The sequence below is a fragment of the Spirosoma jeollabukense genome (genome assembly GCF_054777855.1).
In genome coordinates this window covers 749,729-807,399 of sequence record NZ_BAAHAD010000002.1, presented here as the reverse complement: position 1 = coordinate 807,399, position 57,671 = coordinate 749,729, and the positions used below count along the sequence as shown (strand labels likewise).

Below are 57,671 nucleotides of genomic sequence, written 5' to 3'. Positions count from 1 at the left end.
GCCAGGATTGTATCTATCAAAAATGGGTTTGATTTTCTGGATGGCAACGGAGGGTGCTACCGCTGGATTGATCCGTACGTTGAGAAAAGTTGTCCAATTTTCGAACACAATGGTTAACGGGCGGATGGCTTGGTAAGGTGATTCCATGACGAGGTCGGGGACTACACCCACAACGGTTCGATCTTTTCCGGCCCATCTTAGTTTCTCACCAATCGGATGTTTCAACCCCATGCGTTTGACAGCCGATTCATTTAAAAGTACGCCCAACGAATCGGTCGTAAAGTCTCTGGAAAAATCTCGTCCTTCTTTGAGCCTGATGCCTATTGTTTTGATGTAGTCGTAGTTGGTGGTAATGGTCGTGAAAATAGCCGATTTATCTTCGGGTGTTGATCCCTTCCATTCCCATCCGCTATTGCTGCTCCAAATTTCGGTGGGTGGCGAATTAGTCTGGCAAATTGAGGATACCGCACCCGTAGCGAGTAATTCGGTCCGAAGGGCTTCAAAATGAGTCATTAAACTGCTGGAAGAGTTCACCGAAACGAGGCCTTTGTTGGTAAAACCAGCCGGTCGGTTTTTACCGTACTGTATCTGCTGATAAATGATGATCGTACCAATCATCAGCACAATGGAAAAGGTAAACTGAACGACAACCAGGATTTTCCGAGGTAGTGACGCACGTTGACCGGCATGAATGCCCCCTTTCAGGATCGTCACGGGGTTGAATGACGACAAGTAAAGCGCTGGATAACTGCCCGCCAGTAAGCCGGTGAACAACGTAAAAACGATTATAATACCCCAGAAAACGGGATTCCCGAAGTCAATAGCCATCGTTTTTCCGGTAAGCGTATTGAAATAAGGTAGCGAAAGTGTGACGAGACTCAATGCCAGCAACAGCGCCAAAGCAGCGATCAAGGTTGACTCACTCAAAAACTGGCCAATCAGCTGCTCACGACCCGAGCCAACGGCTTTCCGAACGCCCACTTCCCGGGCTCGTTTTTCAGAACGGGCCGTACTGAGATTCATGAAATTGATACAGGCAATCACCAGAATAAACACACCGAAAATGCCAAACAGACGTACGTATTTAATAAAACCACCTGTGTTTTTTCCTTCGGTAAACTCTGAGTAGAGCTGCCATTTGGCCATGGGATGCAGGAACAATTCTGGCTTCACGAGTGTCCTCATATTAGGCTCATTCGCCAAATGAGTTACAATCACATCTTTTATTTTTGCGTTAGTTTGCGCGGGATCGATGCCCTCTTTGAGTTGGGCAAAAGCGCCCCAGGAATTGTTCCCCCAGTTCGTTTTGTGGTATTTCACTACCCAATCGTAGATTTTCTCCTGCAAGTGCCAGGGCAGCAGGTAGTCAAACTGAAGCGTAGCATTTTTGGGTTGTCTGGCGACAACAGCCGTTACTTTCAAATCGACGGTATTATCCATTTTGAGGAGCTTACCAACAGGATTTTGGTTTCCGAAAAGGGCATGGGCCGTTTCATCCGTCAGCACAATCGAATACGGTTCTTTTAATGGATTTTTATCGCCATTCAGGACGTTCAGCGAAAACATATCAATGGCGTCCTGCCCGATGAAAAGTCCGTATTTGAGGATTTTTTGGTTACCAACGACCAGCGAACGATGCCCATCACCTCGCTCATACATCACCACCGCCTTAAAGTCGGGGTAATTGGACGTTAGCTCTTCCCCTATCGGATAGGGTAACGCATCCTGGGTCCCCCGGTGACCGTCGAAGGTCTGGTGCATTTTTACCTCGTAGATAGTTTCGTAGTTTTTATGGTGTTTGTTATACGATAATTCGTCCCATATCCACAGACCGATGAGCATCGATACTGCCATGCCCACGGCCAATCCACCGATAGTGATGGCGGAATACGATTTGTTTTTAGCTAGATTTCGAAAGGCGATTTTGAGATAATTGCGGATCATATCAGGATGAAGAAAGGGTTTAGGAATGTCAGTATATTTAGAATATCGAGGTTTGACATAATGAGTGGGTTCACGTCGCCAGAGCCTCGGATGGAGCAACAGAATCAAATCCACTACGTATAGCAGCCGGGCTTTGGTGTACCCACTACGCTGGCCCCGTTTATGGAACAACTCCTCCATATCGCCCTGAATCTCTTCCCGCAGATACGGAGCCGTCATTCGTTCCAGCAGACGTTGCGCCCACCGGGGTGGTTTATTTTGGGGAAAAATTGGTTTGCGGTTCATGCGACACTCCCTCCAAAAGCGGCTTTTGGAATATCAGCCCACAGCTCGTTACGTATCCGTCGCGCTTCCTGCAATACCTCCTCTCCGGCAGCTGTTACGGTAAACAAGCGCTTGCGTCGGCCTCCCCGCTCGGCAGTCGACTCACCGAACCGCGAGTGCACCAGTCCCTTTTCTTCGAGTCGCTGCATCGTCCGGTGAACCGCGCCCAGGCTCATGGGTCGCTCCAACCGCTGGCCTAGCTCTTCCACAACGGCCACGCTGTAAGCGTCATCGTAGAGCAGTGCGATGGCCAATAGAACGATCTCCTCAAATTCTCCTAATTGCGTGCCTTTCATACCTGAATTACGAATGGATTTTCGACCCGTACATACGCCTATTTGCAACTATCCTACTCATTTGTATAGCAAATAGATTGCCAAGTCAACAAAAGGCTGTTCAGGCTGCGCAGATAGCCTTTTTGGTAAAATAAACGGGCAGTTGCCTGTCCATTTACGGACATAGTTTGTACGATTCGGGACGAATCTGCAAGGGAATTAGGAGAAGCTATAAGGGAAGTTTCGTCTTTTAACGTGGATTCGGGGTTAGATTGATTCGCAGCAGGTTTATTTTGCCCCGTCAGGGACTTAACAGCGTAATCTTAAGGATATGCAGTGTCCCGAAAGGACGAATTTCAAGCCTTAACCATCACAAATCAATGCGTCATTTGGCTGTTTTATACCCAAGCACCGTTCTTTCAATATCATCCGGTGTATTGAAAACGATACTATCCGTGTAGGCTTCCCACACATCAGGACGGGTGTATCCCCAGACGACCGCTCCGGCGGTCGCCGTTGCTTCCCTGGCCGCTTCGATATCCCGGACTTCATCACCCACGCAGAGCGTTTCAGTTGGGGTAACACGACTTGCTGCCATCGCTTTTTTGAATTTATGCTGCTTCCCGAACAGCGACGTACCACAGCCGTAATACGTTATCAGCGAGGCACTTTCAGCACCCAGTATCCGGCGAATATTCTCCTCGCTATTCGAACTGACAATAGCCAGCTTAACGCCCCGATCGGCCAAGGTCTTCAACAATTCGGGGATACCGTCAAATAGCGGTATCTGATCGATATCTCTGGCCATTAAGCGAATAAACGAACGGGCAATGAGCGGGATTTTCCAGGCTGGCAGCTTGGCGCGTTTCATCATCTGCCGGGCGTCGAGCCCCCGCAATTGCTCAACGTCTTCGGTGTTGATTGTCGGAAAATTATACGTAGTGGCCAGGACATTTACAGTACGCAAAAAATACGGAAATGAGTCGGCCAGTGTACCGTCGAAGTCGAAAATAATCAGCTTATAATTCATGGTGTTCGTAAGCAGCCTGGTGTCTATCTTACGCAAAAATAGGGTATCAGCTTGTTTTTAACTTGCCACGATACCGGCTTAGCGTTTCCCGGGTGATACCCAGATAACTGGCGATGTATTGCAGCGGAACCCGTTTAAAAATCTTGGGATGCTCATCCACTAACGATCGAAAGCGCACTTCCGGATGGTCTTTCAAAAAGGCTGCTTCTCGTTTTTCAGCCCTAATAAACTGGTCCTGGGCAATGATCCGACCCAATTTTTGCCAGGCAGGAAAATGATCGTAAAGCCACAACACATCTTCATAAAAGAGTTCGATCAATTGGGTTTCTTCCAGCGCTTCAATATTTATGGAAGAGGGTGCCTGGGCGAAGAATCCAGCAAAGGAGCCAATCAGGCCGTTTTCAAATGTAAAATCCTTACATACATCCCGATCCTCAAGCTGATAATACGAACGGACAGTGCCTTTTTCAATAAACGCAATACTAGTACAGGGATCCCCCTCTTTTAGAAAATGTTCATTCTTTTTCAATGTTCGGCTATGTAGTACTTTTTCCAGGGCCGCCTTTTCTTCCGCCGATGGATTGATCAGTCGCTCAATATTGAATAGAACACGCATAAAGTGGGGTTTTTATTTTTTTGATCCTGTCAGAAAATACAGATTGCTTACTTCTATAAAAGTCTCTACCAACCCCTCCTGAATCAATCCGATTCCGTATGAATTGCTACAGATGATGATTGATCTGTTAAGCTGATGGAGTCAATTGAAAATGAATTCCAGCCTTGGCTGTTCTACTACGTTATCTACGTTGGGAGTGTCGTTGATTTTGTGATTTGAATCAAATGTGGCAGGCCATAACGGGCCTTTACTTTGCAGCAACAAAAAACAGAAACAACATGAACAACTACACAGACAACTTGCTAACCGAAAGCTACGAGCAGCTTTTAGTCTTGACCGACCTGATCACCTTACTGGTACCCGCCAAAGCAACCGCAGGCCGATATTCCATCTGGGAAGACATCGTTCCACCCCTGGCCGGGCCACCACCCCATAGCCATCCCGATGAGGAAATTTTCTACGTAGTGGATGGGTCGTTTGAATTTATACTCCATGATCCCACCACGCCGATTCCGGCTACTACGGGTGCCGTTATCAAAATTCCCGGCAATGCCCTGCATACGTTCAGGAATGTTGGCGCTACAGCAGGCAAGCTACTGACTTGTGCCATGCCGGGGAAACTGGAGGACTATTTTCGAGCCGTTGGCAAGCCAGTACGTTCCGTTCAGGATATTCCCGATCTGACGAAGGTCCCGGATTTCTCAGCGCTGGATATAACTGACTTTCTTCAATTGGCTCCCCAACATGAGGTAACCTTTCATCTGCCCGAAATGGTCAGCTAACATGAATAACAAACCGTAAAATCGACTCTAAACTCCCCGCCTGGTGTATGCATGCAGCTCCGTTTTCTACCTTGCGCCCGAACCCGCTTTTGGCTACTTTTAATCAGGCAAAACCAAAACAGGTGGCTACCATCGAAAAAATAAGAAACGAGGCTGGTGAGATCTACGCAGTGCTTAGCTACGAGCCCAACAAAAACTATTTGCTGATGAAATGGGTGGGCTATTCGTCCGAAGAGGAAGTGAAGCAAGCCTCTCTGAAAATGATGGCCTGGCAACTCAGCGAGGGACTTACCCGAAAATGCCGGGTTCATGTTCACGATACCAAAGAGATAGAAGGCGCCTGGATTGGCGTAGTCGACTGGATCAACAGCGAAATGTTTCCCCGATGCTACCAGGCCGGACTGCGGTATAATCTCAGCATTACGTCACCCGATCTGTTTTCAAAGATGTCGTCGGTAGCGTTGCAGCAGCAGAAATCCTGGCAGGTTCCTACGCTCCTTTTTGAGAGCCTGACGCAGGCCGAATTATGGATTATGCAGCACGCTAAATCCCTATAAACTCCCAATCATCAATCCCTGTTTTTCTGACCTTAATGGGTCAGCCGGGACACCTATGTCCGCCTATTTTATGCAACAGTTAACATTTTAACCATATCATGAAAACAAACAAAGTCCTTTTGAAAGGTGGCTGCGTCGTCACGATGGATGAGCAACGCCATGTCTTTAAACGCGCCGATGTGCTCATCACCGGCGAGCGAATCACGGCGATTCAACCCGATATCGATGCCGATGATTGTGACATAATCGACGCCAGCAACATGATTGTTATGCCTGGTTTTATTGACACCCACCGGCACGTTTGGGAGAGTGTCGTACGAGGCACCGCCGGCGATTATTCACTCATGGACTATCTACAGCATGTGCTGGGACCACTGGCCGCTTCGTTCCGGGCACAGGATGTGTACACAGCTAATTTGCTGGGGTCGCTCGAAGCCCTGGATGCGGGCATTACCACCCTGTTCGACTGGTCGCACATTATGAATACGCCCGACCACGCCGACAGCGCCATTGCGGGGTTGAAAGATTCAGGCATCCGGGCGGTCTTTGGCTACGGCACACCCGGTACGTCGGTTTGGGAATGGTTTTATGAAAGCAACCTGGTGCACCCAACTGATATTGAACGTATCATCCAGCAGCATTTCAGCTCTTCCGATCAGTTGGTTACTCCAGCGATGGCCATTCGAGGGCCGGAATATTCCACCTTTGACGTAGCTGTTCAGGACATAACCCTGGGCCGTCGGCTCAATCTGCCGATTTCAATGCATGCAGGCTGCGGAACATTCGCCGATAAATACCAGGCTGTCCAACACTTGGCTTCGGCGGGTCTGCTGGGGCCGGATTTAAACTTCGCCCACGGCAACTACCTGACTGTTGAGGACTTTAAACAACTCGCCAACAGCGGCTGCTCCGTGTCCATTACGCCCGAAGTTGAAATGCAGATGGGCCTGGGCTTTCCGGCTACGGGCAAGGCTATTGCGGGCGGCTTGGCCCCTTCGCTGGGCGTTGATGTGGTTTCTGGCGTCAGTGGTGAGCTGTTTACCCAAATGCGTATGGCCTTACAAACGGAACGGGCACTGGTCAATGATCAACTGCTACGGGCTGGCGAGATGCCACAAAGCGTATCGCTCACGATGACTGAAGCCTTGACATGGGCGACCATAAACGGAGCCAAAGTCCTGAACCTGGATCGAAAAACGGGCTCATTAGTACCCGGCAAACAAGCGGATTTGATCATGTTGAATACCGATACGTTGAACCTGTCGCCGGTTGGTGATCCCATAGCCGCCATTGTGTCGCAGGCAAATGTCGCCAACGTCGATTCGGTATTTGTGGCCGGAAAAGCTGTCAAACGCCAGGGTCGCCTACTCCATCCGCACCTGGCAAGCGTGCGACAACAGGCCGCTCGTACCTCCAGCTATTTAGTCGAAAAGGCACTAATGGCCAGTTTAGCATCGGTTTAACCAGTCAGTATTGCCCGCGGGAAGACTGCACGGGTCCCGTAGATAGATACCCGCGCGATTCACGGCCCCCTTTCAACAGTTTATTACAGCAATAAACCAGTTTGGGCATTACCTTATTCCACCCATTGCCGCATACACTCAACTTTGACTGAACAAAGCGGCAGTACGTATTCGCAATACTTCTTAAACAACCCATTACAATGAACCTCAAGACAATCAACCCCTGGCAATGGCAGGACAATTTTGGCTACGCACAGGCCGTAGAAATTACACATAATCAGGGCACTTTGTACTGCTCAGGGCAGGCGGCTATGGATGCCGATGGAAACCCCGTTGGCGGTACTATGGCCGAACAAGTACAACTGAGTATCCAGAATCTGGAACAGGTTATTCTACAGGCAGGCTATCAACCCGGCAATATTGTTCGACTGACTATTTACACTACGTCCATACCCGATTTCTTTGCAGCCTACGGCGCCCTGGTTTCCTGGTTTCAGACACATCAGGTAAATCCATCCAGTACGTTGGTTCAGGTTGCCGCGCTGGCCTTTCCAGCCTTAACTGTCGAAATTGAAGCCACAGTGGTACGTTAACATTCATCCTCTTTTTAATTGACAACGCTACGTGGTAAAGCCGAGACGCTATGGTTCATCAAGTAACGTATGTAGGTTCTCGTTAAAAACCATTACGTGATTTGACCATTGATAAGCGACTGGACATAGCCACTGATTACCGACCCAGTGTCAATAAAACGAGTGTCATCCCAATAAACAACAACTCATATAACTCTCATGAAATCAATAAAATACCTCTTTCTAGTAATCAGCCTGATTAGCCTGGCTGCCTGTTCAAAACCAGCTGGTGACTCCATTGCACCGGACCCAGGTTCTCCCGGTTCAGCTCAGGCGGGCTACGTATCCGGCAAAGTGCTTGATGCACAAGGCAAACCCATTAAAGGGGCCGAGATTACGCTCAATAACACGGGTGGTGTGGTGAATAATATCATTGGCTATTCCGACGCGAATGGAAATTATAAGATAAAGCTCAGCACGGGCGGAGGACCTTTGATTGGCTCTTACTACGTTCGGGGCCACGTCACCATTAGCTACCTGAATTACCCGTTTCGTCTGGCACTGTTTGTGGAAGATGATAGCGCCTTTTCACCCGAAGAAGGGGCGGTCAAAAATCTGCGGCTGAGAGTTGCTGGCCCACGGTCAAATTTCGGAGACAGTGGGTACTATGGCGGCACGATTGAAGTAGATAATCATACCAGTAACTCGCGCTTTCCCAACATTGAAGTAACGATGGAGCCAGTTGGTCCGCTGGTGGACGGCAGCGTGGGGGAAACTCAAATAGCCCGGCCGGACTGGCTGTATTCCTACAACGTTCCTGTTGGCCAGTACAAAATCACCGCGCGGGATGTGTCGACCAACAAAGCACTGGCGGTTAAGAATTACTTCTACGACAAAGGGTATCAGGCCTCAACAATGGGCGTCTTCGAACCCATCCTCACCGGTTCAGATCGGTATCAATTAGTCATTCAGGTATCGGACCTATAAGGCATTGGCGGCCAACTCCAATCGCAGGAAGTTGGCCGCCAATAAGCTTAGCTTCGTCCGGAACGTAGCATTATTTAAAATAGCGGTCTGCATACCGTAGGAAAGTTGGCCAGTTGGGCCCTGTTGTGTGCCCACCGCTGTGCTGGCGGAAAGCAATGTCGCCATCAACCAGGGCGGTTTCGATGGGAGGAAACACCAGGGTTCCTAGGTCTTTCTTTCCCAGCAGTTTGTAGACGGGTCCGGCATACGCACCACCTAAAAACATGCCTTTGGCATCGACCCAGTTGCCCTCCACTGTAGGCGAGCCTGAGCTGATAAAGACCGGCCGTGGTGCACAAAGGGCTACCAACTCATGCGCATCGACGGGTAAATCATTCGGGGTCAATGGGCCAGCGTATTTTATAAAATTACCCGCCATCCAATGGTATTCAGCCGAAGATGCTACGTTCTCGACTTGCTCTCCGAATTTACGGCGGTGAATCTTAACCCCACCTTCGCCCGATGAACCCACGAAAGCGATGGCGAAACGGGGTTCATACGCCATCGTGACGATGGTCGCTTTACCGTAACGGGATAATCCTTCGATACCTACTTTTTTGGCATTTACCGCTTTGTCGGTCTCAAGATAATCCATCGCCCTACTGGCCCCCCAGGCCCAGGCTCGCAAAGCGCCCCAATCATCGGGTTTGCGCGGTTGCCCTTTGTTGACCAGCCCAATGATGCCTTTTGTCAAGCCTGCGCCATTATCCGCCTGATAACTGGTCGGATACAGAATCGCATAGCCCCAGCCTTTGGCCAGTAGTTGCTGTTGCCAGGTGGGTTCAGGCCTGGCTGCTTGTGCAGCTGTACCCGACGTAGCGGTTGTTGAGGCTGGCATCCGGAAGCCGGGCGGGAACCGGAAGCCATAACTCATCATAACGGGTACGGCACTGGTCGCATTGGCGGGTGTCGAGAGTGTCAGCTCGATAGCCACGTCGATTGACGGATAGGCCGAATTGTCGACATGACCGACCAGATTTTTGGTGATAACCGGAAAATCGCCGTTCATTTCTTTCGTTTCGCTGACCACTTTCCAAGTAACGTTCGGTACATTCTTTGGAACGCGTCCATACATTTCCTGATCGAAATCTTCGACAATTTCAGGACGTCGTTCTTTCCACCACTGGCTGGCCGTGGTTACTTTCCTGCCGTTTTTCAGCGTTAACGGGTCAGGCAAGCTAGTATAGGGGGTTGCCTGCGCTTCATCGACATTGGCCGCATTAGGCGCACTCGGATTTCCCGACGGACCGGGACGTAGCGAGGTAATATGCAATTGCTCCAGCATCCGGGCATGGTCGTCTGCCGATTGCTTTTGAATAACGGCCTGAGCCGCCATAAACGCCTTTCTCGTCGAATCCTGATCCTGAGCAACAGCCGTCAGACTCGTTATAGCGTACATAATCAGGAGATAACCGGTTATTTTCATATGGCAAACAGTTGAAAGGGGTTGGCATTTATGTCGCTGGTACCACTAACTCGTTGGAGACCCGGTAGAAACAAAGGTAGCCAATGACGAACATTCGTTCCAGCAGCGACGCATTAGCTCTAAAATGCATTGCTGACCCTAATCTAATTAGTAGTAGATTTATTGCTAAAGTTCGCCCGCACTAAGGGGGAGTCTGACGCGGCTTAGTCGCCACCTTCCGTTTATCCTTATTTTTCTAATCCTGCCAGCTTATAGCCAGCCACCTCATCGGCAAAAACAAGGCGCAACCTCACCGTTAATCGTAGCAAAAACCGTTCTCTATTCCTGTCGTATTGAGTTGAGCGGGTTCGTCAACGCGGCTCGTAGCGTTTCATAGCTGACAACAACGGCTGTCAGCAGGAAAACCAGTAAGATGCCGACCAGGAAAACGAATGCGTCGATAGGTACCCGATACGTGAAATCTTCGAGCCACCGGTGCATCGTAAACCAGCCCAGCGGCAGGGCTATCATACAAGCCACGGCCAGCAACTTGAGAAAGGGTGTAAACAGCAGTTGGAGAATCTGGGGCACGGAAGCCCCCATCACTTTGCGGATACCGATCTCTTTGGTACGTCGTTCAGCCAGATACGACGACAGACCGAATAACCCCAGGCAGGCAATCAGAATGGACAGGAGCGAAAACGCGTTGAACAGACCCGACATCCGGTTTTCGCCTTCATACATCCGTCCAAACTCCTCGCTCATAAACCAATGGTCGAAGCCAACACCGGGCAGGACCTGCTTCCACTTTTTCTCGATCTCTGCTATCTTTTCCTGAAACGTACCCATCGGTAGTTTTACATACATAATCCGGTCTTCGGGATCAGGACGGGCGCTGATGGCCAGGGGTGAAATTGTGTGATGGATCGACCGAAAGGGAAAATCGCGGACAATGCCAATTACGGTTCCTTCCTTCTTCTGATTCGGTTGCTCATAAGGCCGCTTGATCGTCAGGCGCATACCCAGCACCTTTTCCAATGGCAACCCCAACGATTTAATTGCACTTTCGTTGAGTAAATAGGCACTGGAATCGGCGGGGTTGTTCCGCATGAATTTGCGACCGGCGAGCAATTCCAGATTAAACGCCTGCGGCAGGTCGAAGTCACCGCGCATACCAGCCCATGAGTACGACTGATTACCCAATTGCGGGAACGTAACGTCGTGATCCAGCGAACCAAAATAATCCTGATTGGGTAAGTGGTTCGCCATCGTGACGACCTCTATCTCAGGATCTTCCAGTATACGCTGTTTCAGGGATCGGTATTTATCCAGCGAAGCCATGCCCGACCATCGAATTGAAAGTAACTGATCGCCACTTCGGCTTAAGGTTGAGTCATGAATAAAATTCATCTGCTTCATCATGATGCCGGTCGAGACAATCAGCAGAATCGTGATCGTGTATTGCAGGACAACCAGCCCTTTCCGAAGCCAGTCGGAACTACGGCTGGTAAATCGGTTATTTTTCAGCACACTAATGGGCAGCAGACCCGATAAATACAGCGCGGGGTAACTGCCCGAAAGCAGCCCAACCAGCAACGTAGTGCCTAACGTAACGCCGATCAGTTTTCCCTGCACCAGATGAGCCAACGTAAAATGCTTGCCCGCCACGACGTTAAACAACGGCAATAGTCCGACGACTAATACCAGCGCAACCCCCAGCGCCAGGAACGTAGTAATCAGCGATTCGCCCAGAAACTGGGCTACCAACTGAAGCCTATTACTCCCCAGCACCTTGCGTAGGCCTATTTCCTTCGCTCGCCGAACGGCGCGGGCCGTTGCTAGGTTCATGTAATTAATACTGGCAATGATTATCACGAGCAGCGCGGTCGACGCAAAAATGTAGAGGTACTTTTTATCGCCAATCCGGCTGTTATTATAACTGGATCGGAGCGCCTGATTGAAATGAACACCGCTTAATGGCATAATAACGGGCTCGATCTGGCGCGTAGGATCTTTGGGAAGATTGGCCTGTACGACCTGATTAAACAATCGACTTATTTTCCCGACGTCGGCCTTTGGCGTTGTGTGCAGATACGTCAGAAACCAACCATTCCCGGCTCCCCAATTCTCCAGCCAGTTTGTATTATTGGCCGTCATCATCGAACGTAGCATGCCGGTGCTGATCAGGTAATCGGGCTGAATGTGCGAATTCGCCGGATAATCGTCCAGTACGCCCGTTACTGTCAGCGGAACGTACTTGTTGTCAGTTGCATAGATGTGACTAATTTCCAGCGTTTTACCAACGGGATTCTGCTCCCCGAAAAACTGTCGGGCAATGGTTGCGCTCAGTACAATTCCATTGGGCTTTTCGAACACCGTTTTAGGATCACCATGCAACAAGGGAAAATAAAAGACCGTATTAAAGTCAGGATTGACCCAAAACGCATTCTCCGATAGTAGAATTTTATCCATTTTTCGATCCCAGAACGAAGCCGGATAGCCCATCGAGATCAATTGCGTTCCGCCAATAATCTCCGAAAAACGGCGTTGAAGTGCTTTCTGCCACGCACCCGCTGCGTAAGCTGACGTTCCTTCTTCGCCATTTATCTTCCGATGCGTCCCCAGTATATAGAGGTTGTCGGAATCGGGGTGAAAGCGATCAAAATCCTGTTCATCGATAATAAACAGATAGATAAGCATTACGCTGGCCAGCCCAATGGCTAAACCCGTAATATTGAGCAGGGTAAACCCTTTCTGACGCCGGAAATTTCGCAGGGCGATGGTGAGGTAGTTTCGTAGCATGACACGGATTTATTGGCGGAAAGAAGTAAACCTAAACCCATCACGTACTACCTTGCAATTCATTTGCCGATCAAGTTTTTTCAAGTTATACCACACTGATTTACAATGATTTCCAATTCGACCGATTTGCTCAGGTGCAAAAAGTTGATTGAACAAAAACTCGACTGGGGATTGAGCGAATCCTGGACAAGTGTCGATTTCGATAATCTCCAGCAACGTATTCAGGAAGAGACAGGGGTTTCACTGAGTGCCAGTACGTTACGCCGGATTTGGGGCCGGGTCGACTACCAGCATTTGCCTAGTACTACGACGTTGAACACATTGGCGCAATTTGCGGGCTACCCCGATTGGCGTACCTTCAGCAAGCCACAGGTACGTAGTGATTTGCCACCTGATGTTGTTGAGCGTTTACCTGCAAAACCGGCTAAATTGCCCATTAACTGGCTGAAAATTAGCGGGATAGCAGGCATTGTTATCGCCATTGTCGTGATCGGCATTGTTGCATTTGACCAGAAGCAGCCTCAACTAAACGTAAACCAGTATAGCTTTAGCAGTAAACCGCTGACCCGCGGCATTCCGAACTCGGTCATTTTTACCTATAATGCCGCAGCCTCCCCTACCGACTCGGTTTACATTCAACAATCGTGGGACCCGCGCTTACGAACCCTGGTGGATAAAAATGGGCAAACGTATACGTCTATTTATTATGAACCCGGCTATTATCGGGCTAAACTGATCATCGGCAAGCAGGTTGTTCAGGAGCACTCCCTGCTGATACCGACCAATGGCTGGCTTGGCACGATTGACACGAAACCGATACCCGTTTACCTCAAGCCATCTGAGTTCATCGGGCAGGGCAGGATGAGATTACCCGTTGCCAGCATTCAGCAGAAAAATGTGCCGTTACAACCCCAGGTCCCCCTGATCAAGTATGTCAATATCGGCAATTTCGATCCCGTTCCGCTAACGGATTTCTCGTTTAGTAGTGCCGTAAAAAACGACTATAGCGAGGGCGCAGCTGCCTGCCAGCAAACCTGGATCGAACTGATAACTGACGATATGCCGATTACGATACCGCTCTCCACGAAGGGCTGTGTATCGGAGTTGATGCTACTCGACGGGACTCATATGATTTCCGGGAAAAAGGCTGATTTATCCCGGTTTGGCGTTGATTTCTCCAACTGGATAAATGTATTCTGTAAGAGTGATGGGCATAAACTCGTTTACTACATCAATGGTGAAGTAGCCTACGAAGCGCCCCTCCCTAAAAATAAGGTATCTATTGTAGGAATTGCCTTCGGCTTTAAGGGGACAGGTGCCGTGAAAGCTATTAAACTACAAAGAAATGATACACTGGTCTTTCGAGCTTTTTAATTCATCCCTCATACACCCATCCTACCGCCCAATGACCAGCCTTGTTTGAGCCGGTGAACTCTCCGCATCCAGGAGCTGAACGGTAAGGGAACCGTCCTTGCGCAAGGTTCTGTCAATGGCCATCGTAATGGAATGAACACCCTGCGAAAAATCGGCCACTACGCCATGATCGGTGAGTTTGAGTGGCTTTGTGCCTGCCCAGGCGCTTAAACCAGCCGTTGAGTTTATGGACAGATTTACATTTCCTTTGCTAACCACTTCGATGTCGAACCGAACGAAGCTATATCGCTTGCCTGCATTTGCGTCAATAACCAGCAGTTCGTCCAGCGGCAAATCACCGGATACTTTGCTGTACGCAGGTTGCCAGGACACCTTTGCGTTATCCTTTACAAGGTAGCCTGGCCCGTCAGTTCCAATTTTATGAGTCAATTCCTTGCTGCCCGAACCGACAGTCCAGCGACGTACAAACCGGGCTGTAGGCACGCGAAACTGCCCTGATTCGCCCAGCTTCGACAGGAAACCAATCAGGTTGACAAATTCCTCTTTGTCTAAGCTGGCAGTCAATCCCGGAGGCATCAGCGAACCGGGCACTTTTTCAATAACCCTGATCTGGCTTTTAGGCAGGGAAACCTCTACCCCACCGACGTCACGTAGTACAATGTCGGATGTGCCGTTACTGACCAGATAACCCATTACTTCACTCCCGTCTTTTTTCGCAACACGCTGAAGTTCAAACCCTTCTTTAATGGATAGATTGGGGTAGAGAACGGACCGGATGATGGTTTCGGCGGGTGAACTCGTTCCGAGGCTACTCAAATCGGGGCCGATACGTCCTCCGGCTCCGCCAATGGCGTGGCATGTAAGACAGGTAAGGCTGCTTCTGCGAAATATACGTTCTCCTTTGACCGGATCGGCGGTTTCTTTGACGGTTTTAGCCAGGCTGCTGATTTCCTGATTTGTTAGTTCCTGAGGCATCTTTTCCGGGAGCAAAACGCCACCGGAGGCCTCCAGTGCCTGCGTCAGCCGCTTGACATCCTCCCCGTTACGTCGATTGTACGGCACGTTGCGCTGCACGATCTGTCGACCTTCCTTGGCCCTGTTTTCCGGTATCTTTCTGGTGGTCAGTTCATCGGCAAGCGCCTGTGTTCCCTGCTTATTGGCTAAAAACGCCTGGAACAGTTCCGATACGTTGATTTGTGCCGGTAACGTGCGCAGGAGATCACCCCCTAGTTTGGCGGCTTCAGACACGTTCACGGCAACCAACTGAGAAGCCGCGGCCAATCGCAGATCAGCCGGATTTTTGGCAGCCGTCATGTCAATCAGAGCCTTTTGAGCCTGGTCCGTATTCAGCGTGGCCAGTGCACCCAGGGCGGCTTTCCGCTTACTCTTGTCCTCTTTTTGGGCCAGCCCGACCAGGGTTCCGTTCTGTTCGTTCAGTCCCCATAAACCAAACAGACGGATAGCGTTTGTGGCGGTAGCCTCGTCTTCGTCGTTACTAAAACGGGTAACTCGGTTCAGATCACCGCCCGGTTTCACCCCTCGCCGGGCGGCTTCTTCCAGCGCACTCAACTGACTGGCCAACCGCTTTGCTGGATTGGTAGTCTCCTGAATGGTTTTATCAAAAATGATTGTCAAATCGGCGGCACTTCCGAACTTAGCTATCGAACCCAGTACGTCTTTCTGGTACTCTTCGGGCACCTGATCCTGTTGATATAACTGAGCCAGCCGGGAAACCGCCGTCGGATTACTCACCGACTTAAGCGCAAACACCGTTTTATTCGCATTGCCCAGAAAGTTGGGTTCGGTCTTCAGGCGCGCCATCCAGAAGGGTTCCAGCTCACGGACGGTCTGCCACAGGGCATAATCCAGAAACTCGTCCATCGGATTGTCCAATACAGTCAGCGCCGTACGGGCAGCCTCAGCCGTTTTTACCTTCCGCAGCGCAATCACTGCTTCCAGGCGCACCTGAGGATGCTTGTCGGCCACCGCTTTTGTCAGCAGACTTGATACGTTAGTTAGCTTAGGATACCACAACTCCAGCGCCCGCAACGCAGCAGCCCGTGCCTGGTGATTCTCGGCGTTCAGCAGTTGCAGGAGAAGGGGTTCGTTCACCACCTCCAGCGTTTGATAGACCCAGAGGGCTTCCAGAAGATGGTGTTCGTAGTCGGCCTCTTTTTTATCCAGATTCTGCACCCATTTCTGAAGTGCCGGGATCACCTCGTTGGCGCCACGGGCTTTCAGCATCTGTTTAGCCTGCGTACGGGTCCAGGTCTCGGGCATTTTCAGGGCGTCAAGGAGTTCGCTGACACTGGCTTTACTTAACGGAGGCTTTTTAACCAACGGGCGATTTTTGGCAACAATCCGCCAGATACGACCATGTTCGTGATCCCGGCGTGGATCATGAAAATCGACTTCCCCATGCTGAATAATGGGATTGTACCAATCGGCGACATAAATAGCGCCATCGGGCCCAACAGAAATATCGACGGGACGAAACGCGACATGATCCGTCCACAACAAGTCTTCAGCCTGCTTGGAGGCATAGCCGCTCCCCTGTTCTTCCAGCTTGAACCGATTGATCCGATTGGCCCGAAAGTCGTTGGTAATGACGCTCCCCTGCCAGGATTCCGGCAGGTGTCGACCCGACACTACGTCCAGCCCGCTGTGTTTTGGCTGTCCCGGATTCAACCCCCGGAGGATGCGGGCGGCACCGGGCGAGGTGAGAAAAGTGGCTCCTGGAAACGCATAATTGATGCCTTCGAAACCGGCACCGTCTGTCAGGAACGATTGTCCCCAGCGATCAAATTGTAGGCCCCAGGGATTGACCAACCCTTTGGCGTAAATATTCAGTTCGAGTTTTTTAGGATTTAACTGCCAGACGCCACCCCCTTCCAGGCGTTTGATACCGGCGGGCGTTTCAACGTGACTGTAGGTGTAGATGGACTGGTTGAAGTAAAGCAGCCCTTCGGGTCCCCACCGAAACGTATGAATGAGGTGATGGGTATCGGCGGTGCCAAACCCGTTTAAAATCCGACGTTTTTTATCGGCCTTGCCATCGCCATCCGTGTCGGCGAAATGCAGGATTTCGGTGGAATTTGCTACGTATACCCCGCCATCACCCGGCAGGATGCCGGTGGGCGTTATCAGACCTTCGGCAAAAATGGTCGATTTATCAGCCTTGCCATCGCCATCGGTATCTTCCAGCACAAAAATCTTGTCGTTTGCCTGCTCGCCCGTCTTCAGGTGCGGGTAGGCCGTACTGCTCACCACCCACAGCCGACCGTCGGCATCCCAGTTCATCTGGATGGGCTTGGCCACCAGCGGTTCAGCCGCAAACAGAGTAACCTCAAATCCATCGGCGACTTTAAAGGACGCCAGTTCACGCTGCACGTCCGGATCAGGATCATCTTTTGCGTTATCCTGATTGACGGAAGATGTGATCAGCAGGATGACCGGAAGGATGATCAGTTTGCGTAGGAACTTCAGCGGCCAGCTAGTTTTCATGACGTTCATTCTACTTGAGAAGGGTAAGTTGATAGACTCTTGCCACGGGCGCTCGGTTTACGGCAATCTGCCCTTCCAGCCATTTGATAAGGATACTTTGTTCTTCAAGCCCTTTCACATGCCGGCCTTGCTCATGGGCACGCATGCCCAGAATATAAGTTGTATTCATTGGTCGATATTGAAAGAAAAACAACTCATTCTTTTTCAAAATCATCTGGCGCAATTCGTGGACCTGCTCAAACGAAGGCCCTTGCCTGATTTCAACGCCTTCTGCCCATTGGTTGGCCGATGCCGTTGCCACCTCCATATTGTCGGCCGTGAGCCGGTAAAATCCTTTTTTCAAACCGCTTATTTTAACGATCTGACCAGGAATTGTCCGTCCGGAATCGGCTATCGGCAGCGGAAGTGGGAGATAGCGTTCGTTAATCGTGAATTTCAGACTGGCCGAATTCGCTCTGGAATCCAGCAGTTTAGCCGGGGCTGTTGCCTCCACGGCGGCTTTGGAAACCGTTATCGCAATCGGCTCAGCTCGTGGCGGCAACCCCAGCCCTTTTTCCAGGATAGTGGCCAGGTAATAATAGCCCGTTTCATTCAGGTGGATACCGTTTTCCGTGAGTGCGCCCTTCCGGCTGATTTCCTGGATCGGTTTGAAGACATCAATAAACCGCTTGCTACGTTCCGAAGCTGTTTTCGCTATCGTGGCCGCATACCGTTCCAGCATGGCGTTCCGTTTTGTCAGGCTTTCAACCGAGTCGGCGGACAGGATCGGAATGGGTGACAACAGGATGGCTTTTGCCCCGAGCTGGTCAATTTTGTCGAGCAGTTTCGTTAATCCTTCTTTAAAAGCGGGAAGACCGGCCTCCCCATCCTGCGCTTCAATGCCCCCATACGCGAGAAAAACAACGGTTGGTTGGGCCTTTGTGAGGTGTTCCATCAGCAACTCGTAGGCGGTGGGTGGGTTTGTAATCGAGCCTCGGGCTACGCCAAAAACATTATCGCCGGTCCAGCCCAGGTTGCGATACGTAACATCCCGATTCGGCCATCGGGTTGTCAGGGCTAACTCCAGATAACCGTACTGAAAATCATTTTCGAACAGCGAATTTCCCAGAAAAACCACCCGATCTCCATTCTTAAGTTCAAAGGAAGAAGTGGGCGATTCCGCAGCAGATTGGGGGGTATTCTGCGCAACGGCCAATCCGTAATAAAGACAAATAAATGCGAATAAGCTATAACTGAGGAGAACTACTACGGTACGCTGTCTCATGCTGGTACTTTTTCCTGAATCAGAACTCACCATCTGAAGGGTATACCAGGGAAAGTTTCAAAAAAACCTGATTTACTCAATCCCCTTCAGTCATAGCGAACATAGCCGTCCATTTGTTTTCAGATCATACCTAAAACCGGTTTAACAGAAAGCCAAAAGCTATTAGACCTAAGTATATTTTCCCCTTAGATAACTTAAAGTATTGATTTAATTATAATTCAACCAGCATTGACCATGCGGTTTTGCACAGCCTACAAATCGCTGACTGCCAGCGCTCTTCAGTTACTATGGTCCCTGATCCTGGGAATAATGGCCGGTTGTTCAAACGGATATGGGCAGGATCGACAGTATCTTTTTGAACACCTGACGCCCGACAATGGCCTGTCGCAAAGCACGGTATTCGCGACGACCAAAGACAAAGCCGGCTTCGTCTGGATCGCTACGCGCGAAGGCCTCAACCGCTATGACGCGCATCGAATTAAAATCTATAAACATCGTCCCGACGAAGCAGGCAGTTTACCGAGCAATGTTGTCTACGCCTTGCTGACGGATCGTAAAGGGAAACTCTGGGTAGGCACCAATGTCGGTCTGGCTGCCTATCAGCCTGAGAAAGACACGTTTGAACCAATCCGGGGCTTAATATCTCGTTCAGGAGTCTCCATACCCACCTCGAACATCACCTGCCTGCTGGAGGACCGGGACGGGAAGATCTGGGTTGGTACGCGCGAAGGGTTAAACGTACTGAATCCAGCCGAGCCTACGCAGATCCATCGGTTCAGTCACCTGGAAGGGGATGCTACTACGTTGCCGCACAGTGAGATACGAGCCTTGTTTGTCGACGCGGACAATACTATCTGGGTCGGCACGTCGCGGGGTTTTGCGCGCGTTGAGCAGCAGAAAAATAATCAGTATCGGTTTGTAACGTATTATCCCGAAACGGCCGATTCACTTTACCAGAATACGGGCAACTGGGTCAATACAATTGCCGAAGACAAAAGCGGGCGACTCTGGATCGGCACCGAGAAAAGTGGTTTGCTGTGTTTCGACAAAAAGCAGGGCCGGTTTCACGCATGGGCTACGCATTACGCGCCAGAACTGGCCAACGAGAGCATCCGGACCATTGCGACCCGTAAAAATGGTGTCTTATGGGTGGGTACTATCAATGGCCTGAACATTATTGACCCGGCGACGAATTCGGTGAAGCTATTAAAGAACAATCCGGCGCAGGCTGGCTCACTCAGCGATAATTCCATCAAGTCAATATACATCGACGCTCTTGGCTCCTACTGGATTGGTACGTTCTATGGCGGTGTTAATACGTATAGCCCGCTCGCCAAACCATTTGGGCATTTGCGGTTGGAAGGCGCTGATCCGCTGCCGTTCAAGATTGCCAGCGCGCTGGTCATGGACAAGGCCAAACGGCTTTGGATTGGCACGGAAGACAATGGCGTATTCCTGACCGACGCCAATCACCGGATTATCCGACATTACTATCAGGACGTCCTAAGCCCGAATTCGCTGAGTAGCAACAAAGTAAAATGCCTGTTGCCAGAAGGTGATCAGGGGTTATGGATTGGGACGCTCAAAGGGCTGAACTACCTCGATTTTCAAAAAAACACGATCACCCATTATCTGCATAAGCCGGGCGACCCTACGTCGTTGCCCGACGACCGGCTCTATGACCTTAAAAAAGACAGTCATGGCCAACTTTGGCTAGCCAGTTACTGGGGAGGATTATGTCGCTTTGACCGGAAATCCCGCACCTTTGAACGACTTATTGATCAGCCGCAAAACAAGACGTCCGTTAATTCAAGCAGCACCTGCCTTTTTGAAGATTCGCAGAAACGTTTCTGGGTGGGGAGTCAATTCGGGCTCCATTGCAAGTTGCCCCAATCAACCGGATTTCGACAGTATATGCACCAGCCCACCGATTCATCTTCGCTCAGTGGTGATTATATTCTCTGTATCTACGAAGATCGTTGTCATCGGATCTGGATTGGCACCCGCGATAATGGGCTGAACCAGTTTATGCCAGACTCCCGAACGTTTCAGCGATTTACGGCAGCCAATGGTTTACCAGGCAACACTGTATTTAGCATTCAGGAAGATGAACAGGGGTTTTTGTGGCTCAGCACCGATAACGGCCTATCGCGGTTCGATCCAAAAGCACGAACCTGCACTAATTACAACCGCTCCGATGGGCTGGTCTGTAAGGAGTTTCTGGCGAACTCCTCCCTGCGCGACGACCAGGGCAATCTCTACTTTGGCGGCTACAATGGCATTGTCGTTTTCAAGCCCGCCAGTATTCAGACCAACACCACGATTCCTTCTCTGGCGTTTACCGAATTGCGGTTGTTCAATCGACCCGTACCAATTGATTCTTCCTCACTGTTATCCCAAAACATCAGCCTCACCAAACGCATTACGTTCGATCATACCCAGAACGTGTTTTCGATCGAATTTGCCGCTCTGAACTTTATCAATCCCGGCAAAAACCGATATGCCTACAAGCTGGCCAATTTTGACGATCACTGGAATTATGTAAATGAGCCTGTTGCTACGTATATGAACCTGAGTGCGGGCGAGTACACATTGCTGGTGAAAGGAGCCAACAATAGTGGGGTCTGGAATCCTGACGTGCTGTCTCTCGCCATTACGGTATTGCCCCCGCCCTGGCGTTCCTGGTGGGCTTACGCCCTATATTTCATAGCATTAGGCACCTTACTTTACATCTGGATGCGCTTCAAGCAGTCGCAGCTTAAACTTGCCCACGAGCTTGAGCTGGAACACCTCGATAAAGTCAGGCAGCAGGAGCTGAACGAAGCGAAACTGAGTTTCTTCGCCGATGTGGCCCACGACATCAGAACCCCGTTAACATTGATTGTCAGTCCCGTAGAGACGTTGATTGATCGATATACGGGTGATACGTTCCTTCAACGCCAGTTAGCCCTCGTTTCGGCCAACACGAATCGGCTGCTGCAGTTGATGAATCAGTTGCTTGATTTTCACAGGCAGGAAACTGGTCAGGTACATATTCACCTGACAGCAGGCGACTTTGTGGAATTTGTCGAAGAAATCACCAATTCGTTTCGCGATTACGCCCTCTCGCGACAGATTGCTCTTGGGTTCGAAGCCAGCCAACGGCCTCTCCCGTTTTCCTTCGACCGCGAGGAATTGGCCAAAGTGCTGACGAATCTGCTGGCTAATGCGGTTAAGTTCACCCCGTCTGGTGGACAAATCAAGGTTCGTGTCGATGAACCGGAAGGAGAGTCGGGAGCGATCGCACTAACCGTTGAAGACAATGGTATCGGCATTTCGGCCACCGAGTTACCCCAAATTTTCACCCGTTTTTATCAGGCTGAAGGCTCGGACCGGAAGCAGACGGGGTTTGGTTTGGGATTAGCCCTGGCCAAAGGCATTGTTGAGCGACATGGGGGCACGATTACCGTCGACAGTCGGGAAGTTACGACGAGCCAGGATGGATTTACGCGTTTTACCATTTCGTTGCCCGTTACCCTCCGGTCCGGGTCGGCTCTTCCGCAGCAGCCGGCCGGTAACGTACCAGTAACATCATTTATCGATGAGGTATCCGTTCCTGACCATTCTGAGACCGATCCGCCGGGATCGGAGAAACGACACGTATTGCTTCTGGTGGAAGACAACGAGGCTATCCGGCTGCATATCAGGAGCCTCTTTTCGGATACCCACACCGTGTTAGAAGCGGCCAATGGGCTACTGGGCTGGGACATTGCCTGCGAACAGTTGCCCGATCTGATCGTGAGCGATGTGGCCATGCCGGGAATAGATGGGCTGGCGTTGACCCACCGCCTGAAAAACGACGAGCGTACCCGCCATATTCCGGTTATTTTGCTGACAGCCAAAGGCGCGTTGAGCCATCAGGTTTCAGGGCTCAGCAGCGGGGCCGATGATTACATTTCCAAGCCATTTCATCCGTCGGTGTTGCGGTTGAAAGTTCAGAACCTTTTGGTATTGCGTGAACGTATCCGCGAAAAATACCGTCGAATCGTTACGTTGGCCCCAACCGAGCAGGCCCTCGACGATCCCGACAGTGTGTTTCTTCAGCGTTTGATGGCAACTCTGGAGCCCAGGCTAGCCGATCCCGATTTCAATGTGTCGACACTGACCGACGAAATTGGGATGAGTCGCCCGGTGCTGTTCCGGAAGGTGAAAATGCTGACGGGCTTATCAGTGGTTGAGTTGATTCGTTCCTTACGAATGAAAAAAGCGCAAAGCCTTCTGAGCCAAAAAGGGATGACCGTAGCCGAAGTGGCGTTCAGCGTTGGCTTCAATGATCCCAAATACTTCAGCAAGCAGTTCCGGAGTGAGTTCGGCAAATCCCCTTCCGAGTACACCGATTCGCTAGTGTAGTCAGGCATCGTTTTTTTGTCCCGTCAGGGGCTCAACAGCGTAGCGTCGGTAGAAATAAGAGTTCGCTATGAAGGCGTGCCGTAGTACGCAACCAATTGCCAGTCGCGTACATACGGCACGCCTTCAGGTGGGGAGCCCATCTCGGCTACCGACGCTATGCTGTTGAGCCCCTAGCGGGGCGAAGAAACTGCTCCGGCATGTAAAAACCGGTCCCAAGCACTTCAATAACCTTTTCTGAACGATTTCTCCCCCTTTTTGAACGGAATCTCCCCCATCGGCCGAGGAGGTGACGGCTACATTTGCCTATAAACCTGCCAAGAAAAAAGAGACTTAAATCGTGTTTTCAATAAGGTCAGGTTTGACGATAAATAATTCCTTAACCAAGGTCGTATGAACCAATATCTAAAAAATTTCAACGGGTACCGCATTCTGCCAATTGCCTGGCTACTGGTAATTATAGGCAGTACCGCCTGGGCGCAGATCACCATTACGGGTAAAGTTACCGACGTCAAAGGCGAGTCGTTGCCGGGCGTGAACGTATTGGTAGAAGGCAGCAATACCGGAACGACAACCACTGCCGAAGGCGACTACCGAACAACTGTTCAGTCGGGGAAAGCCGTCCTCGTCTTTACGTTTGTTGGCTACGTTACGCAACGGGTAACGGTCGGTAATCAGCAAACAATTAACGTGACCCTGGCTGCTGATCAGAAAACACTGGACGAAGTGGTAGTGGTGGGGTATGGCACCCAGAAGAAGAAAGACCTGACCGGGTCAATCGCGTCAGTACCCATAAAAGACCTTGATAAAATGCCCATCACGCGGGTCGATCAGATGATTCAGGGCCGGGTGAGCGGGGTACAGGTGACCCAGACCAATGCAGCGCCCGGGGGTAATGTCAGCATTCGGATTCGGGGCACCAACTCCATCAATTCGGGCAATGAGCCGCTGTTTGTTATTGATGGGTTTCCGGGCGCTGGCGATCTGAATACGATCAACCCCGGCGACATTGAATCCATCGAAGTCCTCAAAGATGCCTCATCAACCGCCATTTATGGCTCGCGGGGGGCCAATGGAGTTGTGTTGATCACGACAAAAAAGGGGAAAGCCGGCAAGATGGCTATCAACTTTGACCTCTATACAGGGATTCAGCAGGCAACGAAGACATACGACATGATGAATGCCCGCGAATTCGCTACGTATCTGGATTCGGTTACGGTTCAGAATAACCGGCTGAATGGCACCAAAAATCCGCTGAATTACACGAGTGCGCAAATTGCAAACCTAGGCGAAGGCACCAACTGGCAGGATCAGATTTTGCGCCATGCGCGGATCTCCAGCTATCAGCTTTCCATTAACGGGGGCACTGCCGACACAAAATACAATTTCAGTGCGGGGTATTTTAACCAGCAGGGGATCGTCATCAACTCCGGGTTTGAACGAGGAACGCTCCGGTTCAATTTTGACAAGACCATCAGCCCGCGCCTGAAAATGGGGTATACCTCGCAACTTGCCTATTCGAGCCAGAATAATGCCCTGGTCAATACGGCAGGCGGTTCGGCGGGTGGAACCGTTTATGATGCGTTACGCTTCAACCCAGCCCTGCCTGTTCGGGATAGCACGGGAACCTACACGTACCGAAATGATGACCCAAGTCACGTTGTTGACGTAGCGGGGAATCCGGTTGCCTATGCACAGAATGTAACGGATCGCCAGACGGTATTGCGCACGTTGCTGACCGGCTTCGGTGAGTATGAAGTGATTGACGGCCTGAAACTACGCATCAGCGCCGGGACGGATATCAACTACACCAACCGGGATTTTTTCTCGCCCTCCTATCTCTACATTTCCACGCAGAACACCTCATCGGGCAACGCCGTGAAAAGCGCCAATACCTATATCAGTTGGGTGAATGAAAATACGCTGACGTACGACAAACAAATCAACTCGAATAATTTCCTGAATGCGGTGGTGGGTGCGTCTGTTCAGTCGTTCAAACAAAGTACGTTCAATGCAGCAGCCAATAGTTTTTTTACCAACCAGCTCGGGACGGATAATTTAGGTATCGCCGGAACAACGCTGCCCAACAGTACGAATACCGTCCGCAATACACTGGCTTCCTTTTTCGGACGTGTCAATTATCAATTCATGAATAAGTATTTGTTTACTGCGACCATGCGCGCGGACGGCTCGTCCCGCTTTGGCGAAGGCAACAAGTGGGGCTATTTCCCGTCGGGTGCGTTTGCCTGGCGACTGATCAATGAAGATTTTGTTCAGAAACTCAAAACGTTCAGCGATCTCAAATTACGAATCGGCTATGGCGTGACGGGAAACCAGGAGATTGGTTCCTATCAATCACTGGCTCAGTACACAGCGAATGGGTACACGCTGAATGGCGTACGTGTGGTGGGTATTTCGCCGAATAACATTCCGAATCCAAAGTTAAGCTGGGAGTCAACAGCGTCGTCGGACATTGGTCTGGACATCGGCTTTTTCAACGACCGGTTGACCATCACAACCGATGTCTATTACAAGAGGACAAAAAACCTCTTGTTCAATAAATACATTCCCACCGAATCGGGCTTTTCAACAGCGCTGATTAACGCCGGAAGTCTGGAAAACAAGGGCCTCGAAATCGGCATCAGCGCACAGGTTGTAACGAATAAACTGGTTGGCTGGGACGTCAGCGGCAACATTTCCTTCAACCGAAACAAAGTGCTGGACCTGAACGGGACGGACAATTTACTGGCGGGCAATTCGAGTGGCAGCATTTTTCCGGGCACCACAACGCCAACGTCCATCCTGCGCGTGGGTGAGCCAATCGGCTCGTTTTATGGCTATCAGTTCAATGGCATCTGGCAAACGGCCGAAGAAATCAGCGCGAGTGGCATCAAATCGAGTCCAAAACCCGGTGACCCTAAATATGTCGATGTCAATGGCGACGGACTGATTTCGGGCGGTGACCGGATGATTATCGGGCGAGCTTTGCCCAAGTTCGTGTATGGGCTCACCAACACGGTCCGCTATGGAAATTTTAGCCTGAACGTATTTATGCAGGGCGTTGGCGGGGTAAACGTGCTGAACGAAAACCTGTATGAACTCGAAAGCGGCTTCACCGGCACCAACAAACTCAAGTACGTAGCCACCGAAAGCTGGACGGGTCCCGGCACCAGCAATACGTTACCGCGCGTCAGCAGTATTCTGCGACGGGGCACGGGCATCACCAGCGAAGTGATCGAAAAAGGGGACTATCTGCGTATAAAAACGGCTACCCTTTCCTACAATTTCTCGGTCAAGAGCAGCTCCAGATTCAAATCCGCGACCCTCTACGTAACGGCTCAGAATCTGGCCACCTTCACCCGCTATTCGGGTTATAACCCGGAAGTAAACTCATATGGGAATAATTCAAATGCCAACAACATGAGCCTGAACACCGACTACAACTCGTATCCACTGGCACGGACGTTCATACTGGGCGCTAAAATTGGATTTTAACCGATCAGGAAAACTTCAGAACCATGAAAAAGATCCTTTTTTTAGGAGTAAGCTGCCTCTTTCTTTTGTCTTCCTGCAAGGAGTTTTTAAAAGAAGAGCCGTCCAGTTTTTTGAGTACGACGAATTTCTATCAGAACGAAAGTGATGCGTTAGCGGCACTAAATGGCGTTTTCACACCGATGCAGGCGCAAACGTACTACGGCAGAACGGTCTGGTTGATTAGCGAGCTTACCGGTGATGATTTGCTGGCGCTGGGCAATGCAACCGTCGATCGGGCCACCTTGAATAATTACTCGTTTACGTCCTCGAACGGGGAGATCAGCAACTGGTGGAATCAGAATTATCAACTCATCAATCGCGCGAACGATGTCATTGCCAATGTCCCTAAAATCCAAATGGACACGGTTCGCCGAAATGACATTGTCGGGAATGCACGGTTTTTACGCGCGCTGGCTTATTTCGAGTTAATGCGAACGTTTGGGGATTTGCCCGTTTTTCTGGCACCAACGGGCGCGCAGTCAACCCTTACGCCCACCCGTACGCCAGTAGCCCAGATTTACGGTCAGATCATTCAGGATTTAAAATATGCCGAAGCTAACTGCCTGCCCGAAAATAAAATCGCTACGGCCAACAAAGGGCGTGTCTCATCGGGGGCCGCTTCGGCCCTACTGGCCAAGGTATTTCTGACCCGTGCGTCATCATCTGCTACGGTTTCAACGGATTATGCAGATGGCCTGGCCCAGTGTAACAAGGTGATCAACTCGGGTTTATACCGATTACTGCCGGTGTATGCCGACGTTTTTGATTGCAACAAAAAGAACGGAGCCGAGCATATTTTCTCCGTGCAGTTTGAAATGCCCCCCAGCACGGGCAACATCGTCATTCGCATGATGTACCCGTCTCAGAGCGGTGGGTCCGCTTCATTTGGGGCTAATCCGGCCTTCGTAAATTCGCACGCCAAAGACGATACGATCCGAAAAAACTGGAATGTGTCTACCAAGGCCGGAACGGCCACGGTAGCCCCTTATTTTTTTAAATACCGAGATTCCCAGTGGACATCTCAGTCAAACAACTCCCGAACAAACTGGCTTATCCTTCGCTATGCTGACGTATTGCTGATGCAATCGGAAGCTATGAATCAACTAAGTTCCAGTGATACCAAGAAATTCGATGGCATCAATAAAGTACGGGCACGGGCCGGTTTAGCTCCCTTAACAGCAACCACAACGCCGACAAAAGACAATTTTATTGATGCCCTGGTTAATGAGCGGGCCTGGGAACTGTGTATGGAAGGCCATCGGCGATGGGATCTGATTCGGTTGGGCCGATTAAAACAAGTTATGCTGGCCAACCGGAACATCACCGTTCAGGATAATCAGTTTCTGTTGCCCATACCCCAAACCGAACTTGATTTAAACCCCAGTCTAACGCAAAATCCAGGTTTTTAGGCGCCATGACTAACATGAATGTGGGATTAGAGTTGGCCCTAACGACCCCTACAAATAGATTTCTGATTTCATAAAATTCTGAATTCACTCAATGACAATATACACACGCACTTTTCTGATCTTGTTTGCCCTATTCTGGGAAATACATAACGTATCAGCCCAGCAATCAACCCGGTTAAACACCGGCTGGAGCTACCTGAAGGGCGACCTTGGTGGGATCTGGGAAGCTGTCCGGCCGGTCGCTAATGGGGCTCCCGAAAGCTTCCCGATTTGGGAAAACGTGACCCTCCCCCATTGCTTCAACGCCCTGGATGCGGTTGACCCAGCCGGAAACTACTATCGCGGCCCCGGCTGGTACCGCAGTTTCCTGGAGGTAAATAATCCGTATCCACAAGGCCGAACGCTCCTTCATTTTGAGGGAGCGGGGCAAAAAACAGACGTGTATGTGAATCAAACCAAAGTTGGATCGCATGTGGGCGGATACGACGAATGGTGGGTAGATATCACCGATGCGGTAGCGGAGTTTAGAAAGACCGGCGCTTTTCAGAATCAGGCTGGCGGCAAAATTCCCATCGCGATCCGCTGCGATAACACCCGTGACCTGGAGATGATCCCGTCGGGGTTATCGGACTTCAACATCTATGGCGGGCTCTATCGATACGTCAACCGGGTGTATATGCCAGCGCTATATGCACCAACGATTCTGGCAAACGCAGCAACGGACCCAACCGGGCAAAAAGGCACACTGACGGTTTCGGTCAGGCTGGCGAACCCCACGAACGTATCGGCCATCACGGCTACGGTTCAGCTTTTCGACCCGCAGGGAAAAGCCATCCAACAGCTTAAAAAAACGATTACCAACGGAGCAGGAACCGTAGTTCTGGGACGTATCACGGTTGATAAACCCCAAGGCTGGTCGACGGATAAGCCGACGCTTTATACAGTGGACGTAACACTGGCGTCATCGGCAGGCACGTTCAGACAGTCCGAAAAAGTAGGCTTCCGGCATATTGATTTTGTGAACAAGGGCCCGTTTAAGCTCAACGGACAGCGGTTATTATTACGGGGAACCCATCGTCATGAAGACCATGCCGGGGTAGCCGCAGCCATGACCGAGGACATGATTCGGGCGGAAATGGTCCTGATGAAGCAAATGGGCGTAAACTTTATCCGATTGGGCCATTATCAGCAATCGCGTATTGTCCTGAATCTGTGCGATAGCCTGGGAATACTGGTTTGGGAAGAAATTCCCTGGTGCCGGGGTGGACTGGGTGGGGACGTCTACAAAACACAGTCCCGACGGATGCTCACCAACATGATCGAGCAGCATTACAATCACCCTGCCGTAATCATCTGGGGGCTAGGCAATGAAAACGACTGGCCGGGTGATTTTCCGGAATTTGACAAACTCAAAATCCGGGCGTTCATGACGGAGTTGAATGACCTGGCGCATCAGCTCGACCCAGGCCGTAAAACAGCTATTCGCCGGTGTGATTTCTGCAAGGACATTGTCGATGTATATTCACCTTCGATCTGGGCGGGCTGGTACCGAGGCCGTTACACCGAATATAAAGCCGTTACGGAAAAAGAAATGGCGGGCGTGAACCATTTTCTACACGTCGAATGGGGGGGCGACAGTCATGCCCGCAGGCACTCCGAAGACCCCGATCAGGCAACGCTCAACATTATGACCGGCAAGGGAGCCGATGAGCGGGCCGGTGATGCGTCGCGGTCGGGTGGCGATGCACGTATTTCGAAAGATGGCGACTGGAGCGAAACCTACATCTGCAACCTCATCGACTGGCACCTGAAAGAACAGGAAACCATGCCTACGCTGACAGGAACGGCCTACTGGCCCTTCAAGGATTTCTCGACCCCAATCCGGCCGGAAAATCCCGTGCCTTACGTCAATCAGAAGGGGGTCGTCGAACGTGATTTTACGCCGAAAGAATCGTACTACGTATTCCAGTCCTATTGGACCAAACCGTTGATGGCCCATATCTACGGACACTCCTGGCCCGTTCGATGGGGTAAAAAAGGCGAGGAGAAACTTATAAAGGTATATTCAAACGGTACGGAGGCCGAACTGTTCCTGAATGGAAAAAGCTACGGTACGAAAAAGCGCAACAGTGCCGATTTTCCGGCGGCTGGTTTGCGCTGGGTAGTGCCCTTCCGGGAAGGTGAGAATCAGGTGCGGGTTGTGGCCCGCCAAGGAACCACGACAGCCGAAGACCAGCTAACCGTTCACTATCAGACCGCTACGTGGAGCAAACCCACCCGATTGCTGGTTGAAAAAATTGACGAGCAGGCGGGTATTGTCGCCGTTCAGGTGCGCGCGGTGGATGATCAACAGGTGGCCTGTCTGGATGCCATCAACGTAGTGAATTTTAGTCTTGTGGGCGATGGAAAACTAATCGATAACCAGGGCACCTCAACCGGATCACGTGTGGTGCAGTTGTATAATGGGCGCGCGCTGATTCGGGTACAGACCAACAATGGACGCAGCGTCGTCAGTGTCCAGTCACCAGATTTGCCAACGGCTTTTGTCGATTTGTCGACCACAACAAGAACCCCACCCCAACCCCTCCCCTTGAAATAAGGGGAGGGGTAATAATTATTGCCAACCACATTGAATGCAATGCCACAATAAAAACGGTGACTTTTATGACCTTTTTAAACTACGCCTTCTGGGTTATCCTATGTCTGCTCGGTTGCCCATCCAATGGATTACCCCGGCAACTACCGCCAGACGAGGCCGTTCGAAAGGAAGTACTGAAGACCCTGCATCAACAGATCATCAACCAGGCGGGTTGGGCTCTGAAACAGGCTCCGATTACGATTACAGCCTACAGCAGTCCGCGCAGTGCCGGTGGTAAGCACGATTTTTTTTCGGAAGGTGACTATTGGTGGCCCGATCCGGCGAATCCGGGCGGGCCTTATATCCAGCGTGACGGTTTGACTAACCCCGATAACTTTGTGGCGCATCGACTGGCCATGATTCGATTGAGCCAGGTTATTGGGGCCTTGGCATCGGCCTTTCAACTGACGGGCGATGTCCAATACGTTCGTCACGCGTTTAAACACCTCAATGCCTGGTTCATTCATCCAGACACGCGCATGAATCCAGCGCTGCCCTACGCCCAGGCGATTAGCGGAAAGGTAACCGGCCGCAGTATCGGGATCATCGATACGATCCAGCTCATGGAAGTCGCACAGGGATTGCGGACGCTGGAAAAGGCGAAGGGAGTTAATAAACAGGATGTTACGACCATCAAACAGTGGTTCGCAGACTATATTGACTGGCTGATGACCCATCCCTACGGCAAGGAGGAAATGGCCGCTAAAAATAACCACGGTACGTGCTGGGTCATGCAGGTGGCTGCTTTTGCCCGGCTGACGGGGAATCAAACGGTCCTTGATTTCTGCCGGACCCGCTACAAAACAGTGCTTTTGCCTAACCAATTAGCCGTGGATGGCAGCTTCCCGCTGGAAAAAAGCCGGACGAAACCGTATGGCTATTCGCTCTTTAACCTGGATGCGATGACGACAATTTGCCAGATTTTATCCACGTCCACCGACAACCTCTGGACGTTTGCCACCGCCGACGGACGAACCATCCGACAGGCGATTACTTACATGTACCCCTACGTAGCAGACAAAGCAAGCTGGCCACTCCAACCCGACGTGATGTACTGGAATGACTGGCCCGTAGCCCAGCCGTTTCTGGTGTTTGGGGCAGCCGTTTATGACCAGAAGGAATGGCTTGACAGTTGGAAGAAACTTGATCATGACCCTCAGATCGAAGAAGTTATCCGTAACCTGCCGGTGCGGCATCCGCTCATTTGGCTCAATTAAATCTATGATGATCCTGACTCGAATTCTGCTGTTACTGGCCCTTGCTCCTATCCTGGCTATGGCCCAGTCTGACAAAGTATTGCCATTTATTAACACCCAAACCGACCTCCTGCTGGCTAATACCGCCAAAGTCATTGCAACTGATCATACGTCCAGCGCATCGCTGGTTGCTCCCCGGACCCTGACGCCACAAGGCACGTTGCAACTCGTGCCGTCCCGCGACTGGACGAGCGGCTTTTTCGCTGGCGAACTTTGGTATCTGTACGAACTGACGGGAAATCCTGACCGATTAGAGCAGGCTAAAATCTACACGGCCCGGCAGGAAGTGGAAAAGCTGAACGGCACGTCGCACGACATGGGATTCAAAGTTTATTGCAGCGTGGGCAATGGCTATCGCCTGACGCATGACCCCGCCTATCGGGACGTACTCATTCAGTCGGCGAAAACGTTGATTACCCGTTTCAAACCAGCCGCCGGCATTCTTCGCTCCTGGGATCATCACAAAGAGGTTTGGCAATCTCCGGTCATCATCGACAACATGATGAACCTGGAATTACTTTTTGAAGCGACCAAACTTACCGGCGATTCGACTTTCTATAAAGTTGCCGTTGCGCACGCCCGTACTACGTTAAAAAACCATTATCGGGCCGATAACAGCTCGTACCACGTAGTGGACTATGACACGCTAACGGGCAAAGTGCTCAAGAAAAACACCCATCAGGGGCTTAGCCATGAATCGGCCTGGTCGCGCGGGCAAGCCTGGGGATTGTATGGGTACACGATGTGCTACCGGGAAACGGGCGATAAAGTCTTTCTGGAGCAGGCGCAAAAAATTGCCCGGTTTATACTGAATCACCCGCATCTACCTGCCGATCTGGTTCCTTACTGGGACTTTGATGCCCCCAAAATCCCCAACGAACCCCGCGACGTGTCGGCGGCCACGGTAATGGCATCGGCCTTGTACGAACTGAGCACGTATACGCCCAATGGCATGCACTACCGCCAAACGGCCGACAAACTCATGGCTACCTTACAGGCTTCTTATCTGTCTCCTGCCGGGGCAAATCAAGGCTTTCTGTTACTGCATAGCACGGGCTCCAAACCCGCTGATTCTGAAGTGGATGTCCCGCTGGTTTACGCTGATTACTATTTTCTGGAAGCGCTGCTGCGTCAGAAAAAACTAAAGCAAAACAAGCCGCTTTTCTAAAGAGAAGCGGCTTGTTTTGCCAACCCGAAAGGCTTAAAAAAAACCTTCCGGGTTTAGATAGAAATACTACTTACCTGAGCGAATAAGCTTTTACAGTATTGTGAAAAAAGGTCGGTACGAACAGCATTTGGGTGGCTGGATCATAACCAATGTCGGCTGTATTGATTTTCTCTTTCGTTGTATCCATTTTTAGTTCGATAGAACCATCGGGCTGGATGTACCAAATTTTCCCACCCCACTCGGTCACTACGTATTTCTTGTTTCCCAGGGCCACAATGCCATCAATACCGCCAGATACTTTAGCGATCGTGTTCAGTTTCTTGGTGGCGATATCCATAGAGAGCAATGAACCATCGCCGTTTCCGATCAGTAACTGATTATTTTCAACCAAAAGACCATTGGTACCCTTCAGCGGATCACCGCCCAGGACCAGGCTGGTTTTCCCACCCGTTAATGCCCAAACTTTGCTGTCGTTCGAATCTGTAATATAGACAACGCCCTTTTTGGTATCGACAGCGATATCATTCAGAAATTTCGCCCCTTCGATCGGGTACCGGTTGACTATCTTACCGGTAGCCAGGTCAATTTCAGCGACCTGAGTCATTTCGGTGACGTACAGTTTGTTGCCCAGAATACCCATCCCTTTGGTCGAGTTGAGGTTTTCGGTGAATTTCAATTTGATCACCTTGCCATCCTGGCCAACTTTAGCAATAAAACTGCCTTTGTTTTCCAACGCGGGGCCTCCATTGATACAGGCTACGTACAGGACTTTTTTGCCCGGATCAACGAGCACACATTCGGGTGTACGCAGTGTTGTATCGGATTCCCAAACCGGCTTTAAATTGATTGTTTGTGCCTGAACGAAAGACGTTACACTGATTAATAGACTAACAATGAAAAATGGTTTTCTCATGGGTTGGAAGGGTTAGCATTATGAATGAAAAGGAGAGCCTCGGCAATGGCCTGTAATACCCGGCCAATGTAAATAATTTCTGTCAATTATCCCCCCGTTATCTACGCAGCTACTTACCTTCCAGCAATAAGTTTTGATCGACCCAATCGTTTTACAAATAGATATCCTGAACGCCATACGCTGATGAGACATTCGCTACGTTCATCCAATGGCGGAGGTCAGCAACTGGCGTGAATGCCCATACAAATCAAGTCAGACGTATGATTGAAATCGGTAGCTTGCACCCATGAACCCAATTCAGGAACTCCAGAACCAGCTTCCCCGGCATAGCATCGACTTTCTCGCCGAAACCGACTGCGATCGCATTCTGGCAGCCTATGCAACCCTCTGCGATACCTATGTTGCCTGTCCCTACAAGCCCGAGGTCTTACTTACGCAAGCCAGGGGCCGGGCGGGCCAAGCCAATGTTCATGTCGTTGGCGTGGGTGCGGTGTCCTATGGGCAGACGCCTTTTGAAGCGAAACTAAAAGCAATCGTGAGCTTTCTGGATCGTGGCTATTTTAAGCTAACCAGTGATTTAGCTGTTATACGACTCCTGTAACCACAAGCTTACGCCCGGATGCTTAGATACAATCCTGGCCAAAGGAGCAGGCAGCTTATAGTTTCTTGCTGAACTCCTGGTTATCTCTGGTATTTTTCTGTACCGCAATAGCACCGAATAATGCCAGTAAAAACGCGAACGCATAAAATCCTTTTTCACTGGGTAGCATCGTCGCATTCCATAAACCAATTGTCAAAAGTGAAATAGACAAAATGGTTGAAAACCAGCAGATACCGTAATAAATATCCGTTACGGGCAAGCCCTCCAATCGGTCTCTAACACTTTTCTGAACGGATACTACGGCGAAGATGCCGAACATCAGGACGGTAAAATAGAATCCCTTTTCATTTAAAAGCATGTCGGATCGCCAAAGCCCAATTAAGAAGCCGAACATACCGGTGCCAAGCGCAAGCCAGGAAGCGCCAACAAAGGCGGCTGATGTTTTCTGATTCATTGTCGTTGTTTTCTGTTTTTGGTTTAGAGGAAGGTATTCTTTAGGTGTACAGCGTTGTCACGACAAACGTAGCTACGTGATGATTAAGCGCTTAGTGGGAATTTTCAATCGGCTGCTTTGAGTTAATAGCTGGCTCCTTTAAAGCGACATTTGGTAGCTGGCTGTAGCCACTGGGACAAACAACGGGTTTGGGCTATAATGGCCTTTACTACTTATCAAAATTTACGCTATCCAATAGCCTGAAATAGACTTCATTCCGTATTAAGGAAAATATATTTTTTCTTCGGAATGAATAAAACGCCCTTAATAGAGCAATTGGCGATAGACGGTGGTGAAAAAGCCGTCACCACTACGTTTCCCTGGCCGATCTATGATGAACAGGATGTGGAAGCCGTAGCCGACATCGTTCGCAGTGGGCAATGGGGAAATCCCGATTGCACCGGTGCCGTTGCCGATTTTGAGCAGCAGTTTGCCGAGTATTGCGGTAGCAAATACGCCATAAGCTGTGTAAACGGGTCCGTATCGCTTCGATTAGCCCTGATGGCGTGTGGCGTACGTCCCGGCGATGAAGTCATTGTTCCGCCTTACACATTTATTGCTACCGCGTCTGTTGTGCTGGAGGTTAATGGCGTCCCGGTCTTCGCGGATATAGATCCCGATACGTATAACCTAGACCCCAAAGCCATTGAAGCAGCCATTACCGAACGGACCAAAGCGATTATTCCCGTTCATTTTGCCGGATTAGCCTGCGATATGGAGGCCATCCTTGACATTGCCCGCCGGTATAACCTGCGGGTCATTGAAGATGCCGCCCATGCTCATGGTGCCGAATACAAAGGCCAGAAACTCGGCTCCATCGGCGACGTGGGCAGCTTCAGTTTTCAGTCGTCAAAAAACTTGACCTCGGGCGAAGGCGGCATGGTCATTACCAACGACGATGCGCTTTACCAGACAATGAATTCACTACGCAATGTAGGGCGGCTCCCCGACGGGCAATGGTACGACCATTTCAACCCGGGTTGCAACTACCGAATCACCCAATTGCAGGCCGTTTTGCTCAGCGAACAGTTGAAGCGGCTCGACGAACAGACCCGAATAAGAAATGAAAATGGCTTGTATCTGGACAGTCTGTTGGCCGAACTAGACGGCATCAGACCACTGAGCCGCGGGCAGGTTTCCATTCGGCACGCCTATCATCTGTATATTTTCAGGTACGATCCGTCGAAGTTCAATCAATTGCCGAAGCAGGCGTTTGTGGCTATGCTGGCAGCTGAGGGTCTCCCCTGCTCGGCTGGCTACCCGCACCCGCTTTACCGGCAACCCGTTTTCCAGCAAAAAAACTGGATGTGTTACGCCATTCCCGACTCAGTCGATTATTCGCAGGTGTACTGCCCGGTGGCCGAACACGCCTGTGCCGACGAAGCCGTGTGGATTTTTCAGCAGGCCATGTTGGGTACCCGAAGCGATATGGAGTCCTTTGCCGACGCCATTCGTAAAGTTCAGCAGGCCGTCAATAAATAGGCTATACTACGTCCTTTCCCTTATACCTTATGAATCCGTATCGTATCGCAACCTGCCTCTGTTTGTCTCTTACCCTGATTTCAGCGAGGCTCATTCCACTGGCCGCCCAGCCGATTAACCTTCAGCGGGCGGTTATGCTCGTGTCGCCGTCGGTGCCCATGCCCATGCGGGAAACAGCTCCGCACCTGTTGAGTGAAGAAATCGCCAAACGGACAGGCATTACGCTCAGGAACGCAGCAAACTGGCCTCAGAATAAACCCGTTACCATCGCGTTCGTGTTAGCGAGCGATAAAGAATTGCTTGGCGTTCCGGCTCCGGTTAGCGCCGAGAAAGATCGACAGGACGTAAAGCCGGAGAGCTTTCGGGTTGTCAGCGACGTCAACACAAAGGGGACTACGCTCTGGATTATCGGGGCCGATGCCCGGGGCATCCTCTTTGGTACGGGTTGGCTCCTGCGTAACCTCAACATGGACACCAAACGGCTGGAGATACCTGCGCCAATCGACGTAGCATCAGCACCGGCTTATCCCATTCGGGGCCATCAGTTGGGCTATCGGACAACGGCCAACTCGTATGATGCCTGGACGGTGGCTCAGTTTGACCAGTACGTCCGGGAGTTAGCTATTTTTGGCACCAACGCCATTGAAGGCATTCCCTTTCACGAAGAGGAAAAACCGAGTCCGCATTTCAAAATACCTGCGCCGGAGATGCGGATAAAAATGAGCGAAATATGTCAGAAATATGCCCTCGACTATTGGGTCTGGACACCGGCTACGTTTGCCCTGACCGACGTTGCCAGGCGAAAGGCTGAACTCGACCTGCACGAAGCTTTTTATAAAGCCTGCCCCCGACTCGATCATATTTTTGTGCCGGGTGGCGATCCGGGTGATAACCATCCAAGAGAGGTGATGCCCTTCCTGAAAGACCTGCACACGCTGTTGGTCAAATACCATCCGAAGGCTAAAATCTGGCTTTCGCTGCAAGGATTCAGCGTCGAACAGATCGATTACTTTTACGACTACCTGGCTCAAAACAAGCCCGATTGGCTGGCGGGTGTCGTACACGGCCCAAGCAGCCCACCCCTGGCCGAAACCCGCTACCGGCTTCCCAAGCAATACCAGATTCGGCAGTACCCCGACATCACGCACAATGTTCGCTGCGAATTTCCAGTTGAGCGGTGGGACCAGGCCTATGCCCTCACACTGGGCCGCGAAGCACCCAATCCCCGCCCTTATTTCTACGCGAAAGCGCAGGCCGTTGCCGCCCCTTTTACCGACGGCTTTGTATCCTATTCAGACGGATGTCATGATGACGTTAACAAGGTGGTCTGGAGTATGCGCGGCTGGGACCCGGACAGGAGCATTCACGAGATCCTGAAAGAATATGGCCGCTTTTTCTTCGGACCAACGCTGGACGAAGCCACGGCCGATGGCATTGCAGCGCTGGAACATAACTGGCAGGGACCGCTTACCGAAAATGGTGGCGTAGAAACCACGTTTGCCTACTGGAAAAAGCTGGAGACCGACAATCTGGGGCTACACACCAACTGGCGCTGGCAGCTTTTTCTGCTACGTGCCTATTATGATACGTATACGCGCCGACGCCTGCTCTACGAACAGGGACTGGAGAAAAAAGCCAATGCGTTATTGGCTCATGCCGATGCTACTGACCAGGAAGCGGTCATGACGCAGGCACTTGACCTGGTAAATCAGGCGGACAAAAAGCCGGTTTCGCCCGAGCTACGTAGTAAAATAGAGGCATTATGCGCTGATTTATTCGCTTCAATTGGCTTACAAACCAGTGTACCAAAATACAAGGCAAAGGGCTATGAGCGGGGGGCTTTGCTGGACTTTGTGGATTATCCGCTCAACAACCGCTGGTGGCTGGCCGATGAGCTAACAAAAATTAAATCACTGAAAACCAAAGAGGAGCAGCTGGCTCGACTCAGGGAAATTGGCCTCTGGGAAACGCCCGGCAAGGGCAGCTTTTACGATGATGTGTCGAGTGTCAGCAAAGGACCACGCGTGAAAACCATCTCCGACGATGCCACCGATATTGCCTGGTGGAAAGATGGGTTCAGCCGGGCCCGGTTGTCGTCGCAAACGTTTCAGCGGAGCCCGGCGCTCGACTACGACAACCTTGATCCGGGTGCCCGCTACGTCATTCGGGTGGTTGGTTTTGGCGAAGCCCTGTTGCGGGTAGATGGCAAACGCCTGGAACCGATCCAGTACAATCGGGAAGCCGATACGGTCAAAGAATGGATTGTTCCCCTGGTGGCTACCCAGGATGGACGTATCAGCGTTACGTTCGACCAGCCAGAAGAGTCGCATCTGAACTGGCGGCAGAATTCCCGCATTTCTGATATCTGGTTGCTGAAAGAAATCCCGAAAGAGCAGTAAGATTTATTTCCCGGCCAGATACCGATGGCGGTATTCGAGGGGCGTGCAGCCTTTTATCAGCTTGAATTGACGGGCGATATTTTTCGTGTCGTTGAGACCCAGATCCATCGCAATCTCAAAAACGGCCAGATCGGTTTCCAGCAGTTTTTTCGAGAACTTTTCAATACGCAGGTTCTGGATGTATTTGTAAATCGGGTAGCCGATCACCTGCTGGAACCGCATTTCCAGCGACCGTCTCGACAACGGCACCTGCCTCACGACCTCATCGACCTGAAGATTTTTGTCGATGTTCTGGTGGATGTATTTCAGCGACGACGCGATGTATTCGTCGTGAGTGGCGTAGATGTCGGTCGATTGCCGGGTGATGACCTGCGTGGGTTCAACGATAATGTCATAGATATCGGTTATCTCCCGGCGAATCAGCCGGTCTAGCAGTTGAGCGGCATCATAGCCCCCTTTCTCGGCATCCTGCATGATGCTGGACAGCGGAGGGTCTGAAAGTTCGCAGAGCATCTCGTCATTATCGACGCCCAGCACCGCTACTTCTTCGGGAATGCGAATGCCCGAATGCCGACAGGTTTCGGTAATATGTTGTCCCATCCGATCGTCGCAGGTCAGGATGGCGATGGGTTTTGGCAATGACGACAGCCACTTACTCAACGAGCTGGGTTTATAATGCCACAGATCACTCGAACTGTACTCTTCATGTTCAAAATAATGCACCGAGCACCCAGCCTTGGACACCCGCTCGTCGAAACCTTCGGCCCGCTCCCTTGACCAGACGATGTGTTTAAATCCGTAAAAAGCGAAATGCCGAAAGCCTTTCCGCAGAAAATAATCAGCGGCCAGAGCGCCTGTTGCCCGGTGCGCACCCGTTATGTTCGGAATCTCGACAAAGCGCTCTTTGAAGTCCTGCGCAATCACCGGAATGCCGGCCTGAACGATTTTTTCCACGCTGCTATCGTTGTAAAGCTGCCCGATAATACCATCAGCTTCCCAATCGCGGGCCCAGTTCAGGATACCATCGACGCCCAGCGTTTCCCGGTGAAAAAGGGGCATCTGACAAAACACCCAGGGACCGTGTTCGCGGGCGTATTTGGAGATCCCTTTCAGCAGATTCCGGCTGTAATCCTCGGAGAAATCAATCAGTAGAATGATCTTGTGCATGTTCCAAAGAGCCAAAGAGTGAAAGAACGAAAGAGTGAAAATCACCGGATGGCTTCGCTCTTTCACTCATTAATCCTTTCGCTCTTTAATTTGATCGTCGCGTTTGTTACCAGAGGTTTTGCCCAGATGCCAATGCTAAAAATGTAGCCTAACGTAATGAGCAGCAAAAGCATGGCCAACCGTAACCCTACCAGCTCGGCCAGGCCACCAATAATGAGCGGCACCAGCGCACCACCCACGATTCCGGTGCACAAGATACCAGAAAAAGTGCCATGATGTTTCGGTACGGAATTGAGCGCCAGTGAGAAAATAATCGACCACATGACCGACGCAAAAAAGCCCGTGCCCGGCAAGGCATAAAGCGCCCATTCTTTCGGACCAAACAAACCCAGCAGCAACGACGTAATAGCACCCATCGTGAATACAATCAGGACTTTGCGACTATCGGCAATTTTCAGCAAAACAAGGCCAAGAACACAGCCAACGGTCATTAAGCCCCAAAAATAGGCGACGGCCGTAGCGCCATCCGTTGTCGGGTCAACGCCATGATAGAGTTGCAGGAATTTCGACATCCAGTTGGCAATGCCCTGTTCCGTGCCGACGTACGCAAAAATTCCGGCGAAAAAGAGCAGCACCTTTTTATCTCGTAACAACTCAACCAACGTCCCACCCACCTCTATTTTTTCATCGTCTTTGAGGGCAACCGCCGGAAATTTGATCAGGCCCACCACCAGAATCATCAGCAACGTAGTGGCGGCAAAAACCCAATATAACGACACCCACTCGAAATGAACCGGCACCACCTGGTTGAGCAGACGTATCAAAAAGGACGTATTGTCGGTATGAATCGTCTGAACGAAGTAGCTGTACAGCAATGGACTAAAAAATGAAGCAGCTCCTGAAAAAAGCTGGGCCAGCACCGAATTAAACGCAAAATGTTCTTCGCCACCGGCTACCCGAAGCAGCGGATTGATAGCGACCTGCAACATAGCCATGCCTACCCCGATGGAAAACAAAGAGATCAGGGCTACCGAAAACCGGGGCATCAGCGCGAAGAGCAGCGCGCCCAGAAAGGCTAGAAAAAAAGCCCCAATCAGCACGGGTTTTTCCCGAAACTTTTCTACCAGAATTCCGGATGGGATCGACACGCCATACGCCACAAAAAATGCGAACGGAAGGAATCCCGCCAGGCCAATGCTGAGCTTAAAACTTTCGACCAGATCGGGAATGATCGGCCCCAGAATGTTGGTCAGGAAGGAAATGACAAAAAATATCAGAAGAATCAGGACAACAATCAGCGTGTTTCGTTTCATCGGAAGCGTTAAGAGCGAATGGATGGTGTGGCACATGGAGGACGGGGTCACCCCATGCCGTAACGACGGACCGCCCACGCGCCATGCCCAGCGCCCTGAGCCAGCGCGGCTGCTCCCAAAAGGGCAATGTTCTCATTCTGCGATTGAAAAATCTTCAGCCGCCGGAGGGTTACCGGATACGCAAAATCAGCCATACTTTCGAACATCGTCGCGTTGAAAAACGGATAGGCATTGGCAATAGACCCACCTAAAACAATCACTTCGGGGTCGTAGGTGTAAAGCACGGCTTTAACGGCAACGCCAAAATGTTTACCAAATTCGTCCCAGAGTTTCAACGCGTTCTTCGCCCCCAGCCGGGCGGCCTGGTTGGCTTCCAGGGCCGTTGTTCCGTGATTGGCTTCAAAAAATTGAGCAGCCGCATACGACTCAATATTCTTGTCCAGGTAAGGCAATAAACCGATTTCACCAGCGCCACAGTTACTGCCCGTATACAGCTGATTGTCAATGATAACGCCGGAACCAAGACCGGTACCAATAGCCATACCAACCGCCGATCGGTAGCCCTGCGCCATCCCAAACTGATGTTCGCCGAGCGTAAAACAATTCACGTCATTGTTCACAAAAACCGGCAGGTCAAATTCTTTTTCCAGGATATCCCGTAGCGCCACTTCCTCCCACGACGGAATATTGGCTACGTTGTAGACAATCCCCCGCTCTATATCGACCACCGACGGCACGCCAATACCAATGCTGCTGACAGGTGGCTCGACAAAGGGTCGAATGAGTTCAATAAGTTGCGCCAGCGTAGCCAAGAGGGAATCTTTCTGCTGTAACGCTTTACTTTTCTGGCGTATAATTAACCCATTATCGACCAGACCGGCTCTCACATTAGTGCCTCCTAAATCAACTCCGATAGTCATGTTGAAAAGCAGTTTTTGGCAAATAATCAGACTTGGATTAAGGCACGACAACAACCGCTGATCGGCTCGACCGACCCGCGGCATCAAAACTCTTGAGTTTCACGGTTCCCGTCACCTTCACCGGAGTTTTGTACACCGGCGATTGGGCGGTCGGCTCAGAACCATCCGTCTTATAGCGGATCATAAGACCCGGCAACTCGACATTGGCGCTTACCATTCCTTTTTCAATATGAACGCCCGGAAGTGGTAATCGATACGTGTATCCGCCATTAATACGAGCCAGTCGCGGTAAGTCTTTCTGTGCTAACGTATTAGCAAAGACATTCCAACCCGCCTTCATCGACGTCTCGCGCGCCTGCAGATTCTCGATCGTTTCCCAGGGCCGCTCCGGCGCCCAGGCACTTTCGGCAAAACCGAGCAGTTTTGGCAGCATATCGTACTCGGCCATGTCGCGGCCTTTGACGGTTTCACTCCAGAGTTGCGACTCAATCCCCCGAACGTTTTTACGGGCTTCGGGTTTCATACGCTCCAGCCCGGCGAAACTCAATGGTTTCCCCATCGCCGTTCTGTAGGTAGTCTTGAACATATCGAAGGGTGCAAAGGCCCAGTTATTCCACGTATCGACGTAACCCGCCCAATAGAGTCCCGGCTCCTGTGGATCGTTGTTATAGGCCATATCGAAATAGAAATTCGATACGTTGCAAAGCACAACCGGATAACCGGCATTCGCCAGCCGATTGCCGAGATCAATGTCGAACAGGTTATTCCAGACGTAGGGGACGACGCCCTTGCCGACAAATTCAGGATTCATTACCAATTTTCCGTCGGCCGCTTTGACCAGGACGGCCTCCTCCCAGGCATGCACTTCCAGGCTTCGTTTGGCGAGCCGTTCCCGAAGTTTCCCGAAGAAATAGGCCTGTAAATTTTTGGGGTCTTTGATCGTCGGATTGGCCTTTAGCAGGTTGGCCGCAATGGGCGATTTTGTCCAGACGCCTTCGGGCACTTCATCGCCACCGACGTGCATGACGTCCATCGGCAGCCCGGCTTCCTTGTACATTTTGGTGATTTCATCGACCACTTTTTCGTAAAAGTGATACGTCGATTCCAGGCCCACGCTCACTACGTTATCCGTGTAGCCCTGCGCCGACAAATACACGGATTTATCGTTAGGGTCGATGAGCCGGTATTCGTTGGCTTCTTTTTCTTTGCCTTCTTTCATCAGCCGGTCATAGCGGGCCTCCATCGCCTTGATGGCAGCCCGTGCGTGGCCCGGCAAATTCACCTCGGGAATCACCTTGATATGACGTTCTTTAGCGTATTTAAGGATTTCGATAAAATCGGTTTTGGTGTAATAGCCGCTGCCGTATTTGCCTTTATCGTAAGCTTTTGGGCCTGAGCCATAGGCCGGATGCAGGACGGCTGTCTCTTTTCCCGACGTGTGTTCCCGTTGCGCACCGACCTTAGTCAACTCAGGCAAACCATCAATTTCGAGTCGCCAGCCTTCGTCTTCCGTTGTGTAGAACAGGAACGTATTGACTTTGTAAAATGCCAGCAGATCGAGCAGGCGCAGGATGGTTTCTTTCGTCTGGAAATTCCGGCTCACGTCCAGATGCATACCCCGAAACTCGAACCGGGGCGCATCCTCAACCTGCACGTAGTTGAGTGCAATATCAGCAGAGGGAGTCAAATACGTAGTGGTCGGGATCAGCGCCAGCAAACTCTGAACGCCATAAAAAACGCCAGCGGCATCGCTCCCGACAATGGTTACACCGTTTGCGTCGATACCCAGCCGGTAGGCTTCTTTCGTTACGCCGTTGATACGGACGTTACCTGTTTTTAAAGAAATACCTTTCGCCGTCGCGGGTCCGGTAGTCACCGAAAAATCTTTCCCCGTCAGCGCTTTTAGCTTCTGGCTTAAAATTTTCGCTTCACTTTCGAGGCCCTTCTCCGCGTAAATCGGCAGCGAGGTATTCAGGGTTAACGTGCCTGAACGGGTGGTCAGCTTACGGGGCGATGGAATGATTTTCTGGAGTTGTTCGGCGGGGAGTAACGACACAGCCAGGTTGTTTCGGTACGTGTTTTCGGAGGTCGGTAATGGATACAGGTCGCCCGGCCCCCGTAACATCTGCTCCTTCCGCGTAAATGGCACGATTGTGTAGTTCGCCTGGGCGATCTGAACAATGTTTTCTTCCTTGCCGTCTTTGTCGTAATAAACAACGTAGAGCCCCAGGGGTGCATCGGTGACTTTGGTAACGGCTTCGGTGCCCTGATACCGAATTTCCGTTGATGCGCCCGGTGCGAGGCTAAATCCTTTGCTGGGTATCAGTTTATACCAGTCGCCGTTGATGTGCTGAATTGTGGCAGGCTGGGAGGTTTTAGCCGGAAGAATCGGTCGGGGCGACATGTTGAAAAACAAGGCCCAGTTGGCATCCGTCAGGGCTGCGTCGCTTTTGTTGGTAAGCCTGAAGCGAGCGTCGAACCCATCTTTTATGCCGGTAAAATTACTGACCAGTTCCCAGGAGACAGCCAGTTGCCGTCCCTCGCCAGCGTCCGTTTTTTCGGCCTGCCGACACCCGTTCAGGCAACCAATCATCAGCGCGAATAGCGTGGCATAAAAACCGGTACGCATAAATTTTTGGGTTTAATAGCCCTTATAGTACTCAAATCAGTACTAAAGATACCATTGTTGAAACCGGGCTTTTTTTACATTTTAATGATGCAGCAACCAAGCCGACTCATTTCGTTAGATACGATGCGCGGCTTTACTATCGCGGCCATGATTGTTGCCAACTTTCCGGGAAGCGAGGAGTCCGTGTACTTTACCTTGCGGCATACAAAATGGAACGGACTGTCTTTCACGGACTTGATTGCCCCAACGTTTCTATTTATTGTCGGTGTTTCCATTGCGCTGGCTTATGCTGGGAAGCTGAATGAAGGAACTCTGAAAGGCAAACGCTATCGAAAAATCGTGATTCGGTCGCTGAAAATTTTTGCCGTGGGCATGTTCCTGAATCTGATGCCCGATTTTGACTTTTCCACTGTTCGCTGGACAGGCACCCTGCACCGAATCGCCATTGTGTTTCTGGTTTGCGCGCTCCTCTTTCTGAACACGACCTGGAAACAACAAACCTGGATTGGCGCCATCACGCTGGTTGCCTATTGGTTGGCCATGACGCAAATTCCGACACCAGACATTGGAAAAGTAGTGCTGGAACCGGGTCAGAACCTGGCAGCCTGGCTCGACCGAAAATACCTGCCTGGCCGCATGTGGCAGGGCACCTGGGACCCTGAAGGTATCCTCAGTACGTTCCCGTCGATTGTAACGAGCATTACAGGATTGCTGGCCGGACGCTGGATGCTGAGTCGGACTAGCCCGACCGAAAAAGTGTCGTACCTGATGACGGCTGGATTTTTCACGGCGGCTACTGGCTATTTCTGGGGACTGACGTTTCCCGTCAACGAAAACCTCTGGACGAGTTCCTTTGTGCTCGTTACGTCCGGTTTTGCCGCGCTGCTACTGGGCGCCTTATATTTTCTGGTCGATGTTCTTGGCTATAAAAGCGGAACGAAACCGGGCGTCATTTTCGGTGCTAACGCCATCACCGTATACGTACTGGCCGACATTTTTGCCCTATTTTTTTACCGACTCAAATTCGGCAATCTCCCGCTAAACGAGCAGGTTGTAAATGGGTTAATCGATGCCGGTATACAGCCCGAACTCACCAGCTTGTTATATGCGCTATTTTTCGTCGGCGTCAATTTCATTCCGGCCTATAGGCTGTATACCAGGAAGATTTTTATCAAGTTGTAGAGACCGGCCACCACCTGAAGGGCAGGGTTGTTAAGTGCTGGCTTTTCTACTCATGAATGCCTCTACCCCTAAATCCCCTGAAGGGGACTTTACTCGTGTGCAGACAAAGTCCCCTTCAGGGGATTTAGGGGTTATAATCCTTATCAGCTTTATACGTAGCAACGCAACACGTTGACTATCAGCCGTAAAATAGTTAATAATAGGACCTACTCAAACCCGAAGAAACGTTTTCTTTTTGTACAGAAAATACAGAAATACCCACTTGACAGCCAGTATGGCCAGCACACCACCGACCTCCAGTACCACTTCGGAGTCTGATAGCTTGAGTAAGCCACCAAAGAAGAAACGGGCAGCATACCCAAAATCAATGAACTCACCCGCCAGATAAATCAGGATGGAGTTCATGCCGATGATGGTAAAGAAGAACGTCCAGCCCTTTATATCTTTTACGTCGATAATCCAGTAGAATATAGCCAGTAACGTCAAACTTAAGCCTCCGGTCACCAGCATGAACGAGCTGGTCCACAGGTTTTTGTTGACGGGAAAAACGAAATTCCAGAGCCAGCCGAGTACGACAAACCCCACGCCCGCACCAAGCAATTGCAGCGCTTTCTGATTGCCTGTTTTGCCATGCGTGCGCAGGAACGTACCGGCAAAAATCCCCAGCAATGCATTGCAGATGGCTGGAATCGTGGAGAACAGCCCTTCTGGATCATGGATCGTTTTATACAAATGACCCGGTACCAACTGGCGGTCAATGTAACTGGCCAGATTGCATTCCATCGTTAGCACACCGGCTCCGCAACCCGGCACGGGAATCAGCATCATGGCGGCCCAATAGCCCAGCAAAATCCCGACAAACCAGATGTATTGCGTGCGCGGTTTGGCATACAGGTAAATCAATTGCGCAAACATTCCCGCTAGTCCGATACGTCCCAGAACGCTCGGGAAACGCGTATCCTGAATGGCTTTGACGAACAGGCCATTGTTGTAAATAATACCGAGCAACACTAAAACAAGGCCCCGCGTGATGATCTTACGGGCTATCTGTCCTTTATCAGCGCCTTTTTCGAGCTTTCCGCCTATTGAAAAAGGGGTTGAGACGCCTGCCATAAACACAAACAGCGGAAAAATCAGGTCGTAGGCCCGGAAGCCATTCCAGCTAGGGTGCGTGAACTGATCGGCCAGCAGAACCGCCCAGGCCGCTCCTGTGGTTTTTGCCAGCGCGTGAAAGACTTCTTCACCGCCCATGATCCAGAACATGTCGAACCCGCGCAACGTATCGAGCGAGAGAAGTCGTTTGACGGGCGCGGGCTGGGCAATAGCCGGTTCGGCTGAATTTGACGTAGTTGTTTGCATAGAGGGGCAGATTCTATATAGGTATTACTCTTTTTTCGCCTGTTTGCGGGCTTTGTATTCCTGAAAACGATTTCGGTATTCGTCCATCTCCTGGGGTTTATACTTTTTTTGATACTCTGCCGGGAGTTCGAGCCGTTCGGGAGCCAGCACCGGCGACTGATCGACGAGGGTATTTTGACCTTTACCGTTTTTAAGTAAGTCAAATGTATCATATTTCTCGCCCGTTACGGTGTACGACTGATAAGACAATTTATCGCCGTCGATCGAAATGGTTTGGTATAACTGCGTATTCGACCCCGCCCGGTCCATCCAGTTTTGCAAGCCAATATCATACATTTTGGGCCCACTTACCGATACTACGTAAATCGGCCCATCGGGATGCTTGCGACTTTTGCCCAATGGCATATTCAACCCCCGGCCGTAGGTATGGTCATGACCCTGCAACACCAGATCGACGCCATATTTTTTGTAGATCGGCTCCATCTTTTCGCGCCATTCGTCGTTGTCGCGCCCCTGTTTCGTCGAATAGATCGGGTGATGGTGAACGACAACGGTCCACCGATTGGGGTTACTGCTTAAGGTTTGCACCAGCCAATTGGCCTGCATAGCCAACACCGTTGAATCGAGCAGGGCCGCCTGCGAGTTCAGCGAAATAAATCGAGTGCCCTGGTAGTCAAATGAGTACGTCGTTTCCTCCAGGCCCTTTGGTCCGTTTTCGGGAAGCACGAACGAGGGGCGCCAGTGTCTCGATACGCGAACTTTCCCCGTTTCGTCCTTAAAATATTCGTGATTGCCCGGCGTCGCCAGCGTTGGCACCATGCCGTTGATCCAGCCGCCCGCTTCAAACCATTCGGCCCATTGCCAGTCGGCGTTGGACGTAGTGATTAAATCGCCTGCATGAATCATCAGGTTCACTTTAGGCAGGGTTGAGTAAGCCCCGCGAATGGCCCGCGACCAAAGCGAGCGAATGTCGTTCTGCGCATCCCCGAAATACAAAAAAGAAAATGGTGCAGGATGATCCTGGGCCGTTTTAAAATGAAACCACTCACTCCAGTGCGTCCCATCCCCCACGCGATAACTGTATTGGGTGGCCGGTTTGAGATTTTTAAAATGGACGGCATGATAAAAGACCGATTTCCCATCGAGAACGATGCGGTCGGTAGTGGCCGGAACGATGGTTGCTTTATTGACAAAATCGGGCGATGGATCAGCTTCGGCAATGGCTCCCACCGCGTTCATCACGGTCGAGTCGGTGCGCCAATTGACCGACTGCGATGTGGCGGGACTTCCCTGCCAACCCAGTATCAGCCGGTCGGGATAAGCGGTTGGCAAATAGTCCTTATGAATCTGCGCCCAAGTCGACGTGACGATTAATAAAAGGAGAAAAGATAATATGGTACGTATCATGATGAGCAAATGTGTTAAAATTATGTAGTGTTTTTGCCTGAAGAGGGCTTAATTCACAAATGAGCAGATTCCCCTTCAGGGGGTTGGGGGTTTTGCTTATTTCGTTGCCAGTGTCCGATACACGCTTAGCACATGGTCTGTCTGAATGACGTCGATACCCAGTTTAGCCGCTTTTGCGTATTGGGCGGGCAAATCGTACCCATCCAACAGGTCAGAAAATACCTTGATCCGCTGCTGATGAAGTTGACCAACGAGCGATTCGTTCAGGGCGGGCCAGCTTACATCGAAGGCATACGGATGAAGTTTGTTAATTTTATCGGCCAATGTATCGATTTTCTTCAGGCCTGGCATCAATTTCGCCGTTGGAGCCGCCTTCTGTAAGGCCAGTAGCGTTTCGTCGGAACCGTAAAAAACGGCATCGTTGAGCAAGCCATATTTCGAGAGGATAGCCACCAGTGGCGCGGGTGCTACATCCTTGCAATCGACGTACAAATTTGTTTTTCCGGTATGATTGGCATTCCAGTTAGCAAGTAACTGGCAAACCTCTTCCAGCGTAGGAATTTGCTCTTTTTGAAATTGTTCATCGAAGCCTTGGGCGGCCGATAGCTTTTTCAGTTCGGCCAGCGTCTGCTCTTTTACGGAGCCGGTTCCATTCGTCGTGCGATTCAACGTAGCATCGTGCAAAATGACGAGTTGCCCGTCCTTCGTCGTTCGCACATCGATCTCTATGTAGTCAACCTGGAGTTGCAAAACCGCCCGAAACGTAGCGAGTGTATTTTCCGGGGCAATTTCCGACGAGCCTCTGTGCGCCGAAACGCCCATTTTATGGTGAGTCGTCAGCATCGTTCGGTAATACCCGACCGAATCCGGAGTCTGACCATAGGTGGTGATTTGAGCCACCAAACATCCGATGACGAAGCTACACGCTACGTTCTTTCTAATTCCATTCATGCAGGTTGAGCGTTTTTCAACTTAGGTTTTGCTCCAGCCAATTGACAGGGCAAGTTCGTAGAGAAGCACTGAGTTTATCTGCCCGATGAGCGATCGAGTGGTGGTCAGATGGCATCGAATCCCATTAAATAATCAGCGACGCGTTCGGTTCCGGGCTTTGATCGTCGCCGATGGCTTCTTTGATGATGCGCAGATCGTGCTGCAGGCGCTGGCTGAAAAGAGCGATGTCGAAACTATGTACGACCATGTTGACACCTTCATGTATCCACCTGATCTGCCGTTCGGGTTCCAGCGAAAAATGAATACCGATAGCCAGCCCTTTCTGGCGGGTCGCATGAATAATGCTACGTACCGCAGCCTCAAAATCAGGGTGATCGTATTGCTCAGGCAGTCCCAGACTTACCGATAAATCGTGCGGTCCAATAAACACCGCATCCAGACCCGGTACCGACAATAACTCATCGAGCCGATTCAGGGCGGGCACACTTTCGATATTGGCAATGCAGAGGTGGCCGGCATTATAGGCAGCAATGTAAGCGGCCATTTCGGCCGACAGCGTTTCATCTCCACTAAGAATATTCGCCAGTCGCTGGCCTTTCAGCGGCCGATATTTGGTAGCCCCGACCAATTCCCGCACCTGCTCGGCCGATTCGAGATACGGAGCTACTACGCCCAGTGCTCCCCCGTCAATTACCTGACAGGCCTGGAAAGGATCAGGACTCGGTATTCTGACAATAGGCGTGATGCCGTAGGCCCGAAACTGCTGACAGAGCTTTGCCAGTTCAGCTCGGTCCAGCGGAATATGTTCGGTGTCCAGAAAAACAAAATCAAGACCTAGCTGCCTGACCGCTTTCGGCCACATCGGCGCGGTCGACGTAATACAGGTTCCGTAGACGTTTCGTCCACTGTTGAGCTTTTGAAGGAGACTTCGGTTGGATAAACCACTCATTTGACCAGCGATTTCAGACTAGGTATACTACTGTTCACGTCGTCATTCAGACTACTCAACCGAACGAATTATTTCAGGCTGCTCACTTCCCGACTGGCGCACTAATCACACCCAGATACCGGCCCATCCAGTAGGGAAGCAGAAATGAATCGCCCGCGCTCAGTTCGCTAACGGCCTTGCCGGGGCGATCCAGCTTGAAGAGATTACGGTTATGTTTGAGTTCCGGACGTTCATCGGGCGGCAACACCTCTTTGGTGGTTTGCCCGCGAAAGTTTTCCGGAATGAATTCGATGTCTTTGCGATGGCTGTTCATCACCGGCCATTCGATCATGTCCAGCGGAAATTCCTGTAGATACCAGACCGTTTCGGGCAGGTCGAACGCTTTGGCCCCGGTCATGGCGTAGCAGAGGTTCCAGAGCCCATCTTTTTCAGGACGTTCGGCCTGCCAGTGATCTTTGATGGCTTCGCCGTATTTGGCTTTCAGTTCGGGCGTGAAGGCATACCGATACAGGGGCCAATACGCCAGAAAGTACATTTCATCGTCGGAGTGATTCCAGCCTTCAGAAAGCATTTTAGCCCAATCGCCAGCGTCCTTTGGGGCTTTTCCAATGTCACGCATGGGCCGCATCAGGTTTTCCAGATAGCCATATTTCTGCATCAGTTCATAGGCCTTCTCCCTGTAAACGGGCTTTCCCGTAAAATGATAGGCAGCCTGCAAAAACCCGATAATATTGGACGAATTAATCTTTCGATCGCCTACCGACTTATCGAACGAGTTGACGTAGTCAGGATTCCATTTGCCCCAAAGCGTGGGTTTACCATCAACGTCAATCAGATACCAGTCGTTTCTTATGATAGTGGTCATCAGGCTATCAATCAACCCAATAGCTCGTTTTTTTACATCACCATCCATCAGTTCGGCCAGCAAGGTGAGGGAGAATAGCTGGCCAACAGTCTGGTCGCTGCTGGTCGTGCCGCGCCAGTCCCAACCGGGATCGTTGGCGTGTGTCCAGCCGTTGGTCAGTCCACCATCCCAGGCTTTTGCGTCAAACTTCTGGTAGCCACGTCGCTCGAAGCCACGGGCAAAGAAGCCGTTCATACTGGTAATCGTAAACAGGCGTTCCATTGCCTCGAATGATTCCAGGCAGTTTCGCAGGGCTTCCGGGTCAGCAGTCACTTTGTAGCGAAACAACTGGCTAACCAGATACATGGATGTCCAGAGGTTATCGCTGTCGCGCTGGCCCATCTGGGCGGTTGCCAGATCACCGTTTTGGATGCTTGTTACGTCGCAGTTAAAGCCGTACCGGATGTGACGTTGACGAACCTGTTTTTCATAAAGAAGCGACTTTGCCTGAAGCGTCATCGGTTCGAAATGAAGGTCGCCTAATCCTTTGTCGGTGAGAACCAAAACGCTGTTACCCGTACCTGCGGAGATTGCCGCTACGTTGTTGCCCGGCAGCCAGCGTTCGCCGTAGTAATAGTTGAATTTACCATCAGGCCGTAGCATGAAAGCGCCCAGGGCAGAGCCAAACCACAGCTTACCGTGAACGAACGCGATGGTGCGTAAATCCGGGCAGGGCAGTTTTTTCTGTAACGTACCGATTGGTGTGAACGTACTGGCATCAAGCGCCTGATACCCATCATGCGTTCCCAGATAAACTTTATTTTGAGCCAGTTCAAAACAGGTCAGCCCCGGCTGTTGAAAGACCGTTTTAAGGTGTCCTGTCTTGACGTTCACTACACTTAGTGAATGCTTCCCCAGAACCAGAAAATGATTTTTCGCTACGTCGTATCGGATAGATGCTACGGAGTCCTGCGGTAAAACGCCCTCCCAGACAACCGAATTGTCACATAGTGCTTTTAGTCGTACGCCATCCGACACTAAAAATGTAGCTAATTGGTTCGTTCCGTCGGAACCGGCACAAACTAACTGGGCATTGGGCATGGCGTGTTTGGCCAACAACTTTCCGGCCCAGGCATTACTAAAAACGACGTCGTTATCGAGGTAAACAAATTGATGCTGGCAAAGTCCCAGGGCCGCGATCGTCCGATCAGCCATGGGTCGATACGCCCGATCAGCTTCCAGCGTTCCGGGATACTGAAACTGACCGGCCTGAGGACGTAGCAACCCTTTCGAGGAAAGCACCTGAACAACCCCGTTCCGGTCAGCAAAAACACTTTTAAGCCGAACCGCGCTGTCGGCTACGTAGTATTTAACGCTGTAGTCCTGCACATACGGCACATCCTGATAAACAGGCGTTTGAGCGGACATAGCAGAAACAATAAAGAGCGAAAAAGCAGCAGAGTGAAAAAGCGTTTTACACAGCAGTGAACGCTTTTCAAACCTTTTGAGAACGGCTGGTATCATAATTATTTCAATCAAGCAAGTACGCCGAAATTCGGCTGATGGGAGTCGGTTAGTGGCGTAAACGTACCACGCGCTTTCACTCTTGCGCGCTTTCACTCTTTAGCCCAATCGGCGCACTAATCACGCCCAGATACCGGCCCATCCAGTAGGGAAGTAACCAGATGTCGCCCGCGCTGTGCTCCGATTGGCCGTTGCCACGATTACGGTCCAGACTAAACGTATTCCCATTGTGCCGTTGAATGGGCCGCTCGGCGGGAGACAGGACTTCTTTGGTCGTTTGTTTCCGAAAATTATCAGGCAGCATTTCGATGTCTTTACGGTGGCTGTTTCGGATTTCCCAGTCGATGAGGTCAAGTGGAAATTCCCGCAAATACCAGACGGCTTCGTTCAGATCGAAGGTTTTCGTGCCGGTCAGCGCCGTGAAAATATTCCAGGCTCCCTCCTTTTCGGGCCGCTCGATTTCCCAGTGGTCGATGATAGCTTTTTTGAAATCAGCCTTGAGGGCATCGGTCAGCGCGTAGCGATACAGGCCCCAATAGCCCACAAAATACATCTCGTCGTCGGAGTGATTCCAGCCATCCGACATGTGTTTACTGTGCTCATCGGCATCTTCGGGCGCTTTTCCGATCACGCTCATGGGGCGCATCAGGTTTTCCAGATAGCCATGCTTTTGCAGTAGCTCCAGGGCTTTCTTCCTGTATTTTTCCTTTTTGGTAAAATGATACGCTGTCTGAAGCATGGCCACGATATTCGAGGAGTTCAGCTTGCGGTCACCCACGTTGATCGGGAACGCATTCACGTAGGCCGGATTCCATTTTCCCCACATGGTGGGTCTGCCATCGAAGTCTATTAAATACAGATCGTGGCTGATAATGTGGCTCATGAGCGTATCGATAAGCGTAATGGCCCGACGTTGCATGACGTTGTCGTCCACTAATTCGGCCATGGCTCCGAACGCGAAAACGTGCCCGATCACTTCGTCACTGCTGGTCGTCGATTTCCAGTCCCAACCGGGTTGGGGCGAATGTTGCCAGCGGTCCACATCGTGGAGCTGCGCCATGAGGCCCGATCGTTCAAACGATCGGGCCGGAAAACCCGGCACGGGCGTTACGGTATAGAGCCGCTCCATGGCATCGAGCGATTCCCGGCAGTTTTGCAGCGCGTCTTTGTCTTTCGTAACCGCATAGCGGAACACCTCACCCGCCAGATACATGGACGTCCACAAGCCATCATTATCTGAGTCATCCAGATAACCCGTTACCAGATTACCGTTTTCCATCCGCTCCAGCGACGCATTGAATCCGTTGCGTATGTGCCGACTCCGAACCTGTTTGTCGTAAAACATGGCTTTTTCGTGAAGCGTCATCGGCTTCGTAACGATTTCGGCCAGCCCAGCCGTCGTCAGGATCAACACGCTGTTTGCTGGACCGGCGATAATCTGCGTTACGTTGTCGCCCGGCAACCAGCGTTCACCGTTGTAGTAATCGAATTTGCCGTCGGGACGTAGTGAAAAGGCCCCTTTGGCCGAGCCAAACCAGAGCTTTCCATTCACGTCGGCTACGGTTGTGATGTCGGTCCAGGGTAGTTTTTTGTGAATGGCGCCAAGCTGTTTTTTGCTGACCGGGTCGAATTCAATGTAGCCGTCATTCGTACCAATAATCACTTTCTGCGCCTGGCTGGTCAAATCAAACGACGTGAAGCTGGCCCCCTCAAACACCTTTGCCAATTTATAGTCCTTGCCCGAAAGCGTATACAACGATTTTTTGCCCAGTATCCAGAACTGGTCAGCAGCGGGCTGATACCGCATGCCAATCACCTCATCGTCCGGCACGGCTCCTTTCCACAACAGGGCGGCCTCTTTGACCAGGTGAAGGGTTTTTCCATCCGAAACGAGGAACGTAAAATTAGCGCCACCGGCAAAAAGTCGCGCCCTGGGAAGCTGATGTTCGATGAACAGTTTTCCCGCCCAGGCATTGCTCAACACCGCCCGGTTATCGAGGTAAACCAGTTGCTGACCATACGTAGCCATAGCCGCCAGTTTCATATCGGTCATTGGTCGATACGTTCGGTCGGGTTGCAACGTACCGGGCGACAGAAACTGGCCGCCGTGTGGATGGAGTAAACCATCGGCCGACATTACCTGAATCACTCCGTTTCGATCACAACTTAGCCCGGAGAGACCGGCTGCTTTTCCAGCATAATATTTAACACTATACATCTGACCATACGGCTTATCAGCATAAACCGACTGAGCGGATACCGGGTAATCAAGCGACAATAAAATAAGAAAGGCAGCTAAAACAGCTACTGAGCAGAGTCTTTGCATGATACGAGAATGGTGTCAGTTCGAGCAGACATAGCCTGCTTTATTCGTGAGATTCACTTGATATACTGCCTGACAGCTGTATAAGGCTATTTCCCAACCGGCAAATTTTAGGTTTCTCTGCTACACATGCCATTGTCAAAAGTTGTCTGACCCTCTCAAATTCCTCAAAGGGAACTTTGTTCGAGTGTAAGGAAAGTCTCTTTCAGGGGATTTTGGGTTTTAGACAGCTTCGCAGCGGAATTACTTACAGGCAAGTACCCGTAAAGACCTGTTGAGCAGCCTAACGCCTAAAGCGTTGACACTGAGAAATAAACACCAGACGGCAGGTACCCACTATTACCCCTGTGTAAAATCTACAGGCGGTTGCGCAAATAGAGGGTTATTTTACGCAAAGTGCGAAAATTAATTAAATCCTCCTGCTCTATATTTGCCTCATACTCAACGCAAATCCAAATTTTATTTGGATTATCCAGCTTTTGTTAAGAGAATGTAAAGGATTTGTTACCAAATAACAATACATCCTTTTGCCATTATTATCCAAATAATATTTGGGCATTCAACTTAAATAATTAACAAAAATTCACCAAACCATTCTATTTCACAATTTTCTGGTGGTTTGGCAAAACATTACAGACCGTACACTTAACTCTTCCTGTTTATGACCATCAACTACTCAATTGAAAGCATTCTTGGCGATGTAATTCAGGGTGACCAGGCGGCTTTTGCGACATTATATCGGCATTACCGAACGCCCGCTTTTAAGTTCTGCCTGTATCTGTTGAAAGATCAGGAGGAGGCAGAAAACATGGTCCATGACGTATTCATAAAAATCTGGGAACGTCGTACGTCCATTAATCCGAGCCTGAATTTTAGCTCCTATTTATTTACCTGCCTGAGAAACATGGCCTTCGACTACCTGAAGCAGGTCGAAAAGAGTCAGCTTCTCAAACAGCGCTACCTGGATCGGATGCAAAGCGTCCACGAAGAAGAAGCCGACGATCAGGAAGCCCGGCTTACCTTACTCCAGACGGCGATTGATTCGCTGTCCGATAAACGGAAAGTCATCCTTCTCCTGAACATAGAGGGCGGAAAATCCTATCAGGAAATAGCTGAGCTACTGAGGATTTCAAAAAATACGGTTAAAAATCAGCTCGTAAAAGCCAAACAGGTGCTGCGGGAAAAACTCGATTTCGCCCTCCTTTAGTGACCTTATAAACTGTCTGGAAATTATTTCTTGCTTGGTCTGAGAGCCGACCCGTCGGACCGCCCCTAAATCCCCTGAAGGGGACTTTGTTCGAGCGTAAAAAAAGTCCCCTTCAGGGGATTTAGGGGCGGTCCGACAGCTTCTCATAAAAAATAAGTGTTTTTGACTAGTCCTTTAGCGGGCATTGCCAGTACTATAGGCAAACGGGCTAACGGATGTGATACAATGTCAAATCATGACAGTAGCTATCTAATTGAGCAACTACTCAACAACAACCTGTCGCGGGCAGAACTTGATGAATTTTTAAGAGGTCTGCATAATGACGACGCCAGTAGGGCCTATTCTGACGTACTGGAGGCTTATTTCAACGAACTGATCCGTCAAAATGACCACAAGCCTGACCCCGATAAGCAAGTGGAGTAGCCGCTAGAAACCGGTACTCAGCCGGATTTTCTGACCGATACGTAGTGATTTTATCCTGTGAATTTATTGAACCCCTTATAACTGAACACGCATGAAACCAATTTCTACTTTTCAGTTGATTCTAAGGCATTCTCTGACCATCGCCATACTGGTGGGAGTTTGCTTTGCAGACGCGCTGGCTAAAGGAAACCCGGCCAAAACCATAACCGGTACCGTTACGTTAGCCACAAATAGTCAGCCTATTGCGGGAGCCAAC

General features: G+C 50.7%; 39 protein-coding genes (2 of these 39 running past the window's edge). 19 read left to right on the top strand and 20 right to left on the bottom strand.

Annotation, left to right across the window (positions count from 1 at the left end; all coding sequences use genetic code 11):
- The 4 genes from ACYVEA_RS11700 to ACYVEA_RS11685 form a co-directional block, all read right to left on the bottom strand.
- Window positions 1-2,229, bottom strand: partial view of an ABC transporter permease gene (locus ACYVEA_RS11700; RefSeq protein WP_461113606.1) — the 5' portion only. Its footprint begins 447 nt before the window's first position; 2,229 of the gene's 2,676 nt are visible here — the first part of the coding sequence; it begins with the start codon at window positions 2,227-2,229; its stop codon lies off the left edge, out of view.
- Entirely contained in the window at window positions 2,226-2,564 is a 339-nt protein-coding gene (locus tag ACYVEA_RS11695) for a PadR family transcriptional regulator (RefSeq protein WP_461113605.1), read from the bottom strand. Before ACYVEA_RS11695 ends, ACYVEA_RS11700 begins: the two co-directional genes overlap by 4 nt.
- A 364-nt stretch (window positions 2,565-2,928) precedes the next feature.
- Complete coding sequence (locus tag ACYVEA_RS11690; protein ID WP_461113604.1) at window positions 2,929-3,573, bottom strand: HAD-IA family hydrolase; 645 nt, start codon at window positions 3,571-3,573, stop codon at window positions 2,929-2,931.
- A 46-nt stretch (window positions 3,574-3,619) separates the two neighbouring features.
- Entirely contained in the window at window positions 3,620-4,189 is a 570-nt protein-coding gene (locus ACYVEA_RS11685; RefSeq protein ID WP_461113603.1) for a Crp/Fnr family transcriptional regulator, read from the bottom strand.
- A gap of 278 nt (window positions 4,190-4,467) precedes the next feature.
- Between ACYVEA_RS11685 and ACYVEA_RS11680 the strand changes: the two genes are divergently transcribed.
- The 5 genes from ACYVEA_RS11680 (at window position 4,468) to ACYVEA_RS11660 (ending at window position 8,550) form a co-directional block, all read left to right on the top strand.
- The gene (locus ACYVEA_RS11680; protein WP_461113602.1) at window positions 4,468-4,971 is read left to right on the top strand and encodes a cupin domain-containing protein; all 504 of its coding nucleotides are present in this window, start codon (window positions 4,468-4,470) and stop codon (window positions 4,969-4,971) included.
- A gap of 89 nt (window positions 4,972-5,060) precedes the next feature.
- The gene (locus ACYVEA_RS11675) at window positions 5,061-5,528 is read left to right on the top strand and encodes a hypothetical protein (RefSeq protein ID WP_461113601.1); all 468 of its coding nucleotides are present in this window, start codon (window positions 5,061-5,063) and stop codon (window positions 5,526-5,528) included.
- Between the two features lie 98 nt (window positions 5,529-5,626).
- A complete protein-coding gene (locus ACYVEA_RS11670) occupies window positions 5,627-6,991 on the top strand; it encodes an amidohydrolase family protein (protein WP_461113600.1) in 1,365 nt (454 codons plus the stop codon).
- A gap of 200 nt (window positions 6,992-7,191) precedes the next feature.
- The gene (locus ACYVEA_RS11665) at window positions 7,192-7,584 is read left to right on the top strand and encodes a RidA family protein (RefSeq protein WP_461113599.1); all 393 of its coding nucleotides are present in this window, start codon (window positions 7,192-7,194) and stop codon (window positions 7,582-7,584) included.
- A gap of 198 nt (window positions 7,585-7,782) precedes the next feature.
- Complete coding sequence (locus tag ACYVEA_RS11660; RefSeq protein ID WP_461113598.1) at window positions 7,783-8,550, top strand: carboxypeptidase-like regulatory domain-containing protein; 768 nt, start codon at window positions 7,783-7,785, stop codon at window positions 8,548-8,550.
- Window positions 8,551-8,620: 70 nt separating this feature from the next.
- Here ACYVEA_RS11660 and ACYVEA_RS11655 read toward each other — a convergent pair whose 3' ends face one another.
- Window positions 8,621-10,015, bottom strand: coding sequence for a glucuronyl esterase domain-containing protein (locus ACYVEA_RS11655; RefSeq protein WP_461113597.1), 1,395 nt, complete (start codon window positions 10,013-10,015; stop codon window positions 8,621-8,623).
- A 318-nt stretch (window positions 10,016-10,333) separates the two neighbouring features.
- Window positions 10,334-12,796: an ABC transporter permease gene (locus tag ACYVEA_RS11650; protein ID WP_461113596.1), complete on the bottom strand. Its 2,463-nt coding sequence runs from the start codon at window positions 12,794-12,796 to the stop codon at window positions 10,334-10,336.
- 105 nt (window positions 12,797-12,901) lie between these two features.
- On the opposite strand from ACYVEA_RS11650, the gene ACYVEA_RS11645 reads away from it, so the two are divergent.
- The gene (locus tag ACYVEA_RS11645) at window positions 12,902-14,170 is read left to right on the top strand and encodes a hypothetical protein (RefSeq protein WP_461113595.1); all 1,269 of its coding nucleotides are present in this window, start codon (window positions 12,902-12,904) and stop codon (window positions 14,168-14,170) included.
- 21 nt (window positions 14,171-14,191) lie between these two features.
- Here ACYVEA_RS11645 and ACYVEA_RS11640 read toward each other — a convergent pair whose 3' ends face one another.
- The gene (locus ACYVEA_RS11640) at window positions 14,192-17,674 is read right to left on the bottom strand and encodes a PVC-type heme-binding CxxCH protein (protein ID WP_461113594.1); all 3,483 of its coding nucleotides are present in this window, start codon (window positions 17,672-17,674) and stop codon (window positions 14,192-14,194) included.
- Window positions 17,675-17,684: 10 nt separating this feature from the next.
- Window positions 17,685-18,938, bottom strand: coding sequence for a GDSL-type esterase/lipase family protein (locus ACYVEA_RS11635; RefSeq protein ID WP_461113593.1), 1,254 nt, complete (start codon window positions 18,936-18,938; stop codon window positions 17,685-17,687).
- Window positions 18,939-19,172: 234 nt separating this feature from the next.
- Between ACYVEA_RS11635 and ACYVEA_RS11630 the strand changes: the two genes are divergently transcribed.
- From ACYVEA_RS11630 to ACYVEA_RS11605, 6 genes are all read left to right on the top strand, one after another.
- Window positions 19,173-23,327 carry a hybrid sensor histidine kinase/response regulator transcription factor gene (locus ACYVEA_RS11630; RefSeq protein ID WP_461113592.1) on the top strand — a complete coding sequence of 1,385 codons (4,155 nt, stop codon included), beginning with the start codon at window positions 19,173-19,175 and terminating at the stop codon, window positions 23,325-23,327.
- Window positions 23,328-23,717: 390 nt separating this feature from the next.
- Window positions 23,718-26,819 (top strand): SusC/RagA family TonB-linked outer membrane protein, encoded by a 3,102-nt coding sequence (locus tag ACYVEA_RS11625; protein ID WP_461113591.1) that lies wholly within the window; start codon window positions 23,718-23,720, stop codon window positions 26,817-26,819.
- A 23-nt stretch (window positions 26,820-26,842) separates the two neighbouring features.
- Window positions 26,843-28,267 carry a RagB/SusD family nutrient uptake outer membrane protein gene (locus ACYVEA_RS11620; RefSeq protein WP_461113590.1) on the top strand — a complete coding sequence of 475 codons (1,425 nt, stop codon included), beginning with the start codon at window positions 26,843-26,845 and terminating at the stop codon, window positions 28,265-28,267.
- A 91-nt stretch (window positions 28,268-28,358) separates the two neighbouring features.
- Window positions 28,359-30,866 (top strand): glycoside hydrolase family 2 protein, encoded by a 2,508-nt coding sequence (locus ACYVEA_RS11615; RefSeq protein ID WP_461113589.1) that lies wholly within the window; start codon window positions 28,359-28,361, stop codon window positions 30,864-30,866.
- Between the two features lie 65 nt (window positions 30,867-30,931).
- The gene (locus ACYVEA_RS11610; RefSeq protein WP_461113588.1) at window positions 30,932-32,122 is read left to right on the top strand and encodes an alginate lyase family protein; all 1,191 of its coding nucleotides are present in this window, start codon (window positions 30,932-30,934) and stop codon (window positions 32,120-32,122) included.
- 4 nt (window positions 32,123-32,126) lie between these two features.
- Window positions 32,127-33,329, top strand: coding sequence for a glycoside hydrolase family 88 protein (locus ACYVEA_RS11605; RefSeq protein ID WP_461113587.1), 1,203 nt, complete (start codon window positions 32,127-32,129; stop codon window positions 33,327-33,329).
- A gap of 70 nt (window positions 33,330-33,399) precedes the next feature.
- Here ACYVEA_RS11605 and ACYVEA_RS11600 read toward each other — a convergent pair whose 3' ends face one another.
- Window positions 33,400-34,242 carry an SMP-30/gluconolactonase/LRE family protein gene (locus ACYVEA_RS11600; protein WP_461113586.1) on the bottom strand — a complete coding sequence of 281 codons (843 nt, stop codon included), beginning with the start codon at window positions 34,240-34,242 and terminating at the stop codon, window positions 33,400-33,402.
- Window positions 34,243-34,528: 286 nt separating this feature from the next.
- On the opposite strand from ACYVEA_RS11600, the gene ACYVEA_RS11595 reads away from it, so the two are divergent.
- Complete coding sequence (locus ACYVEA_RS11595) at window positions 34,529-34,843, top strand: hypothetical protein (RefSeq protein ID WP_461113585.1); 315 nt, start codon at window positions 34,529-34,531, stop codon at window positions 34,841-34,843.
- Between the two features lie 55 nt (window positions 34,844-34,898).
- Here ACYVEA_RS11595 and yiaA read toward each other — a convergent pair whose 3' ends face one another.
- The gene (yiaA, locus tag ACYVEA_RS11590) at window positions 34,899-35,297 is read right to left on the bottom strand and encodes an inner membrane protein YiaA (protein ID WP_461113584.1); all 399 of its coding nucleotides are present in this window, start codon (window positions 35,295-35,297) and stop codon (window positions 34,899-34,901) included.
- 288 nt (window positions 35,298-35,585) lie between these two features.
- On the opposite strand from yiaA, the gene ACYVEA_RS11585 reads away from it, so the two are divergent.
- Both ACYVEA_RS11585 and ACYVEA_RS11580 read left to right on the top strand, forming a co-directional pair.
- Complete coding sequence (locus ACYVEA_RS11585; protein ID WP_461113583.1) at window positions 35,586-36,818, top strand: DegT/DnrJ/EryC1/StrS family aminotransferase; 1,233 nt, start codon at window positions 35,586-35,588, stop codon at window positions 36,816-36,818.
- 29 nt (window positions 36,819-36,847) lie between these two features.
- Window positions 36,848-39,217 (top strand): hypothetical protein, encoded by a 2,370-nt coding sequence (locus tag ACYVEA_RS11580; RefSeq protein WP_461113582.1) that lies wholly within the window; start codon window positions 36,848-36,850, stop codon window positions 39,215-39,217.
- A gap of 3 nt (window positions 39,218-39,220) precedes the next feature.
- On the opposite strand, the gene ACYVEA_RS11575 is transcribed toward ACYVEA_RS11580, so the two are convergent.
- The 4 genes from ACYVEA_RS11575 to ACYVEA_RS11560 form a co-directional block, all read right to left on the bottom strand.
- On the bottom strand, window positions 39,221-40,384 hold the full coding sequence (locus ACYVEA_RS11575) for a XylR family transcriptional regulator (protein ID WP_461113581.1): 1,164 nt from the start codon (window positions 40,382-40,384) through the stop codon (window positions 39,221-39,223).
- 62 nt (window positions 40,385-40,446) lie between these two features.
- Window positions 40,447-41,697, bottom strand: coding sequence for an MFS transporter (locus ACYVEA_RS11570; RefSeq protein ID WP_461113580.1), 1,251 nt, complete (start codon window positions 41,695-41,697; stop codon window positions 40,447-40,449).
- A 47-nt stretch (window positions 41,698-41,744) separates the two neighbouring features.
- A complete protein-coding gene (locus ACYVEA_RS11565; protein WP_461113579.1) occupies window positions 41,745-42,617 on the bottom strand; it encodes an ROK family protein in 873 nt (290 codons plus the stop codon).
- Between the two features lie 37 nt (window positions 42,618-42,654).
- Entirely contained in the window at window positions 42,655-45,246 is a 2,592-nt protein-coding gene (locus tag ACYVEA_RS11560; RefSeq protein ID WP_461113578.1) for a family 20 glycosylhydrolase, read from the bottom strand.
- A gap of 84 nt (window positions 45,247-45,330) precedes the next feature.
- On the opposite strand from ACYVEA_RS11560, the gene ACYVEA_RS11555 reads away from it, so the two are divergent.
- Complete coding sequence (locus ACYVEA_RS11555; RefSeq protein ID WP_461113577.1) at window positions 45,331-46,428, top strand: acyltransferase family protein; 1,098 nt, start codon at window positions 45,331-45,333, stop codon at window positions 46,426-46,428.
- Window positions 46,429-46,638: 210 nt separating this feature from the next.
- Here the strand turns inward: ACYVEA_RS11555 and ACYVEA_RS11550 are convergent, their stop codons facing one another.
- The 6 genes from ACYVEA_RS11550 to ACYVEA_RS11525 form a co-directional block, all read right to left on the bottom strand.
- Window positions 46,639-47,787 (bottom strand): acyltransferase family protein, encoded by a 1,149-nt coding sequence (locus ACYVEA_RS11550; RefSeq protein ID WP_461113576.1) that lies wholly within the window; start codon window positions 47,785-47,787, stop codon window positions 46,639-46,641.
- Between the two features lie 24 nt (window positions 47,788-47,811).
- Window positions 47,812-49,194, bottom strand: a complete 1,383-nt coding sequence (locus tag ACYVEA_RS11545; protein WP_461113575.1) for a purple acid phosphatase family protein — start codon at window positions 49,192-49,194, stop codon at window positions 47,812-47,814.
- Window positions 49,195-49,290: 96 nt separating this feature from the next.
- On the bottom strand, window positions 49,291-50,145 hold the full coding sequence (locus ACYVEA_RS11540) for a glycerophosphodiester phosphodiesterase (RefSeq protein WP_461113574.1): 855 nt from the start codon (window positions 50,143-50,145) through the stop codon (window positions 49,291-49,293).
- A 124-nt stretch (window positions 50,146-50,269) separates the two neighbouring features.
- A complete protein-coding gene (locus tag ACYVEA_RS11535; protein WP_461113573.1) occupies window positions 50,270-51,094 on the bottom strand; it encodes an HpcH/HpaI aldolase family protein in 825 nt (274 codons plus the stop codon).
- Window positions 51,095-51,176: 82 nt separating this feature from the next.
- Window positions 51,177-53,366 (bottom strand): hypothetical protein, encoded by a 2,190-nt coding sequence (locus tag ACYVEA_RS11530; RefSeq protein ID WP_461113572.1) that lies wholly within the window; start codon window positions 53,364-53,366, stop codon window positions 51,177-51,179.
- 172 nt (window positions 53,367-53,538) lie between these two features.
- Complete coding sequence (locus ACYVEA_RS11525) at window positions 53,539-55,788, bottom strand: hypothetical protein (protein WP_461113571.1); 2,250 nt, start codon at window positions 55,786-55,788, stop codon at window positions 53,539-53,541.
- Window positions 55,789-56,446: 658 nt separating this feature from the next.
- Between ACYVEA_RS11525 and ACYVEA_RS11520 the strand changes: the two genes are divergently transcribed.
- The 3 genes from ACYVEA_RS11520 to ACYVEA_RS11510 all read left to right on the top strand — a co-directional run.
- The gene (locus tag ACYVEA_RS11520) at window positions 56,447-56,992 is read left to right on the top strand and encodes an RNA polymerase sigma factor (RefSeq protein WP_461113570.1); all 546 of its coding nucleotides are present in this window, start codon (window positions 56,447-56,449) and stop codon (window positions 56,990-56,992) included.
- A 225-nt stretch (window positions 56,993-57,217) separates the two neighbouring features.
- Window positions 57,218-57,415, top strand: coding sequence for a hypothetical protein (locus ACYVEA_RS11515; RefSeq protein ID WP_461113569.1), 198 nt, complete (start codon window positions 57,218-57,220; stop codon window positions 57,413-57,415).
- Between the two features lie 91 nt (window positions 57,416-57,506).
- Window positions 57,507-57,671: the beginning of a SusC/RagA family TonB-linked outer membrane protein gene (locus tag ACYVEA_RS11510; RefSeq protein WP_461113568.1), read on the top strand. 3,237 nt of this gene lie beyond the right edge of the window; 165 of the gene's 3,402 nt are visible here — the first part of the coding sequence; its start codon is at window positions 57,507-57,509; its stop codon lies off the right edge, out of view.

Excerpts from the sequence above, each read along its gene's own strand:
- ACYVEA_RS11695 (WP_461113605.1), bottom strand. The coding sequence starts at position 2,564 with ATGAAAGGCACGCAATTAGGAGAATTTGAGGAGATCGTTCTATTGGCC.
- ACYVEA_RS11690 (WP_461113604.1), bottom strand. The coding sequence starts at position 3,573 with ATGAATTATAAGCTGATTATTTTCGACTTCGACGGTACACTGGCCGAC.
- ACYVEA_RS11685 (WP_461113603.1), bottom strand. The coding sequence starts at position 4,189 with ATGCGTGTTCTATTCAATATTGAGCGACTGATCAATCCATCGGCGGAA.
- ACYVEA_RS11680 (WP_461113602.1), top strand. The coding sequence starts at position 4,468 with ATGAACAACTACACAGACAACTTGCTAACCGAAAGCTACGAGCAGCTT.
- ACYVEA_RS11670 (WP_461113600.1), top strand. The coding sequence starts at position 5,627 with ATGAAAACAAACAAAGTCCTTTTGAAAGGTGGCTGCGTCGTCACGATG.
- ACYVEA_RS11665 (WP_461113599.1), top strand. The coding sequence starts at position 7,192 with ATGAACCTCAAGACAATCAACCCCTGGCAATGGCAGGACAATTTTGGC.
- ACYVEA_RS11660 (WP_461113598.1), top strand. The coding sequence starts at position 7,783 with ATGAAATCAATAAAATACCTCTTTCTAGTAATCAGCCTGATTAGCCTG.
- ACYVEA_RS11655 (WP_461113597.1), bottom strand. The coding sequence starts at position 10,015 with ATGAAAATAACCGGTTATCTCCTGATTATGTACGCTATAACGAGTCTG.
- ACYVEA_RS11650 (WP_461113596.1), bottom strand. The coding sequence starts at position 12,796 with ATGCTACGAAACTACCTCACCATCGCCCTGCGAAATTTCCGGCGTCAG.
- ACYVEA_RS11645 (WP_461113595.1), top strand. The coding sequence starts at position 12,902 with ATGATTTCCAATTCGACCGATTTGCTCAGGTGCAAAAAGTTGATTGAA.
- ACYVEA_RS11640 (WP_461113594.1), bottom strand. The coding sequence starts at position 17,674 with ATGAAAACTAGCTGGCCGCTGAAGTTCCTACGCAAACTGATCATCCTT.
- ACYVEA_RS11635 (WP_461113593.1), bottom strand. The coding sequence starts at position 18,938 with ATGAGACAGCGTACCGTAGTAGTTCTCCTCAGTTATAGCTTATTCGCA.
- ACYVEA_RS11630 (WP_461113592.1), top strand. The coding sequence starts at position 19,173 with ATGCGGTTTTGCACAGCCTACAAATCGCTGACTGCCAGCGCTCTTCAG.
- ACYVEA_RS11625 (WP_461113591.1), top strand. The coding sequence starts at position 23,718 with ATGAACCAATATCTAAAAAATTTCAACGGGTACCGCATTCTGCCAATT.
- ACYVEA_RS11620 (WP_461113590.1), top strand. The coding sequence starts at position 26,843 with ATGAAAAAGATCCTTTTTTTAGGAGTAAGCTGCCTCTTTCTTTTGTCT.
- ACYVEA_RS11615 (WP_461113589.1), top strand. The coding sequence starts at position 28,359 with ATGACAATATACACACGCACTTTTCTGATCTTGTTTGCCCTATTCTGG.
- ACYVEA_RS11610 (WP_461113588.1), top strand. The coding sequence starts at position 30,932 with ATGACCTTTTTAAACTACGCCTTCTGGGTTATCCTATGTCTGCTCGGT.
- ACYVEA_RS11605 (WP_461113587.1), top strand. The coding sequence starts at position 32,127 with ATGATGATCCTGACTCGAATTCTGCTGTTACTGGCCCTTGCTCCTATC.
- ACYVEA_RS11600 (WP_461113586.1), bottom strand. The coding sequence starts at position 34,242 with ATGAGAAAACCATTTTTCATTGTTAGTCTATTAATCAGTGTAACGTCT.
- ACYVEA_RS11595 (WP_461113585.1), top strand. The coding sequence starts at position 34,529 with ATGAACCCAATTCAGGAACTCCAGAACCAGCTTCCCCGGCATAGCATC.
- yiaA (WP_461113584.1), bottom strand. The coding sequence starts at position 35,297 with ATGAATCAGAAAACATCAGCCGCCTTTGTTGGCGCTTCCTGGCTTGCG.
- ACYVEA_RS11585 (WP_461113583.1), top strand. The coding sequence starts at position 35,586 with ATGAATAAAACGCCCTTAATAGAGCAATTGGCGATAGACGGTGGTGAA.
- ACYVEA_RS11580 (WP_461113582.1), top strand. The coding sequence starts at position 36,848 with ATGAATCCGTATCGTATCGCAACCTGCCTCTGTTTGTCTCTTACCCTG.
- ACYVEA_RS11575 (WP_461113581.1), bottom strand. The coding sequence starts at position 40,384 with ATGCACAAGATCATTCTACTGATTGATTTCTCCGAGGATTACAGCCGG.
- ACYVEA_RS11570 (WP_461113580.1), bottom strand. The coding sequence starts at position 41,697 with ATGAAACGAAACACGCTGATTGTTGTCCTGATTCTTCTGATATTTTTT.
- ACYVEA_RS11565 (WP_461113579.1), bottom strand. The coding sequence starts at position 42,617 with ATGACTATCGGAGTTGATTTAGGAGGCACTAATGTGAGAGCCGGTCTG.
- ACYVEA_RS11560 (WP_461113578.1), bottom strand. The coding sequence starts at position 45,246 with ATGCGTACCGGTTTTTATGCCACGCTATTCGCGCTGATGATTGGTTGC.
- ACYVEA_RS11555 (WP_461113577.1), top strand. The coding sequence starts at position 45,331 with ATGATGCAGCAACCAAGCCGACTCATTTCGTTAGATACGATGCGCGGC.
- ACYVEA_RS11550 (WP_461113576.1), bottom strand. The coding sequence starts at position 47,787 with ATGCAAACAACTACGTCAAATTCAGCCGAACCGGCTATTGCCCAGCCC.
- ACYVEA_RS11545 (WP_461113575.1), bottom strand. The coding sequence starts at position 49,194 with ATGATACGTACCATATTATCTTTTCTCCTTTTATTAATCGTCACGTCG.
- ACYVEA_RS11540 (WP_461113574.1), bottom strand. The coding sequence starts at position 50,145 with ATGAATGGAATTAGAAAGAACGTAGCGTGTAGCTTCGTCATCGGATGT.
- ACYVEA_RS11535 (WP_461113573.1), bottom strand. The coding sequence starts at position 51,094 with ATGAGTGGTTTATCCAACCGAAGTCTCCTTCAAAAGCTCAACAGTGGA.
- ACYVEA_RS11530 (WP_461113572.1), bottom strand. The coding sequence starts at position 53,366 with ATGTCCGCTCAAACGCCTGTTTATCAGGATGTGCCGTATGTGCAGGAC.
- ACYVEA_RS11525 (WP_461113571.1), bottom strand. The coding sequence starts at position 55,788 with ATGCAAAGACTCTGCTCAGTAGCTGTTTTAGCTGCCTTTCTTATTTTA.
- ACYVEA_RS11520 (WP_461113570.1), top strand. The coding sequence starts at position 56,447 with ATGACCATCAACTACTCAATTGAAAGCATTCTTGGCGATGTAATTCAG.
- ACYVEA_RS11515 (WP_461113569.1), top strand. The coding sequence starts at position 57,218 with ATGTCAAATCATGACAGTAGCTATCTAATTGAGCAACTACTCAACAAC.